54 protein-coding genes and 2 tRNA genes (1 of these 56 running past the window's edge) are annotated in these 55,970 nt (G+C 60.3%); 25 read left to right on the plus strand and 31 right to left on the minus strand.

What is annotated here, in order from left to right; genetic code table 11:
• Positions 1-165: 165 nt before the first annotated feature.
• The 7 genes from BEN47_RS03985 to BEN47_RS04015 form a co-directional block, all read right to left on the minus strand.
• Complete coding sequence (locus tag BEN47_RS03985; RefSeq protein WP_125921484.1) at positions 166-792, minus strand: hypothetical protein; 627 nt, start codon at positions 790-792, stop codon at positions 166-168.
• A gap of 463 nt (positions 793-1,255) precedes the next feature.
• Complete coding sequence (gene rny, locus BEN47_RS03990) at positions 1,256-2,872, minus strand: ribonuclease Y (protein ID WP_438830496.1); 1,617 nt, start codon at positions 2,870-2,872, stop codon at positions 1,256-1,258.
• Between the two features lie 203 nt (positions 2,873-3,075).
• On the minus strand, positions 3,076-3,369 hold the full coding sequence (locus BEN47_RS03995; RefSeq protein ID WP_035564663.1) for a cell division protein ZapA: 294 nt from the start codon (positions 3,367-3,369) through the stop codon (positions 3,076-3,078).
• A gap of 38 nt (positions 3,370-3,407) precedes the next feature.
• Positions 3,408-3,704 (minus strand): hypothetical protein, encoded by a 297-nt coding sequence (locus BEN47_RS04000; protein WP_070725362.1) that lies wholly within the window; start codon positions 3,702-3,704, stop codon positions 3,408-3,410.
• Positions 3,705-3,970: 266 nt separating this feature from the next.
• Positions 3,971-6,985 carry a M16 family metallopeptidase gene (locus tag BEN47_RS04005; protein WP_070725365.1) on the minus strand — a complete coding sequence of 1,005 codons (3,015 nt, stop codon included), beginning with the start codon at positions 6,983-6,985 and terminating at the stop codon, positions 3,971-3,973.
• 375 nt (positions 6,986-7,360) lie between these two features.
• The gene (gene pheT, locus BEN47_RS04010) at positions 7,361-9,796 is read right to left on the minus strand and encodes a phenylalanine--tRNA ligase subunit beta (RefSeq protein ID WP_070725366.1); all 2,436 of its coding nucleotides are present in this window, start codon (positions 9,794-9,796) and stop codon (positions 7,361-7,363) included.
• A 204-nt stretch (positions 9,797-10,000) separates the two neighbouring features.
• Positions 10,001-10,612, minus strand: a complete 612-nt coding sequence (locus BEN47_RS04015) for a DUF1684 domain-containing protein (RefSeq protein ID WP_094123001.1) — start codon at positions 10,610-10,612, stop codon at positions 10,001-10,003.
• Positions 10,613-10,707: 95 nt separating this feature from the next.
• Between BEN47_RS04015 and BEN47_RS04020 the strand changes: the two genes are divergently transcribed.
• The gene (locus tag BEN47_RS04020; protein WP_125921485.1) at positions 10,708-13,170 is read left to right on the plus strand and encodes a M1 family aminopeptidase; all 2,463 of its coding nucleotides are present in this window, start codon (positions 10,708-10,710) and stop codon (positions 13,168-13,170) included.
• 20 nt (positions 13,171-13,190) lie between these two features.
• On the opposite strand, the gene BEN47_RS04025 is transcribed toward BEN47_RS04020, so the two are convergent.
• Both BEN47_RS04025 and radC read right to left on the minus strand, forming a co-directional pair.
• Positions 13,191-15,371, minus strand: coding sequence for a TonB-dependent receptor (locus BEN47_RS04025; RefSeq protein WP_070725370.1), 2,181 nt, complete (start codon positions 15,369-15,371; stop codon positions 13,191-13,193).
• A gap of 177 nt (positions 15,372-15,548) precedes the next feature.
• Positions 15,549-16,307, minus strand: a complete 759-nt coding sequence (gene radC, locus BEN47_RS04030; RefSeq protein WP_083322095.1) for a RadC family protein — start codon at positions 16,305-16,307, stop codon at positions 15,549-15,551.
• A gap of 127 nt (positions 16,308-16,434) precedes the next feature.
• Here radC and BEN47_RS04035 point away from each other — a divergent pair, with 127 nt between their 5' ends.
• The 4 genes from BEN47_RS04035 (at position 16,435) to BEN47_RS04050 (ending at position 19,702) form a co-directional block, all read left to right on the plus strand.
• Positions 16,435-17,673 (plus strand): metallophosphoesterase, encoded by a 1,239-nt coding sequence (locus BEN47_RS04035; RefSeq protein ID WP_070725373.1) that lies wholly within the window; start codon positions 16,435-16,437, stop codon positions 17,671-17,673.
• A gap of 105 nt (positions 17,674-17,778) precedes the next feature.
• Positions 17,779-18,405 carry a hypothetical protein gene (locus tag BEN47_RS04040; protein ID WP_070725375.1) on the plus strand — a complete coding sequence of 209 codons (627 nt, stop codon included), beginning with the start codon at positions 17,779-17,781 and terminating at the stop codon, positions 18,403-18,405.
• A gap of 157 nt (positions 18,406-18,562) precedes the next feature.
• Positions 18,563-19,216 (plus strand): carboxypeptidase-like regulatory domain-containing protein, encoded by a 654-nt coding sequence (locus tag BEN47_RS04045; RefSeq protein WP_158010837.1) that lies wholly within the window; start codon positions 18,563-18,565, stop codon positions 19,214-19,216.
• A gap of 120 nt (positions 19,217-19,336) precedes the next feature.
• A complete protein-coding gene (locus tag BEN47_RS04050) occupies positions 19,337-19,702 on the plus strand; it encodes an apurinic/apyrimidinic endonuclease family protein (protein WP_070725379.1) in 366 nt (121 codons plus the stop codon).
• A 363-nt stretch (positions 19,703-20,065) separates the two neighbouring features.
• Here BEN47_RS04050 and glmS read toward each other — a convergent pair whose 3' ends face one another.
• From glmS to BEN47_RS04065, 3 genes are all read right to left on the minus strand, one after another.
• A complete protein-coding gene (gene glmS, locus BEN47_RS04055) occupies positions 20,066-21,901 on the minus strand; it encodes a glutamine--fructose-6-phosphate transaminase (isomerizing) (protein ID WP_070725381.1) in 1,836 nt (611 codons plus the stop codon).
• Between the two features lie 76 nt (positions 21,902-21,977).
• Complete coding sequence (locus BEN47_RS04060) at positions 21,978-23,498, minus strand: DUF4270 family protein (protein ID WP_070725383.1); 1,521 nt, start codon at positions 23,496-23,498, stop codon at positions 21,978-21,980.
• Positions 23,482-24,294, minus strand: coding sequence for a glycogen/starch synthase (locus BEN47_RS04065; protein ID WP_070725385.1), 813 nt, complete (start codon positions 24,292-24,294; stop codon positions 23,482-23,484). Before BEN47_RS04065 ends, BEN47_RS04060 begins: the two co-directional genes overlap by 17 nt.
• A gap of 118 nt (positions 24,295-24,412) precedes the next feature.
• On the opposite strand from BEN47_RS04065, the gene panC reads away from it, so the two are divergent.
• The 7 genes from panC (at position 24,413) to BEN47_RS04100 (ending at position 29,744) form a co-directional block, all read left to right on the plus strand.
• Positions 24,413-25,261 (plus strand): pantoate--beta-alanine ligase, encoded by an 849-nt coding sequence (panC, locus tag BEN47_RS04070; RefSeq protein WP_070725387.1) that lies wholly within the window; start codon positions 24,413-24,415, stop codon positions 25,259-25,261.
• A 62-nt stretch (positions 25,262-25,323) separates the two neighbouring features.
• Positions 25,324-26,358, plus strand: a complete 1,035-nt coding sequence (locus BEN47_RS04075) for a lysylphosphatidylglycerol synthase transmembrane domain-containing protein (protein ID WP_083322096.1) — start codon at positions 25,324-25,326, stop codon at positions 26,356-26,358.
• 11 nt (positions 26,359-26,369) lie between these two features.
• Positions 26,370-26,846 carry a D-glycero-beta-D-manno-heptose 1-phosphate adenylyltransferase gene (gene rfaE2 / locus BEN47_RS04080; protein ID WP_070725388.1) on the plus strand — a complete coding sequence of 159 codons (477 nt, stop codon included), beginning with the start codon at positions 26,370-26,372 and terminating at the stop codon, positions 26,844-26,846.
• A gap of 122 nt (positions 26,847-26,968) precedes the next feature.
• Positions 26,969-27,643: a zinc metallopeptidase gene (locus BEN47_RS04085; RefSeq protein WP_070725391.1), complete on the plus strand. Its 675-nt coding sequence runs from the start codon at positions 26,969-26,971 to the stop codon at positions 27,641-27,643.
• A gap of 192 nt (positions 27,644-27,835) precedes the next feature.
• A complete protein-coding gene (locus tag BEN47_RS04090; RefSeq protein ID WP_083322097.1) occupies positions 27,836-28,456 on the plus strand; it encodes a response regulator transcription factor in 621 nt (206 codons plus the stop codon).
• A gap of 96 nt (positions 28,457-28,552) precedes the next feature.
• Positions 28,553-28,915 carry a hypothetical protein gene (locus BEN47_RS04095; protein ID WP_070725395.1) on the plus strand — a complete coding sequence of 121 codons (363 nt, stop codon included), beginning with the start codon at positions 28,553-28,555 and terminating at the stop codon, positions 28,913-28,915.
• 79 nt (positions 28,916-28,994) lie between these two features.
• Positions 28,995-29,744 (plus strand): hypothetical protein, encoded by a 750-nt coding sequence (locus tag BEN47_RS04100; protein WP_125921488.1) that lies wholly within the window; start codon positions 28,995-28,997, stop codon positions 29,742-29,744.
• A 159-nt stretch (positions 29,745-29,903) separates the two neighbouring features.
• Here BEN47_RS04100 and ettA read toward each other — a convergent pair whose 3' ends face one another.
• On the minus strand, positions 29,904-31,568 hold the full coding sequence (ettA, locus tag BEN47_RS04105) for an energy-dependent translational throttle protein EttA (RefSeq protein WP_070725399.1): 1,665 nt from the start codon (positions 31,566-31,568) through the stop codon (positions 29,904-29,906).
• Positions 31,569-31,902: 334 nt separating this feature from the next.
• Between ettA and BEN47_RS04110 the strand changes: the two genes are divergently transcribed.
• From BEN47_RS04110 to BEN47_RS04120, 3 genes are all read left to right on the plus strand, one after another.
• Positions 31,903-33,219: a DUF349 domain-containing protein gene (locus BEN47_RS04110; protein ID WP_070725401.1), complete on the plus strand. Its 1,317-nt coding sequence runs from the start codon at positions 31,903-31,905 to the stop codon at positions 33,217-33,219.
• 101 nt (positions 33,220-33,320) lie between these two features.
• Positions 33,321-33,542 (plus strand): DUF2795 domain-containing protein, encoded by a 222-nt coding sequence (locus BEN47_RS04115; protein ID WP_035561220.1) that lies wholly within the window; start codon positions 33,321-33,323, stop codon positions 33,540-33,542.
• 92 nt (positions 33,543-33,634) lie between these two features.
• Positions 33,635-34,348, plus strand: a complete 714-nt coding sequence (locus BEN47_RS04120; RefSeq protein WP_070725403.1) for an ABC transporter ATP-binding protein — start codon at positions 33,635-33,637, stop codon at positions 34,346-34,348.
• A gap of 4 nt (positions 34,349-34,352) precedes the next feature.
• Here the strand turns inward: BEN47_RS04120 and BEN47_RS04125 are convergent, their stop codons facing one another.
• From BEN47_RS04125 to BEN47_RS04135, 3 genes are all read right to left on the minus strand, one after another.
• On the minus strand, positions 34,353-35,546 hold the full coding sequence (locus tag BEN47_RS04125) for an FAD-dependent oxidoreductase (protein ID WP_083322099.1): 1,194 nt from the start codon (positions 35,544-35,546) through the stop codon (positions 34,353-34,355).
• 154 nt (positions 35,547-35,700) lie between these two features.
• Positions 35,701-36,414 (minus strand): LOG family protein, encoded by a 714-nt coding sequence (locus tag BEN47_RS04130; protein WP_239691496.1) that lies wholly within the window; start codon positions 36,412-36,414, stop codon positions 35,701-35,703.
• A gap of 366 nt (positions 36,415-36,780) precedes the next feature.
• On the minus strand, positions 36,781-38,010 hold the full coding sequence (locus BEN47_RS04135) for a Glu/Leu/Phe/Val dehydrogenase dimerization domain-containing protein (RefSeq protein WP_070725407.1): 1,230 nt from the start codon (positions 38,008-38,010) through the stop codon (positions 36,781-36,783).
• Between the two features lie 283 nt (positions 38,011-38,293).
• Between BEN47_RS04135 and BEN47_RS04140 the strand changes: the two genes are divergently transcribed.
• The gene (locus BEN47_RS04140; protein ID WP_070725409.1) at positions 38,294-38,614 is read left to right on the plus strand and encodes an ArsR/SmtB family transcription factor; all 321 of its coding nucleotides are present in this window, start codon (positions 38,294-38,296) and stop codon (positions 38,612-38,614) included.
• 73 nt (positions 38,615-38,687) lie between these two features.
• On the opposite strand, the gene coaE is transcribed toward BEN47_RS04140, so the two are convergent.
• From coaE to BEN47_RS04180, 8 genes are all read right to left on the minus strand, one after another.
• Entirely contained in the window at positions 38,688-39,293 is a 606-nt protein-coding gene (gene coaE / locus BEN47_RS04145) for a dephospho-CoA kinase (protein WP_070725410.1), read from the minus strand.
• Between the two features lie 8 nt (positions 39,294-39,301).
• On the minus strand, positions 39,302-40,036 hold the full coding sequence (locus BEN47_RS04150) for a YbbR-like domain-containing protein (RefSeq protein WP_125921489.1): 735 nt from the start codon (positions 40,034-40,036) through the stop codon (positions 39,302-39,304).
• A 3-nt stretch (positions 40,037-40,039) separates the two neighbouring features.
• Positions 40,040-40,369, minus strand: a complete 330-nt coding sequence (yajC, locus tag BEN47_RS04155; RefSeq protein ID WP_070725415.1) for a preprotein translocase subunit YajC — start codon at positions 40,367-40,369, stop codon at positions 40,040-40,042.
• A 23-nt stretch (positions 40,370-40,392) separates the two neighbouring features.
• Positions 40,393-40,914 (minus strand): DUF1573 domain-containing protein, encoded by a 522-nt coding sequence (locus BEN47_RS04160; RefSeq protein ID WP_070725417.1) that lies wholly within the window; start codon positions 40,912-40,914, stop codon positions 40,393-40,395.
• A gap of 142 nt (positions 40,915-41,056) precedes the next feature.
• Positions 41,057-42,055, minus strand: coding sequence for an isocitrate/isopropylmalate dehydrogenase family protein (locus BEN47_RS04165; RefSeq protein ID WP_070725483.1), 999 nt, complete (start codon positions 42,053-42,055; stop codon positions 41,057-41,059).
• Positions 42,056-42,173: 118 nt separating this feature from the next.
• Complete coding sequence (locus BEN47_RS04170) at positions 42,174-42,485, minus strand: YtxH domain-containing protein (protein ID WP_070725419.1); 312 nt, start codon at positions 42,483-42,485, stop codon at positions 42,174-42,176.
• Between the two features lie 173 nt (positions 42,486-42,658).
• A complete protein-coding gene (gene nusB / locus BEN47_RS04175) occupies positions 42,659-43,855 on the minus strand; it encodes a transcription antitermination factor NusB (RefSeq protein ID WP_070725421.1) in 1,197 nt (398 codons plus the stop codon).
• A 150-nt stretch (positions 43,856-44,005) separates the two neighbouring features.
• On the minus strand, positions 44,006-45,097 hold the full coding sequence (locus tag BEN47_RS04180; protein WP_070725423.1) for a Glu/Leu/Phe/Val dehydrogenase dimerization domain-containing protein: 1,092 nt from the start codon (positions 45,095-45,097) through the stop codon (positions 44,006-44,008).
• 148 nt (positions 45,098-45,245) lie between these two features.
• Between BEN47_RS04180 and BEN47_RS04185 the strand changes: the two genes are divergently transcribed.
• On the plus strand, positions 45,246-47,030 hold the full coding sequence (locus BEN47_RS04185; RefSeq protein ID WP_070725486.1) for an ABC transporter ATP-binding protein: 1,785 nt from the start codon (positions 45,246-45,248) through the stop codon (positions 47,028-47,030).
• 77 nt (positions 47,031-47,107) lie between these two features.
• On the plus strand, positions 47,108-47,500 hold the full coding sequence (locus BEN47_RS04190) for a VOC family protein (protein WP_070725425.1): 393 nt from the start codon (positions 47,108-47,110) through the stop codon (positions 47,498-47,500).
• A 160-nt stretch (positions 47,501-47,660) separates the two neighbouring features.
• Here BEN47_RS04190 and BEN47_RS20785 read toward each other — a convergent pair whose 3' ends face one another.
• Positions 47,661-48,152 (minus strand): T9SS type A sorting domain-containing protein, encoded by a 492-nt coding sequence (locus BEN47_RS20785; protein ID WP_158010839.1) that lies wholly within the window; start codon positions 48,150-48,152, stop codon positions 47,661-47,663.
• 197 nt (positions 48,153-48,349) lie between these two features.
• Here BEN47_RS20785 and BEN47_RS04200 point away from each other — a divergent pair.
• Positions 48,350-48,423: transfer RNA gene (locus tag BEN47_RS04200), tRNA-Pro, on the plus strand.
• 108 nt (positions 48,424-48,531) lie between these two features.
• A tRNA-Pro gene (locus BEN47_RS04205) sits at positions 48,532-48,605 on the plus strand.
• Positions 48,606-48,883: 278 nt separating this feature from the next.
• Here the strand turns inward: BEN47_RS04205 and BEN47_RS04210 are convergent.
• Positions 48,884-49,402: a GyrI-like domain-containing protein gene (locus tag BEN47_RS04210; RefSeq protein WP_125921491.1), complete on the minus strand. Its 519-nt coding sequence runs from the start codon at positions 49,400-49,402 to the stop codon at positions 48,884-48,886.
• Between the two features lie 87 nt (positions 49,403-49,489).
• Here BEN47_RS04210 and BEN47_RS04215 point away from each other — a divergent pair, with 87 nt between their 5' ends.
• On the plus strand, positions 49,490-50,197 hold the full coding sequence (locus tag BEN47_RS04215; RefSeq protein ID WP_070725431.1) for a hypothetical protein: 708 nt from the start codon (positions 49,490-49,492) through the stop codon (positions 50,195-50,197).
• Here BEN47_RS04215 and BEN47_RS04220 read toward each other — a convergent pair.
• From BEN47_RS04220 to BEN47_RS04240, 5 genes are all read right to left on the minus strand, one after another.
• On the minus strand, positions 50,189-52,003 hold the full coding sequence (locus BEN47_RS04220; protein WP_070725433.1) for an ABC transporter ATP-binding protein: 1,815 nt from the start codon (positions 52,001-52,003) through the stop codon (positions 50,189-50,191). The two genes, BEN47_RS04215 and BEN47_RS04220, sit on opposite strands and share 9 nt — an antisense overlap.
• 152 nt (positions 52,004-52,155) lie before the next feature.
• Complete coding sequence (locus BEN47_RS04225; RefSeq protein ID WP_125921492.1) at positions 52,156-52,836, minus strand: hypothetical protein; 681 nt, start codon at positions 52,834-52,836, stop codon at positions 52,156-52,158.
• A complete protein-coding gene (locus BEN47_RS04230; protein ID WP_070725437.1) occupies positions 52,779-53,006 on the minus strand; it encodes a hypothetical protein in 228 nt (75 codons plus the stop codon). The genes BEN47_RS04225 and BEN47_RS04230 overlap by 58 nt, the downstream gene beginning before the upstream one ends.
• A gap of 22 nt (positions 53,007-53,028) precedes the next feature.
• Positions 53,029-53,490, minus strand: coding sequence for a DM13 domain-containing protein (locus BEN47_RS04235; protein ID WP_070725439.1), 462 nt, complete (start codon positions 53,488-53,490; stop codon positions 53,029-53,031).
• A gap of 75 nt (positions 53,491-53,565) precedes the next feature.
• Positions 53,566-54,363 (minus strand): DUF1223 domain-containing protein, encoded by a 798-nt coding sequence (locus BEN47_RS04240; protein WP_083322101.1) that lies wholly within the window; start codon positions 54,361-54,363, stop codon positions 53,566-53,568.
• A 263-nt stretch (positions 54,364-54,626) separates the two neighbouring features.
• Here BEN47_RS04240 and BEN47_RS04245 point away from each other — a divergent pair, with 263 nt between their 5' ends.
• The 4 genes from BEN47_RS04245 to BEN47_RS04255 all read left to right on the plus strand — a co-directional run.
• The gene (locus tag BEN47_RS04245) at positions 54,627-55,268 is read left to right on the plus strand and encodes a sigma-70 family RNA polymerase sigma factor (protein WP_070725488.1); all 642 of its coding nucleotides are present in this window, start codon (positions 54,627-54,629) and stop codon (positions 55,266-55,268) included.
• Complete coding sequence (locus BEN47_RS04250; RefSeq protein WP_070725443.1) at positions 55,265-55,549, plus strand: zf-HC2 domain-containing protein; 285 nt, start codon at positions 55,265-55,267, stop codon at positions 55,547-55,549. The genes BEN47_RS04245 and BEN47_RS04250 overlap by 4 nt, the downstream gene beginning before the upstream one ends.
• A 134-nt stretch (positions 55,550-55,683) precedes the next feature.
• On the plus strand, positions 55,684-55,812 hold the full coding sequence (locus tag BEN47_RS22415) for a hypothetical protein (protein ID WP_262490375.1): 129 nt from the start codon (positions 55,684-55,686) through the stop codon (positions 55,810-55,812).
• A 21-nt stretch (positions 55,813-55,833) separates the two neighbouring features.
• Positions 55,834-55,970, plus strand: partial view of a DUF5700 domain-containing putative Zn-dependent protease gene (locus tag BEN47_RS04255; RefSeq protein ID WP_070725445.1) — the 5' end (the start) only. Its footprint extends 790 nt past the window's final position; 137 of the gene's 927 nt are visible here — the first part of the coding sequence; its start codon is at positions 55,834-55,836; its stop codon lies off the right edge, out of view.

Below are 55,970 nucleotides of genomic sequence, written 5' to 3' on the forward strand. Positions count from 1 at the left end.
GAAAATCCTGCTCCTTTAGCAAATCCTTGCCCATGCATAACGCCCGCATTAAAATTGTCATTGACAATTACAATCTCACCTTAAATTAGACCACCGCCACCTGCTTAGCCTAGGCAACGGCGCGTGCTACCTGAATTAGGGTGATTGTGTAGGTTGACCAACCGTTCACTTCGCCGCCGTTGATGATTTAGTGGTTGACACACCCGGAGCAAAAACGAGGCTCAGCCCCACCCGTAGCGGCGCCAAGCTAAAAGTGCTTTCGTTGGTCACCTCCTGCAAAGCAAAGTCGTAGCTGCCAGTGGCCTGACAACTGAAACGAGGTCCGAATTGCCGCTTTACGACCACCGAGTTTTGCAGGTAGTATTGGCTGGGCAGGGGCTGGGTAACGCCATTCAGCTTCAGGCTAGTGAAGCGAACCTGATTTACACGCAGGCCGGCACCCCACTCCAGTTGGGGGAGGCGGGCAGGGGGCCACCAAGCTGTTGCTTGCACGAAGCGGGTGTCGTAATAGCCCAGGAGTTCGGGAATTGGCGCGCGCCTGCCAGAGCCAGTATTGCCGCCGGTGTAGCCCACCGCGCCGGGGTAAAAGAAGTCAGGAGACCCGAAGCGACCATAACGGTAGCCGCGGCCCCGGCCCGCGCCGGCCGCTACGCTCAACCAAGTTTGGCCCAGGGTGATGTAGCCCCCCACGCCCAATTCGTACTGCCGGCTGCGGGCGTAGCTGTTGCTGCTGCCGCGCTTCGCGTTGTACACATTCAGCCCGCCACTGCCAAAAACCAGAACATGGGCCACCGGCGACACTATGACCGACCCCTGCGCCCCATAAGGTATTTGCCAGTTTCCCGTTGCTGCCACATCACCCTTCTTACGTACCGCTGGGAGCGTCGTAAGTAACGGTTGGTACAGCGTGCAGCTATTCGCTCCCGAAAGCAACGCCGCTAAACCACAGCTACGGAAAATACTGGGTAATGCAGAACGCATGTTGCTGACAGAAGTGAGGAGGTGCGAAGAGTGGCCAACTGTGCGGGCTGCTGTAAAGCTAAGTCGAATCAAGTACTGGAAGTAGCACTTTTTCTCAGGTTACGGGACTTTCTGTGGGCAATAAATTAATTGAAAAAGCGGCGTTATAAGTTGCAGGGAATTTTATTGACTGAATAAAAAGGATTTTTCAAAAACGCAAAGAAGCCCCCGCGACACTCGTTGCGGGGGCTTCTTTGGAAGCAAAAACTGCGCAAGCTAAAGCGTGCGGTACAACCTACTTGGCGTAAGCCACGGCACGCATTTCGCGGATTACGGTGATTTTAATCTGGCCGGGGTACTGCATTTCCTTCTCAATCTTCTGCGAGATTTCAAAGCTTAGCTCGGCGGCGCGCTCGTCGGTCACGTTCTCGGCGTCCACCATCACGCGCAGCTCGCGGCCGGCCTGAATGGCAAAGCACTGGTTCACGCCCTTGAAGCCGTTGGCGGTTTCTTCCAACTGCTTGAGGCGCTTGATGTAGCTCTCCATCATCTCGCGGCGGGCGCCGGGGCGCGAGCCCGAAATGGCGTCGCAGGCCTGCACCAGCGGCGAAATCATGGCCGTCATCTCAATCTCATCGTGGTGGGCCCCGATGGCGTTTACCACATCGGGGTGCTCTTTCCACTTCTTGGCCATCTCCATGCCCAGAATGGCGTGGGGCAGCTCGGGCTCCTCAGTGCTCACCTTGCCGATGTCGTGCAGCAGGCCGGCGCGCTTGGCTTTCTTCACGTCGAGGCCCATCTCAGCAGCCATGGTGGCGCAGAGGTTGGCTACTTCGCGGCTGTGCTGCAGCAGGTTCTGGCCGTAGGAGGAGCGGAAACGCATGCGGCCCACCATCTTAATCAGCTCGGGGTGCAAGCCGTGAATCCCGAGGTCGATGATGGTTTTCTCACCAATCTCCACAATTTCCTCCTCGATGTTCTTGCGGGTCTTAGCCACGATTTCCTCCACACGGGCCGGGTGAATCCGGCCGTCCTTCACCAGCAAGTGCAGCGAGAGACGCGCAATTTCGCGGCGCACCGGGTCGAAGCCCGAAATGATGATGGCCTCGGGCGTGTCGTCCACGATGATTTCCACGCCCGTCGCCGCTTCCAGCGCCCGGATGTTGCGGCCCTCGCGGCCGATGATTTTGCCTTTCACGTCGTCGCTTTCAATGTTGAAAATCGACACGCAGTTCTCGATGGCGTGCTCCGACGCGGTGCGCTGAATGGTTTCCAGCACAATTTTCTTGGCGTCTTTGGTGGCCGTGAGCTTGGCCTGGGCCACGGTGTCCTTCACGTAGGAGCTGGCCTGAATCTGGGCTTCGTTTTTCAACGATTCCACCAGCTGCTCGCGGGCTTCGGCGGCGGTCAAGTTGGCGATGGTTTCGAGCTGGCGCTGCACGGAATGCAACTGCTCGTCGGCGCTCTGCTGCTTTTCCTCCAGCTCGGCCAGGGCCGCTTCGTGGTCGAGGCGGCGCTTCTCGGCCTGGCTTTCCAGCTTGTCGCGCAGCTGCTGGGTGTCGGTCTGGTTTTTCTCGCGGGCTTTTTCCAGCTCCACTTCTTTGCGCTGCAATTGCTCTAGCTGGCGCTGGGTGGTTTCGGTAAGCAGCTTGATGCTTTGCTCCTGCTCCACCACGCCCTGGCGGCGCTCGGTCAGCTCCTGTTCCAGGGTTTGCTTGAGGCGGCGGCTTTCGGTGTCAAACTCGTTGCGCAGGTTCTTGAACTTGTTCTTGGATTGCTCCAGTCGCTCGTCGGCCTGCTTTATTTTCTCGTCGCGGAGGCGGTTGCCTTTCTCCTCGGCGTCGCGGAGGATTTGTTGGGCCTGGGCCGTGGCCTGGCCTTCGTGGTCCAGCCGGGCTTTGCCGGCCAGCATCCGGCCCACCACGATGCCCGCCACGAGGGCGGCCACGGCGGCCAGCAAGATATACATTATGGTTGGTGACATGTAATTATGGTTTTGGATGGGTAAAAAACCATAACTGGAGGGAACAGTTTTGCCCGGGCTACAGGCGGGAGCGGCCGATTGCCGCGCTCGCCCTGCCGGGCCAACGAGTGTGCGGTGCTGCGCGCGGGAACTTACCGCGTCAGCACCACGCCTGCCAGCAGCTCGTCGAAACGAGCCAGCCGCTCGGTCAGCGCCGCATCGGTGCCGTCCTTTTCCTTGCTCACTTTCAATTGGTCGGCCATGGTGGCCAGCGCAATCATGGCCAGGAGGTCCTGCTTGTCCTGTATGCCGTAGCCTTCTCTGAATTCGCGCAGCTTGTCGCCCAGCAGCCGCCCGGCCAGGCGCAGCCGTTCCTCGTCCTGCACGTCAACGCGCATGGGATAGTCCCGGTCAGCAATTCGAATTTTGATGGCTAGCTCGCTCATAAAGCGGGTGTTACGGCGGTGGGGTGAGGTTCAGTAGGTTAGTCTCTCAAATAGGCAAGACACTTGTCCAGTTCGCGGATATATTCGTTGAGGCGCAGTTTTAATTCGTTGGCGTGGGTGGGTTCCCCAGCTATGGTGTGTACAAGTTTAACAATATTTTCTTGGTTTTGGCGCTCCTTGAGTTGCTTGTCCCGCTCGCGCACGTCGGCCCGCAGCTGCTGCACGTTGGTGTTGGCATCGGCCAGCTCCTCACGCAATTGCTGATAGGCAGCCACTAAGGTGCTAATCTGCCGTTCCAGGCGGTCGAGTTGCGCAAGCTGTTGGGAAGAGGCCACGGGCAGGATAAATTTTTGTGTGAAGATAGAGCCAGTCTCCGAAAGCTACGCTTTACCCGGAACCGGCTTGCAACTTACTACTCAGGCAGCTTTGGAAAAGAAGGCAGGCCAGAAAGCCGAACCGTGCCCGCCGAAAAAAAGAACGTCCTGCCGAATCTGCCGTAGCCATTTACTGGGAAAGTAATGGAATACTCTCGCAGTAAAAATGCTTCGGCAAGCTCAGCAGGACGTTCCGCTACCGCTCAGACGGTGTCAAACCTGAAGGACTACGACTTCTCTTCCTTCTCCTTCTTGCCCTTTTTGGTTTTCACCTTGGTTTTATCCCCATCGTCGCCTTTGGTTTTAATTTTCTGGTCCTCCACTGGCATGGGGGCGGGGGCCGGCGCGGCCATGGCCACGGGCTTGCCGTCCATGTCCATCTGCACCACGGGGTAGCCCAGGGCCTGCAGCGAGGGCAGCTGCTTCTCGTCGCCCACCACCACGATGTACATTTTGTCGGCGGGCAGGTACTGCTTGGCAATGGCCTGCACGTCCTCCTTCTTCATGTTTTTCAGGATTTCGGTCTGCTCCTGCACGTAGGTGGGTTTCAGGTCATATTCTACCAGGCGAGCCAGGAAGCCGGCTTTCTGCTGGCCGGTCTCATATTTCAAAGCATCGCTCTGGCCAATGGACGACTGCACGAAAGCCAGCTCCTCATCCGAAATACCGGTCTGGTAATTCGTGATTTCACTCATGAATTCCTTCACCGAAGCGGCCGTGGCATCGGCGCGCACGCCGGCCTGGGCCGTGAACGGCCCCGCGTAGCGCGTGCCCGCGAAGCCCGAGCGGGCCCCGTAGGTATAGCCTTTGTTCTCGCGCAGGTTCAGGTTGATGCGCGAGTTGAAGGCGCCGCCCAGCAGGTAGTTGGCCAGGTAGGCTTTGTAGTACGGGCCGGTGGCGTCGTACTTCATGTCGGTGAGGTAGCCCACCCGGATTTCGGACTGCGCCGCAGCGGGCTTGTTCACGAAGTAGATGGTGGTTTTGTCGGGCTGCACGCCGGCCATGTCAGCCGGGATGGTCACGTCCTTCTTGGCCCAGTTTTTCAGGAAGCCCAGCTGGGGTGTCAGGGCTTTCTGGTCCACGTCGCCTACTGCCACCAGCGAGCTCACGTTGGGCGCGTAGTAGGTGTTGTAGAAGTTCTTCACGTCGTCGAGCGTGATGCTGCTCACCGAGGCGGTGGTGCCAGCCACGGCGGTGCCCGCGATGTTGTTCTGGCCGTACAACAGGCGGTTGTAGGTGAGGTCGGCCATCACGCCGGCCTGGTTGTTGAAGTTGGCAATCAGCTCCATCTGCTGCTTTTTCACGCGCTCAAAGTCGGCGGCATCAAAGCGGGGGTGAAGCAGGCGCTGGTCGAGCAGGGCCATGGTGGCGGGCAGGTTCTTGGTCAGGCTCTGCACGTACACGGTGGTTTCGTTGTCGCCGGCGTTCACCGATACCGACGAGCCCAGCTTGTCGAGGGCCGCTGAGAACTGCTCGCCGGTGTACTTCTCCGAACCTTCATTCAGCATGGAAGCCGTGAGCTGGGCAATGCCGGCTTTATCGGGCATGGCCTGCTCCAGGCGGTGGCCGCCGCGAATGGTCAGGCGCATGGTCACGGCCGGTACTTCCGTGTTCTTGGTGCCCACGATTTTCAGGCCGTTAGGCATGGTTTCCTGGTAGAGCACGGGCACTTTCACCACGGGGTTGGCCCCGAAGCCCGGCTGCTTGGTGCGGTCGAAGGTATCGGTGGCCTTCATGTACTTCAAGCCATTGTAGCCGTAGTCTGGCGCTTTGTAGCCCGACTGGTCCACGGTGTAGTTGTCGGGCTTGGCCGCGGCCACCCCGCCGGTTTTGGGCAATACGCTCAGAATGACGGCGTGCTTGCCTTTGATGTATTTGTCGTACACGCGCTGCACATCGGCCTTGTTGAGGGCCTTGAGCTGCTTGCTTTCGACGGTGATGTAGTTGGGGTTGTTGAAGAAGGTTTGGTTAGAAGCCAGCTGGCTCACCTTGCCCTGCACGCTGGCCAGGCCGTTGATGGTCTGGGCTTCGGTCTGGGCCCGGAATCGCTGCACGTCCTCATCGGTCACGCCGCGCTTCTCAAACTCCTGCATCGTGCTGCGGATGATGGCTTCGGTGCTTTCGAGCGAGTTGCCGGGCAGGGGCAGGGCAATGAAATCGAAGAAACCACCCAGCTCCGAGTTTTGCTGGTAGGCCTGCGACTGCACGGTTTTCTGGTTTTTCACCAGGTTTTTGTAGAGCAGCGAGGTTTTGCCGCCGCCCATGATGTCGGCCAGCGCGTCGAGGGGCAAGGCATCGGGGTGGCCGTTGGGCACGGTCGGAAACACCATTTGCAGCATCGGGAAACGGATGTTGTCGGTGTAGCTCACGTAGCGGTCGGCCGTCAGCACGGGGGCGGGCAGCTTCTGCACCGGCACCGAAGGCCCGCGCTTAATGGAGCCGAAATATTTCTCGGCCAGCTTCACCACCTCGGCCGTTTTCACGTCGCCGCCCACGGTCAGGGTGGCGTTGTTGGGGCCGTACCAGCGCAGAAAGAAGTTCTTCAGGTCCTCCACGTTCGACCGGTCCAGGTCTTCCAGGTAGCCGATGGTCAGCCAGGAGTAGGGGTGGCCGTAGGGGTAGAGCGTCTTGCTGATGTACTCGCTGGCTAAGCCGTAGGGGCGGTTGTCGTAGTTCTGGCCGCGCTCGTTCTTCACGGTGGAGCGCTGAATCTCGAACTTCTTCTGGCTCACGGCGTCCAGCAGGAAACCCATGCGGTCGGCCTCCAGCCACAGGCCGGTCTCGAGCTGGTTGCTGGGCAGCGTCTCGTAGTAGTTGGTACGGTCGGTGTTCGTCGAGCCGTTGAGGGTGCCGCCGGCGGCGGTCACCAGCTTGAAGTGCATCTGGTCGCCCACGTTGTCGGAGCCCTGGAACATCATGTGCTCAAAGAAGTGGGCAAAGCCCGACTTGCCAATCTGCTCGCGGGCCGAGCCCACGTGGTAAGTCACGTCCACGTGCACCAGCGGGTCGGAGTGGTCCTCACTCACGATGAGCGTCAGCCCGTTGGGCAGCACGTACTTCTCGTAAGGAATGACGAGCTGGCCGGGCTGCTTGGTCACTTTCTCAATCAGCTTCGTGCCGCTGGCCATGGTGACGGTTTTGGCAGACGACGCCTTGGCGCCCTTGGAGGCAGGCTTTTGCTGGGCAACGCCCACCGTGGTGACCAGGGCCAGGCCCAGCGTGGACAGGAAACGTAAATTCATTTGTGTGGAAAACAGAAGTTAAAAGGACAAAATGAAACGAGCACACCACAACGCAGTTGTAGCTGCCTGAAAGATAGGGTGCGGCCTTTGAAAAGGAGTAGAATATCGACCAGCAATGCAACTCCATCGAGCAGGACATAAAAAAGGAACGTCATGCTGGGCATGACGTTCCCTTAATTGTAGTAACTGCAGTTACGCCGTCGTTGGCTGGCGCGCGTCTGCGACGCGTTGCCGACTGGCTCCGAGCCTGCGGCTTGCCGATGAACGACGCACGTCAGGGCCGTAAAAACCGCCCGCCCGAGCCGCAGGCTCGAAAACAGTCGGCAACGCGTCTCAGACGCGCGCCAGCCTTGGAATGGCCCAGCGCCGGTTGAGCTATTTCCGAATCAGCGCGCCCGCCTGTTTCTCAAACTGCCCGATGAGGCGCTGCATTACCTGGTCGATGGCCTGCTCACTGAGCGTCTGGCTAAAGTCCTGCAGGGTGAAGCTCACCGAGTAGGACTTCTTGCCTGCGCCCAGGTTTTCGCCCGCATACACGTCGAACACGTTCACGCTTTGCAGCAGCTTCTTTTCGGTGCGCTGCGCAATCTGGCGGAGTTGGTCGAAGGTCACGCTGCTGTCCACTACCACGCTCAGGTCGCGCCGCACTTCCGGGAATTTCGGGAGCTCGCGGGCCGTCAGCGTGGGCTTGTACTTCTTGCTCAGGGCGTCCCAGTCCAGCTCGGCGTACCACACCGGCTGCGTCACGTCGAGGCGCTTGAGCACGGAAGCTGCCACGGCGCCGAACTGGGCCACGGGCTGGTTGTGCACCAGCAGCGCGAGGCCACCTGCCAGGTAAGCGTGCTGCACCGGATGCGAGGCCGCCCCGCCAAAGCCCAGGGCCGCCAGCACCTGCTGCACCGCCCCGGCCAAATCGTGGAAAGCAGCTTTCTCCGACTTCTGCTGCCAGGTTTCGCCAGCGGCATTGCCGGTCAGGTAAATAACCAGCTTGTTCTTCTCCTGGTATTTCCCGCCTTCGTTCTGCGCGTACGCTTTGCCGAATTCGTACAGCTTCAAGTCCCGCTGGCGACGGTTGAGGTTGTGCCGGATAATCTCCAGGCCCGAATGCAGTAGCGTGGGCCGCATGGCATTCAGCTCCACACTGTTGTAGTTCAGAATGCGCACCAGCGAATTGTCCGCTTCGCCTTCTTTATCGAAGTACTGCGAGTTGGTGAGCGAGTTGGTGAGGATTTCCGAAAAGCCCTGGCCGCTGAGCAGGGAGGCGATTTTTACGCGCGTCACCTCCGGGTCAGGATTCGGGAAACGGGCCAGGAACGAGGCCGAGTTGTTGGGCCGCAGCGCCACGTTGTTGTAGCCGTAAATCCGCAGGATTTCCTCAATAATGTCGGCTTCGCGGGTCACATCCACCTTGTGGGGCGGCACGGTCAGCGTCCAGGTATCCTGGTCGCCGGCATCGGGGTTTTCGTCGGTGATTTCAATTTCCAAGTCCGTCAGAATCTGGCGGATGCGTTCGGGCGCGATGTACTGGCCCACCAGCCGCTCCACGCGGGGCAGGCGCAGGCGCACGGTGGCCGGCAGCACGGGCGCGGGGTACTCGTCCACGATGGGCGCGGCCACGGTGGCGCCGGCTACTTCCTGCAGCAGCAACGCCGCCCGTTGCAGGGCCACCAGCACCATGTTCGGGTCGGTGCCGCGCTCGAAGCGGAACGAGGCGTCGGTTTTTAGCTGGTGCGTTTGGGAAGTGCGGCGCACTACGGATGGATTGAAGTATGCACTTTCTAAGAATACTCTAGTAGTCCCATCCTTCACTCCCGACATTTTGCCTCCAAAGACTCCTGCTAAAGCCATGGGATATCCATCTGCGTCAGCTATTATTAGGTCGTTGCTATTAGGGGTGCGTACGGCATCATCTAGGGTTTGAAACTGAAGGAATCCATCTCCGCGCTTCACCCGAATCCGACCACCGGTAATCTGCCCAGCGTCGAAGGCGTGCAGGGGCTGGCCCAGCTCGTGCAGCACGAAGTTGGTCACGTCCACCACGTTGTTGATAGGAGAGAGGCCGATGCTGCGCAGGCGGCGCTGCAGCCACTCCGGCGACGCGCCCACCTGCACGTTCTCCAGCAGCAGGCCGGCGTAGCGCGGGCAGGCTTCGGTGTCTTCGATGGTCACGCCGATGTTGGCAGCGGCCGAGGCTGGCGTTGCAAAGCCGCTCACGTCGGGTAGGTGGCAGGGCTGGCGCAGCAGGGCGCGCAGCTCGCGGGCCACGCCGTAGTGCGAAGCGGCATCGGCGCGGTTGGGCGTGAGGCCGATTTCGTACACCGTATCCGAGCCCAGGCCGAAGTAATCGGCGGCGGGCGTGCCGTTGGGCAGCTCGGTTTCCAGCACCATAATGCCGGCGTGCGACTGGCCCAGGCCAATTTCGTCCTCGGCGCAAATCATGCCCTCGGAGGCTGCCCCGCGGATTTTACTTTTCTTAATTTTGAACGGCTCGCCTTGGGCGGGGTAGAGCATGGCGCCTTCCAGGGCCACCACCACGCGCTGGCCGGCGGCCACGTTGGGAGCACCGCACACAATTTGCCTTGGCGTGCCGTCGCCCACGTCCACGGTGGTCAGGCTGAGCTTGTCGGCATCGGGGTGGGCCTCGCAGGTGAGCACGGTGCCCAGCACCACGCCGCGCAAGCCGCCGGGAATGCTTTCTAGCTCCTCCAGACTCTCCACTTCCAGGCCCGAGCCGGTGAGCAGGGCGCCGATTTCAGCAGCGGGTTTATCGGTCGGAATGAGGGTTTTAAGCCAGTCTAAGGAGATGCGCATTTTCAGTGAACAGTTAGCAGTGAGCAGTTATCAACTGCGTTGATAAGCAAGGCAAAGGTACGGCGGCCGGCAAGGCAGGTGAAAGGGAAACGTCCTCTGCGGGGGACCCCACCCCCGGCCCCTCCCCTCCGGGAGAGGGGAGCCTTTCGGCGCAAGAGTCGACTGGCACCCCTCTCCCGGAGGGGAGGGGCCGGGGGTGGGGTGCTACTCCCGATACGACTTTTCCCCGGCCGGAATGCCGATTTTGAGGCGGTTATCGGTGGGGGGGACGGGGCAGCTGTACTCGTTGTTGTAGGCGCAAAACGGGTTGTAGGCGGCGTTGAAATCCAGCTTTAGCTCGCCCACGTTGAGCTTGGGAATGGGCGCATCGAGGTAGCGCCCGCCGCCGTAGGTTTCGCGGCCGTTGGTGAGGTCAGTGAAGGGAATAAATAGCGTGGAATCGGTGCCGGTGGCTTTTAAATAAAGCGTTAATTGCTGCGCGGCTTTGTCGATGCTAAAATTGGCTTTTCCCCAATTTAAATATTTCTCCGTGCGGTTGTCGCTCATTTGCATGGTTACCGTGTCGGGCGTTTCGTTGCGCGCCACGGTGGCATTAATTACAAATTCCAACGAGGCCGGATAGTATTTCAAGCTGTCGAAACTGGCCTTTTCGGCGGTAACGAGGGGTGAGTTTTCGCCTTGGCGAAACGATTGATTTTTTGCTTTGCGGGCTTTATTTAATTGCGCGGCGTAGGTGCTGATGTCGAGTTTCGTGTCGTTCAGAGAATAGAAAATAATTCCTATTACGGCGATGGCAATTGCAATTTTTTTAATCATGCGGCTATACTTTTTGAAAAGGTAGGCAACCCCAGGCATACGGGGCGGCATCTTTGGCCTCGAATACCGCCACTGGTACTCGCTTGTTCTGCCTCATGCGCCAATTCCTGCTGCTGGTCCTGTGTTTGAGTATCCTCACGCCGGCCGTCGGCCAGCCGCTGCTGCCGGTGCCATTTCGGCCCGCCGCCCGCCAGGTCAACCTGCTGGTGCACACCCGGCTCGATGTGCGGTTTGACTACGCCAAGCGCTACTTGTATGGGCGCGAATGGGTGACCCTCAAGCCCCACGGCCAGCCCACCGACACGCTGCGCCTCGACGCCAAAGGCATGGACATAAAAGCCGTGGCGCTGATGCAGGGCAGCACCACCACGCCGCTGAAATACGACTACAATCAGCGCCAGCTGCTCATTCGGCTGGGCCGCGCGGTGCCGGCGGACGAGGCCTACACCGTGTATATCGAATACACGGCCAAGCCCGACGAGCTGGGCACCAAAGCCGGCGCGGCCATTCGCGGGGCCAAGGGGCTGTACTTCATCAACCCGGACAGCGCTATCAAGGGCAAGCCGGTGCAAATCTGGACGCAGGGCGAGCCCGATGCCAATTCGGTCTGGTTTCCCACCATCGACGAAACCAACCAAAAAACTACCCAGGAAATCAGCCTGACGGTGCCCAGCAAGTACGTCACGCTCAGCAATGGCCAGCTGGTAAGCCAAACGCCCGCCGGCCCCGGCGTGCGCACCGACACTTGGAAAATGGACCAGCCGCACGCGCCCTACCTGGTTATGATGGCCGTGGGCGACTTCCGCATTACCAAAGACATGTGGCGGGGCAAGGAAGTAAACTACTACCTGGAGCCGCAGTATGCGCCCCAGGCCCGGGCCATTTTCGGCAAGACGCCGCGCATGCTGGAGTTTTTCTCGCAGCGCCTCGGCGTTGATTTTCCCTGGAGCAAGTACAGCCAGGTAGTGTGCCGCGACTTTGTGGCCGGGGCCATGGAAAACACCACGGCTTCGCTCTTTGGCGAGCAGGCCCATGGCTCGGCCCGTGAGCTGCTGGATTGGCCGTACTCCTTGGTGGAGCGCGAAATTGCCCACGAACTGTTCCACCACTGGTTCGGCGACTACGTGACGGCCGAAAGCTGGGGCAACCTGACCATCAACGAGTCGTTTGCTAATTTCAGTGAAGTGCTGTGGGCCGAGCACGAGTACGGTCCTGATGCCGGCCAGCAGCAGGCCGACCTCAGCCTACGCACCTACTTCCGTAACCCTGCCAATTTCGGTAAGCCGCTGGTGCGCCCGCAGTACCGGGAAAAAGACGAGCTATTCGACGCCGTGACCTACCAGAAGGGCGGCAATATTCTGAACATGCTGCGGGCCTACGTGGGTGAGGACGTGTTTTTCCGGGGTCTGCAGCAGTTTCTGAAGCAAAATGCCTTCGGCACCGGCGAGCCCCACCAGCTGCGGCTGGCCCTGGAAGAAGCCTCGGGCCGGGACCTGAACTGGTTTTTCAATCAGTGGTACTACCGGGCGGGCCACCCCGTGGTCACCATTGCCTACCAGTGGGACGCTGCCCGCCAGCGCCAGGCCGTGGTAGTGCGCCAAACCCAGGCCGGCGCGCCCTACGTGCTACCGCTGGCCGTGGACGTGTACACCAACGGCCGCGCCCGGCGCTACGCCACCACCCTGCGCCACGCCGTGGACACGCTGTATTTCCCCGCCGCCACCAAGCCCGATTTGGTGAACGTGGACGCTGAAAAAGTGCTGGTGTGGCAGAAAGACGACCAAAAATCCCTGGCGGAGTTCGCCTACCAGTACCGCCACGCCCCAAGCTACCTCGACCGCCGCGAAGCCCTGCGCGCCGCCCAACTGCAACCCACCAACCCGGCGGCGCAGCGCCTGCTGCTGGCCGGCCTGGGCGATAAGTCGGCCGCGTTGCGCGAGATGGCCATTGAGCTGCTCGACCTCAAAGACGCTGCCCGGCGCAGGGCCGCGGCCCCGCTGCTGACGAAGCTGGCCGGCGCCGATGCCTCGGTGCAGGTGCAGGCCGCCGCCCTCAACGCCCTGAGCTCACTCAAGGACCAGCGCAACGCGCCGGTTTTCGGCAAGGCGCTGGCCAGTCAGTCGTATCGGGTGCAGGGGGCGGCGCTGGAAGGCTTAGCCGCGCTAAACCCCGCCCAGGCCCTGGCGCGCGCCACTGCTTTCGAGACCGATAACAAAGGCCCACTCACAGCGGCTCTGGTAAATGTGTACGGCCAGGCAGGCGGCCCGGCCCACTGGCCCCTGATGCTGGCCAAATACGACGCCGCCACCCCTCCCGGCCGGTTTGAGATGCTGCCCGGCCTCGCCGAAATACTCGGCCGCCTCGACGACCCAACGGCGCTGGAGCAGGGCATCACCCGCATCAGGGACCTGACGGTTGAATACATCAAGTTTGTTGATTCGGAACGGCTCATTGGCTTGCTGCGCCAGATTCAAACGCGCCAGGCTGTCGGGCCGAATGCTGGCGCCGTGGCGTGCATGGTAGACCGTGCCGTGGCCGAGATTCAGGCGGCTAAGTAAACGCCCGGTGGGTCCGGGCCTTACCGCTCGAACCGGACCGCCAGAAACAGGTTGCGGCCGGGCGCGCTAATGCCCGAGGCAAAAACGCGGTAGTTCCGGTCCAGCAGGTTCTCCAGGCCGGCTTGCAGGGCCCAGCGGGGCGTGAGCTGGTAGGCGGTGCGCAGGTTGAGGGTGTACCAGCGCAGGGCCCCTTCGGGCGTGGCCTGGGGCAGGTTGTCTTCACCCGAAGGGCTGTGGTCTTCCGGGCGCTTGCGTCCATTAAAGAGTACCGAGCCTTCAGCCGTGAGCTTCCGGTGCCGGTAGGTGAGGGCAGCGCGGCCAAACAGGGGCGGAATGTGGTCGAGGGGCACCTGGGCGGTCAGGTCGCGGCCCTGGGTGTAAGTAATGCTGCCGTCGAGGCGCAGGTGGACGGGCAGCACTACCTGCGTGCGCGCCGACAGGCCCATAATGCGCGCCCGGCCGGTGTTGACGGTGGCCACCGTGGCAAAGGTCTGGCCGTTGTAAACGGTGGTGCTGCGGCCGCCGGGCGTGGCGAAGGGGCGCACCACCAGGGCGTCGCGCAGGTTGGTCACGAAGCCCGTCACGGCTACCAGCAGCCGGTCCGGCACCGTTTCCGACAGCTCGGCTTCGTAGTTCACCACGCGTTCGGGCCGCACCCCGGCGTTGGGGATAATCAGGGTGCCGTTGAGCTGCTCGAAGGTTTTGTTCAGGTCGTCGACATTGGGGTTGCGAAAGCCGGTGGCCGCCATCGCGCTCAGCCGCAGGCCGGCCGGCAGCATGGCCACCAGGCCCAACGTACCATCCAGCGACGAGGAGCGCTGCCGGACGTCGGGGTACGCCGCGTTGAAAAATCGCGGGTCGAAGCGGGCATCCACGCGCACGTGGCTGTAGCGCAGGCCATCGGACAGAATGAGGCGGTCGGTGATTTCCCAGCGGTGGGAGGCGTACACCCCGGCCGTGCCGTAGGTGGCCCCGTTGGGGTAGCGGGTGGCAATGGGCGTAGCGGCGCCGGTGGCCACATTCAGGCCCCGGCCCACGCTCCGCACCGTGTTGTGCGTGAGCTCGGCGCCGTAGCGCAGCTCGTGCGGACCCACGGCCTTGAGCAAGTCCAGGTTGGTGCTCAGCACCCGCACGTTTTCGAGGTTTTCCTGCCGCACCTGCTTGCCAAAATCGCGCACCAGGCGGCTTTCTGCCACGGCTTGCACGGCGGGCGTGAGGCGCAGCTGGTCGTAGAGGCCCGTGGGGCGGGTGAGCTCCAGCTGGTAGCTGCCCAGAAAACGAGTCTGCGGGCCGTAGTTCCACTCCGCGTAGCGCAGGGCGCCGTTGCGGTAGGTCTGAAGTCGGTCGAAGCGCGGCACTTGGGAGGTGGTGGAATACTGCAGGTTGAGCAGGTGGCGCTGGCCGGGCCGGGGCTGAAACAGCACTTTCTGCACCGCATCGAGCTGGCGGTAGCCGGTGAATTTCAGGCGATTGGGCTCGCCGTTGTCCACCAGCACATCCTGGCCGTTTTGGCGGGCGGCGTATTGGCGCACTTGCCCAAAGCCGGGGTAGCCGGGCAGCCCGGTGGTGCCCTTGCGCAGGTCGTCGAAGTCGGTGCCCGTGAGGCTGGTGAAGGTGGCCCAGCGGCGCCAGCCCAGCGAAAAATCCGAGTGCGCGGTTTTCTCGCGGGCGGCGGTGGCGTAGCGCAGCAGGTTGCTGGTGCGCACCTCGAGGCCGGTGCTGTCGGCCAGGCGGGGGCTTTTGGTAAACAGGCTGACCACACCGCCCAGGGCATCCGACCCGTATAGCACGGACCCCGCCCCGTTAAGGATTTCGACCCGCTCCAGCGAGTTGGCGTCCACGCTGAGAATGTTCTGCAGGTGCCCGGCGCGGTAAATGGCGTTGTTGAGGCGCACCCCATCCACCACCAGCAACACCTTGTTGGCCTCAAAGCCGCGCAGAACCGGCGAGCCGCCCCCGAGCTGGGACTTCTGCACAAATACCCACCCGGTATGTTGCAGGGCATCGGCCATGGTGGCAGGGTTTTGCAGGCGGATGCTGCGGGCCGTGAGCACGTCAATCTGCTGCGGAATATCGGCCTTGCGCTCCAGCGCCCGATTGGCCGACACCACGACCTCGTCCAGCCCAAAAAACCGGCTCGAATCCTGCGGCTGCTCCTGGGCCCAGGCATCGCACCCAATCAACAGCACTATTAGCAGCAAAGAGTACCTCTTGCAATGGGGCATAGAAGGAATGGGATGCGCGTGCTTGCTGGTGCCAGAACTTGATTTAAGCAGGTAAAGCTATAAGTTGGGCGGTGTTATCGGCAGGAATCCAAGCAAAAGGGCCACGCTGGAACCACATGAACCGGAAGTCGCTGCTCGCTATCGGAAACTGTTCTACAGCATTCCCTCATCGGCAAAGCTATAGTAGCCTTGGTCGGAATAAATGAGGTGGTCCAATATCGGCAAGTCCAGGAAATTGCCAGCCTCTTTTAGCTTCTTGGTCAGTTGAATATCGGCGGCGCTGGGGTTGCGGTTGCCGCTGGGGTGGTTGTGCACCAGAATAATACTGCTGGCCAGCTGCTCCAAGGCCTCTTTGAATATCATTTTCGGGTCGGCCACAGTGCCGGCCACGCCGCCGCGGCTGATGGCCGTTTTGCGCATTACCACATTGGCCCGGTTGAGCAGGATGACCCAGAACTCCTCGTGGGGCAGGTCCATGAGGTGGGGTCGAATCAACTGGTAGATGTCGCGCGAGCAGGTGATGGTGGTGCGTGGGGCGGCGTCGGCCTCCTTGCGGCGGCGGCCCAGCTCCAGGGCGGCCACCACGCTGATGGCTTTGGCTTCGCCGATGCCGGGGTGGCGGCAGAGCTGCTTCACACTTTCGCGGGCCAATGCATTCAGGTCGTTATCCACCCCTTTCAGCATGAGCTTGGCCACGTCCACGGCGGTGAGCTTGGTGGTGCCGGAGCCCAGCAGGATGGCAATCAGTTCGGCATCGGAGAGGGCGGCGCGGCCTTTGGCCAGGAGCTTCTCGCGGGGCCGGTCTTCCTCGGCCCAGCTCTTGATGCCCAAGGCGCCGGGCGGCGCGTAGGGCGGGGACGGGGCGGCGGCCGGCAGAGCGGGGCGTTCGGTCAGGCTGTCAGGTGCTTCCATGCGGCACGGGGTTGGTAGAGGGGTGGAATATCAATTAAATGTAAAGCAAAAGCCCGGCGGGTGCGTTTAAACACCAAGCCGGCCGGGGCGTTATGCACTCGAGGCCGTGTCCGCTTTAAATCTGAATATGCGAAATCCGTTGGTTTTATGGTTCTTTCTGGCCGTCCTTGTGTTGGCCGAATGGTATGGGTATCAGGCCGCGCGCACCCTGGCGCAGCACCAGTCGCTGGCCGCGCGACGGGGCATTTCCATAGCGTACTGGGTGGTTTCATTGGGCGTGTGGGCGTTGGCATTCTGGGCCGGCACCACCCGCCAGATGGGCAATACCGTGCTCAAAAGCTACCTCATGAGCCTACCCCTGCTGCTGCTGGCCGGCAAGTTCATTATCCTGATTCCGCTGCTGCTGGAAGACGTGACGCGGCTGGTGCGCTGGGCCATGGGTGCGGCCACGCAGCCCGCGGGCCTTGCGGGCAACGCCATGCCGCGCAGCGAATTCCTGGCTAAGCTGGCGCTGGGCATCGGCGCTATTCCGTTTGTGGCGCTGCTCTGGGGCATGGTGCGTGGCGCCACCAACTACCAAGTGCGCCGCGTGACGCTGCGCTTCCCCAACCTGCCGCCCGCGTTCGACGGCTTCAAGGTGGTGCAGATTTCGGACCTGCATACCGGCAGCTTCAGCTCCACCGAGCCGCTGGAGCGGGCGGTAGCCCTTATCAATAAACAGGCGGCCGACCTCGTGCTCATGACCGGCGACCTGGTGAACAACCGTGCCACCGAGGTGGAGCCGCACATGCCGGCCCTGGCCGGGATTAAGTCGGAACTGCCCATTTTCTCCAGCCTCGGCAACCACGACTACGGCGACTACGTGCAGTGGGAAAGCCCAGCCGAGAAGCAGGCCAACCTGGAGCGCCTGATGCAGAACCACGCCAAAATGGGCTGGACGCTCATCAACGACACCAGCCACACCATCAGGCGGGGCGAAGACAAAATTGCGGTGCTGGGCGTGCAGAACTGGAGCAGCCACGCCAACTTCCCCAAGCACGGCAACCTGCCCCAGGCCCATGCCGCCAGCGGCGACGCGCCCTTCAAAATCCTGCTCTCGCACGACCCCTCGCACTGGGAGGCGCAGGTGCTGAACTACCCCGACATCGACCTGACGCTGAGCGGCCACACCCACGGCATGCAGTTCGGCGTCAACCTGTCGTTTTTGAAGTGGAGCCCCGTGCAGTACGTGTACAAGCAGTGGGCCGGCCTCTACGAGCAAGGCCGCCAAAAACTGTACGTAAACACCGGATTGGGCTATTTGGGCTACCCGGGCCGGGTGGGCTTTCTCCCCGAAATAACGGTGTTTGAGTTGCGGCGCGCGTAGCCAGGCCCGGGAATTATACCGTTGGAGTAACATCCGGCGCGGCCTCTCCGTAAAGCGCCCTCAACACACCAATCACTCCGGTTGTTTTCTCTAAATCCCCCATTCATGAAAAATTCCCTCTTGATTCTCGCGGGCGCTGCTGCCCTTTCGCTGGCCTCCTGCTCGCAGGAAAAGACCACCGACACCACTGTGGCTGCCGGCGAAGGCATGACCACCACCACCACGACTACCACCATGAGTCCGATGTCGGAGGCCGACATGGAGGCCCGCGCCCAGCGCATTGCCGACAAAATGGTGGCTGACATGAAAATCACGGACGAGGCGACCAAAACCAAAATCCGCACCGTGTACGTGAACCGCTACCGCCAGATGGGCGACATGCAAACCAAGTACGCCACCGACACCACCGGCATGGCCGGTGCCATGCGCGAGTCGATGGCTACCACCGACGCGGAGTTCAAAACCATCTTCGCCGACCCCACCCAGTACCGGGCCTACGAAACCGGCCGCACGAGTTACTACAACATGGCGGACGAAGACGCGGCCATGTCGTCGGGCAGCATGAATTCTTCATCCGATATGAATATGTCAGGTGAAGGTGGCAAAATGAAAGTGAAAGCCGACGGCGACATCAAAATCAAGGACGCCGAAGGTAACAAAACCAAGATGGACGGCGACGACGGCACCATCAAAATGAAGGACGAGAGCGGTAACAAAACCAAAATGCAATAGCGCGTTGGGCTTTTTTGCCTGGCACTTTGGGCCCGCACCTGCAACGGTGCGGGCTTTTTTTGTCTCCCTGCTGCACAACTTTGCAGGCAAATGATGTTTACGCGGTGTGATAAGAGTAGGTGGATTGGTTCAGATGGTGAGTGAGCCCGGCGCATGTATGCGGTTGCGGTGGCTGGTGGCCGGCCTGCTGTGGTGGCTGGGTGTGGTGCACCCGGCGCAGGCCCAGCAGCAGGTGCGCGTGAGCGGCACGGTGTCGGCGGCCGATACGCGCCTGCCGCTGCAGGGCGCTACAGTGGCCGTGCAGCGCAGCCGTACCGGCGTGGTAACCACCGTCACCGGCAGCTTTGCCGTAGCCGCGCTGCCCACCGACACGGTCCTGTTCCGGGCTTTGGGCTACAAATCGCAACGCTTCCCGCTGGGCGGCACGGGCCTCTCGCAACTCATTGTGCGCATCCGGCTGGTGCGCGACAGCGTGCGGCTGGATGAAGTGCAGGTAGTGAGTGACCGCGCCGACCGCGCCCTCATCAACCGCGCCCTACGCAACATGAAAAAACCGGCTCCGGCGGTGGTGAAAGGGCCTAAGCGCCCCCCCAAACCCAAGCCCCTGTTCGCCGTGGATTCGGCCGCGCCCAAAGCGCCGGTGCCCACCATCCAAAGCCCGGTGAGCCTGATTTATGACCAGTTTTCCCGCGAGGGCAAGCAGCGCCGCAAGATGGAGGAGATTGAAGCCGCCCAGCGAGCTGAAAAAGCCCGCAAGGCGAAGCTGCAGTACAACAAGGCATTCAAGGATAACCGCGGGTACGAGCCGTAGAACTTCAGCCCGGCCAACCTCACCCCCGCCTCTCTTTTGGAGAGGGGCCGGGGGTGAGGTTGGCCCAAAAGGAGTAGGGTAACGATAACTGCCATCCACCCTTTCCCGTAAGCCCAAGATATGAAAATTGGGTATCCCTGCGTGAACGAGGCCATGGATTGCAGCGCCGCCAACACCTTCCGGCTGGCTTCCTACTCGGAAGAGCGGCTGCTGGCGGCGGTATCGGCCAACTTGGTGTGCCTGCGCCGCATGCTGGAGTGGAACGTGGCCCAGGGCCTGCTCTTTTTTCGGATGGGCTCGGGCATTGTGCCCTTCGGCTCTCACGAAATCAACACTTTCCCCTGGCAAACGCACTTTGCGGCGCAGTTCCGGGAAATCGGGGACTACATCAAGGCCAACGACCTGCGGGTGAGCTTCCACCCCGACCAGTTTGTGGTGCTGAACTCGCCAGTCCCGACATTGTGCGGCGCAGTATCGAGGAGCTGATATACCAGGGCCTCGATGCTGGGCCCCCCCGTTTCCCAGCGCGTGAACCAGGCGTATACGGTCGACGACGCACGTCCAACACCTGCATCAGGGCCGAAACCGGGTGGCCGTCTGCGCTCAACAACAGGGCCTGGCAACGCGCCCGGAATTGGTGCTGGGGATGGTGGTGCCGACCCGCCTGCAAGGTGGCCCGTTCGTCTGAATCCAAGGTGACAAAGCGTTTACGCATTCCCAAATATAGGCCGTTTAATTCTGGCCAGTTACTTAACAGGAAAACGAGGCATCAGTCAGAATGGGAAGGCAAGCACAAAAAATCCGCTTGCGTGGGCAAGCGGATTTTTTTGAATTACAAAGCTATTGAGCCTACTCCACCGTCACCGACTTGGCCAGGTTGCGGGGTTGGTCTACATTACAGCCACGGAGCACCGCAATGTGGTAGGAGAGCAATTGCAATGGCACCACCGACACCAGCGGCATCAGTACTTCGCTGGTGTGAGGCACTTCAATTACAAATTCGGCCATGGCCGGGATGACGGTATCGCCCTCGCTCACCACGGCAATGATGCGGCCCTTACGCGCCTTCACTTCCTGAATATTGCTCACCACTTTCTCATACGAGCTGTCGCGCGTGGCAATTACCACCACGGGCATATTCTCGTCAATCAGGGCAATGGGGCCGTGCTTCATCTCCGCGGCGGGGTAGCCTTCGGCATGGATGTAGCTGATTTCCTTGAGCTTTAGGGCACCTTCCAACGCAACGGGGAAGTTGTAGCCGCGGCCCAGATACAGGAAGTTGGTGGCATCCTTGAAAATCTCGGCAATGGCTTGAATCTCCGTGTCAAGCTGCAGCGCCTTCTCCACTTTGGACGGAATGGTGTCCAGCTCCACCATCAGCTCCCGCAGCTTGGTGTCGGTGATGGTGCCGCGCTTCTGGCCCATAATCATGGCCAATAGCGTGAGCACCGTGACCTGGGCAGTGAACGCCTTGGTAGAGGCTACGCCAATTTCCGGCCCGGCGTGGGTGTAAGCGCCCGCATCGGTGGCGCGCGCAATGCTGCTGCCCACCACGTTGCATACTCCGAAAATGGTTGCGCCCTTGCTCTTGGCCAACTCAATGGCCGCCAGCGTATCGGCGGTTTCACCGCTTTGCGAGATGGCAATTACGATGTCGCGCTCCGTGATAACCGGGTTGCGGTAGCGGAATTCCGAAGCGTATTCAACCTCCACCGGAATGCGGGCCAGGTCCTCAATCAGGTATTCGGCCACCAGGCCAGCGTGCCACGACGTGCCGCAGGCCACGATGATGATGCGCTGAGCATTCACAAACTTTTGCTCGTACGCCCGAATGCCGCCCATGTTGAGGTGGCCTGCCTCCAACTCCAGGCGCCCGCGCATGGAATCGAGGATGGAACGGGGCTGCTCAAAAATCTCCTTCAGCATGAAGTGCTCGTAGCCGCCCTTCTCGATGCTCTCGAGCTCCATCTCCAGCTTCTGGATGTATGGGGTCTGGCTTACGTCCTCCTTGCTGCGAATCTCCAACTGTCCATTGCGAATAACTACAATTTCGTAGTCGTTCACGTACACAACTTCGTTGGTGTACTCAATGATGGGGGTAGCGTCCGAAGCAATAAAGAATTCGCCCTCACCAATGCCGATTACCATCGGCGAGCCTTTGCGGGCCGCGATAAGCTGGTCAGGCGCATCCTTGCTGAGCACCACAATGGCGTACGCGCCCACTACTTCGTGCAGGGCCAGGCGCACGGCCTCTTCCAGAGAACAGGCATTCTGCTTTTGGATTTCCTCAATCAGGTTCACGAAAACTTCCGTGTCCGTATCGGAATGGAACGTGTGGCCCTGCTGCTGCAAGTGCGTCTTTAGCGCCGCGTAGTTCTCAATAATACCATTGTGAATAATGGCAATCCGCTGAGAAGTAGAGTAGTGGGGGTGAGCATTCTCGTCATTAGGCTCGCCGTGGGTAGCCCATCGGGTATGGCCCATGCCCACATTGGCGTGCGTGTTCTTGTCCGCGATATAAGCTTCCAGCTCGCTGACCTTGCCTTTCTTTTTGAAGACATTAAGGTCGCCGTTGAGTAAGGCTACGCCCGCAGAATCGTAACCGCGGTATTCAAGCCGACGCAGGCCTTTGAGGATAATAGGGCAGGCCTCACGATGGCCCAGATAAGCAACAATGCCGCACATGGCAGAAGGGTTAATTGATAAATAAAATTGAAAAGCGAAAGCCCACTAGCGGCACATTTGCCAGCCTTGCCAAGCGCTAGCGCTTGGTGTAGTACACGCGCAGGCTGACATTGCCAGCATCGATTACGGCTCGATTCAGCGACAACGTAAGGGCCGAATTAATGTTCGGCACCAGCACAAGTGCCGCCGGATTTCCATCCAGCTTGTTGGCGATATAGGCTTGCAGGTAACTGGTGATGAGCAGGTTGTAGTAGGACTGGGCCGCGCTGGAATTCACCAGCGTGCCCACAGATGGAGCTTCAGTAGCTAACTGGTTTGCCCCATCGGCCTGCACCACGCGGTCAGTGGGAATGAAATTGATGGTGCGCTGCAGCGGTCGGTTGTTGGCATCCACTTCGAGGGCGTAAATGGCCGTGGGGTTTGTCAGCAGCGCGTTGCTGAAGGGCTTAACTGGTACCCGCAGCTCCGCCCGGTTGATGATGATGCCGGGCGTGGCCAGCAGCCTGTCCAGGCTTTTGAACGTTACGCGCGTGCCCAGTCCAACGCCATCCTGCAGGTAGCTCGTGCCACTCAAAGCCCCGGAATTGCCGGATACGGCCTGCGTTACATCGGCCAACGCGCTGAGCGGGGTGCCGCTCAAGTCGCTGATTATTTGCGTATAGTAACGCGGGTCGCTGGCCGGGGCACTGGTTGGCGCGCCGTTTAGGCCGCTGTACACCGGACCAAAAAATACGGAGAACGAGCGCCATTTCCGGCGCACCGTGGAGGGTGGCGTCGGAATAGCGGCATCGTGGAAGAATAAGGCGAGGCGGTGGTTATACGCCCGGCCAAAGCTCACGACGCCACTTGAATAGCCTGCACTCGGCGTGATGGCCAGGCCTTTCAGCAGACCATCAAGCTGGGCCTGCGTGAAGGTGGTGCCCCGCAGCGCCGGAAAAAAAGTAGTGCTGAAGAACGACGACGCCACGGCTGGTGCCGGCGCAAACGGCGCGGCGACGGCCGCAGTACGCTGCAATACCAAGCGGACCGTCTGGTCCGGAACAGTGGTGGTGGTGGCCGGCGTGGTTCCGGTAGCCGGCGTGGTCACTTGCACGGTGCGGTTGAGGCGGCTGATGATGTTTTGGCCCAGCGCCGGGCTCACCGTGGGGGTACTCGAACCGCTGTTGTAGGACTGCCGCTCGTCAAGGGGGGCCTGCAGGTTGAAAACGTCGAACTGTGCCGGCGTGGTCAAACTGCCGTCCACCTTGTCGAACCCCATCACCAAGACCACCGAGTCCAACACGGGCGTCGTCAGTTTCGACGGCAGCGAGTCTTTGGAACTGATGGTGATGGTGTTGAGGTAAGCCCGCGCTTCGGTTGTGCCGGCAATATTGTCGCTCAGTCGGCCCACCAGGAACTGAATGGCTTTGAGGGTTTGCACCGGCGCGATGCGCACGGTGGCCACGTCGAGCAACGGGTTTTTGTATTCGATATACTCGGTACTGGTGGATGCCGTGTCGGGCAGGTCCACATTCAGGTCGGTGCCTTTGTCGCAGCCGGCCAGAGCCAGCGCCGTAAGAGCTACCAGGGGAGCATAGCGGCTAGTTAGCCAATTCATTGTAGAGCGCTAAGTAAGAAGAGTGCAGGTTTTCGTCGGTGGCTACCTGGCTGAGCCGGTTGTGGAGGGCATATTCGGTGAACATGCCGTTCATGTTGTCGCTGAAGTCCTCGTCGGACCGGACCACGGTGTCTGCATATTCCATGCCCATCTTGATGAAGCCGCTGAAGTCCGCCGTTTTCAGCGAGGCCAGCATGGCGTCGTCGATGTCCAGCATCTTGGCTTTCTCGAGGATGTTGCCCTCAAATTTGTCGAAGAATTCGTTGTTGTAAATCGAGAACACCGACTTCGCGTCCTTAAACACCGGGTCTTTTTTGTAGGTCGTCTTCAGATACAGTGGAATCAGGCCCGTCATCCAGTCGCTACAATGCACGATGTTGGGAGACCAGCCGAGTTTTTTCACCGTCTCAAGCACACCTTTGCAGAAAAAGATGGCACGCTCGTCGTTATCGGCGTAGAACTTGTCGTTTTTGTCAACCAGGGCCGACTTCCGGTGGAAATAATCTTCGTTATCGATAAAATAAACCTGCAGCTTGGCCGTGGGAATGGAAGCAACCTTGATAACCAAGGGCTTCTCGTCGTCGCCCACTGCAATATTGATACCCGAGAGGCGCACTACTTCGTGCAGCCGGTTCTTGCGCTCGTTGATAATGCCGAAACGTGGCACGAAAATGCGAATTTCGCAGCCCATTTCCTGCATGCTGGCGGGCAACCGACGCAGCATTTCAGCCACTTTCGTGGTCTGCAGAAACGGGTCAATTTCGGTGGCCGCGTAAAGGATTCGTAGCTTCGACATAAGGGATTATTGAAGAGAATGGGACAAGCCCATGCTATGGGTGCACAAAATTAAACAATTTTGAGCGGAAAATCAATAAAACCTACTTTGGAGGCCAGTCCAACAGCCTTCCTCTTCTATGCAGATACTAACTACCGCCGCCGGGTTGCAAGCCTACACCGAGCAGGCCCGCCAAGCGGGCAAACGCGTGGGCCTGGTGCCCACCATGGGCGCGTTGCACGACGGCCACCTGCAACTGGTGCAAGCTGCCCGCACTGATTGTGACGAGGTGATAGTCAGTATCTTTGTCAACCCAACGCAATTCAACAACGCCGAAGACTTCCGGCTGTACCCGCGGGTGCCGGAGGCTGATGCGGTGCTCCTGGAGCCGGTGGGCTGCACCGCGCTTTTTGTGCCGTCGGTGCCCGAGGTGTATCCGCAGCCCGCAGTGCTGCGGTTCGATTTTGGGCCTTTGGAGCAGGTGATGGAGGGCGCGCACCGGCCCGGCCACTTCAACGGCGTGGCCACGGTGGTGAGCAAGCTCTTTCATTTGGCGCGCCCGCACCGGGCCTATTTCGGGCAGAAAGACTGGCAGCAGGTGACGGTGATTCGCCAGCTGGTGGCCGACTTGTCGTTTGACCTGGAAATTGTGACGTGTCCCACCATCCGGGAGCCTGACGGGTTGGCCATGTCCTCGCGCAACCGCCGGCTCGAGCCCGTGGCCCGCGCCGCCGCGCCGCTGTTGCACCAAGTGCTGCAAGCTGCCGCCGCCGAGGTCCGCCAGGGCGTCTCGCCCAGTGAGGTGATGGCCACCGCTGAAGCGGCCTTGCGCCGCGAGCCGCTCATCACGCCCGAGTATTTCGAGATAGCCGATGCGCAAACCTTGCAGCCGCTGGTGGACTACGCCGCGGGCCGGGACGTGGTGCTGTGCATAGCCGCTCACTTGGGCGGCGTCCGGCTGATTGATAACCTCGTGATAGCGGGCTAGGCGGTACCGGCGGCGCTTTACCTTTGCGGGCTCTTTTGAACAAACAGGATTACGCTACCTAGTTGAAACAGCTTCTCACCATTTTAAAATACGCGCTGTTGCTGGCCCTCTCGGGGGTACTGATGTGGTATGCCGTGCGCGGACAGGACCTGTCGCGAATCGGTCATTATATTGTGACGGCTAATTACTTCTGGCTGGGAATCACCATGGTGCTTTCGGTACTGGGCTACTTTAGCCGGGCCTACCGCTGGCAAATGCAGCTCACAGCCTCGCGGCACAAGGTTCCTTACTGGAATGTGTACCACGCCATGATGGTGGGCTACCTGGCCAATATTGTGCTGCCGCGCATGGGCGAAGTCATTCGCTGCTCGGTGCTGCGGCGCACGAGCGGCGTGCCGGTAGAAGTGTCGTTGGGCACGGTGATAACCGAGCGGGTGATTGACGTGCTGGTGTTGCTGTTGCTGTTGGGGAGTGTTATGCTGTTGGAGTTCAATAAATTCTGGGCCTTCCTGCAAAGCCTGTTTGCCGATAAATACGATTCCCTGGCAGCCAATCGCACGACACTGCTTGCCTTGGCGGGCATTGCCGTGCTGTTGCTTGTCGTATTTGGATATCTGTTGTTTCGCAATCTGGAAAAGCTGCGGCAATACACGCTATTTACCAAAGTAGTGGGCTTCGTGAAAGGACTGTTGGCGGGCGTATTCAGCGTGCGCAAGCTGGAGAACAAGGGCCTGTTTTTGTTGCACACCGCCTTCACCTGGTTGGTGTATTACCTGATGGACTACCTGACGTTCAGGTGCTTTCCCGAAACGTATGGCCTTGACGCCAAAGCTGGCCTGGCGGTGCTCACGTTTGGAGCTTTTGGCATGGCGGCACCGGTGCAGGGTGGCATTGGTGTGTTCCACGTGATGGTACAAAGCACCTTGCTGGTGTATGGAATCAGCAAGGAAGCGGGCATTGCCTATGCGCTGGTAGTACACGGGGCGCAGACAATACTGGTCGTCTTCATGGGAGGCATTAGCTTCATTGCCAGTGCCATCAAATCAGGCAAAATGGCCAAGTCGCTGGCGTCAGTACCAGCTGTTTCCCTTCCTTAGAGCTTCTCCCGATGTGGACAAAAGATAAAATCAGAACCCGGGAGCAACTGCCTGCCACGCTGGCCGAATGGCGGGCACAGGGCCGCAAAGTGGTATTCACCAACGGCTGCTTTGACCTGTTGCACCTCGGCCACGTCGATTATCTGGAGCAGGCCCGGCACCTGGGCGATGCCTTGGTGGTGGGCCTCAATACCGATGCGTCGGTAGGCGCCCTTAAGCCCGGCCGGCCCATTCAGGACGAAGACGCCCGGGCCCGTATCCTGGCCTCGCTGGCTTTTGTAGATGCCGTGGTGCTGTTTGGCGAGCCTACGCCGCTGGCCCTTATTGAACTCGTACAGCCCGATGTGCTGGTGAAAGGCGACGACTACGCCATCGACGGAATTGTGGGGCATGAATTGGTGTTGAGCAGGGGTGGACAAGTGCTGACGGTGCCCCTGGTGCCGGGCTACAGTACTTCCCGCATTATTGCGCGTATACTGGACGTATAGCACTGTACGGCATGTTTTTTGCGTATCGTAAATGCACTAGTTTTAATTAATCAAGATGTAGAAGCTTTCGCTGGTCACCCGCGTAGTAGTACCATTCTCTTTCGTTCTAATACCTCATTGCCATGTACATCATTCTCATTCTGCTCATGCTGGTTAGCTTCGCCATTCAGTGGCGGCTGCGCAGCAAGTTCAAGCAGTACTCGCAGGAAGGCCTCAAAGCCAACCTAACCGGGGCGCAGGTGGCCGAGCTCATGCTCGCCGACCACGGCATCACCGATGTGCGCATCATCAGCACCGAAGGCCGCCTGACCGACCACTACAATCCCACCGACAAAACCGTGAACCTGAGCGAGGGCGTGTACGCCGAGCGCAGCGCCGCCGCCGCTGCCATCGCAGCCCACGAGTGCGGGCACGCCGTGCAGCACGCCACGGCCTATTCCATGCTGCAGTTTCGTTCGGCTATGGTGCCGGCCCTTAGTGCCGTCTCCAGATACATGCCGTGGATTTTGCTGGCGGGCGTATTTATGATTAACCGCAGCATGATTCCGCTGGGCGTGGGCATCGTGCTGTTTTCGCTTACTACCATCTTCTCTTTCGTGACGTTGCCCGTGGAGTTTGATGCCTCGCGCCGGGCCCTGGCCTGGATGGATACGCGTGGTGTGGTAACCACCCAGGAGCACGCCATGGCCAAAGACGCTCTGTGGTGGGCCGCCATGACCTACGTGGTGGCGGCCATTAGCTCGCTGGCCACGCTGCTCTACTACGTGATGATTTTCATGGGCGGTAGTCGCCGCTAGCCAAGGCGCACTCTCATAGTGAAGCCGTCATCCTGCCTGCAGGATGACGGCTTTTTCGTTTCGGCACTTTGTTGGCATTTTTAATATATAATTTATTTAATATAAATTGCCCTTCTTATCAACATCTGTTTCTGATGGCTGCTTGCTTCCCATAATAGCCTAATATTCAACCATCTTTATCTGATTTCACTCATGGCAACGTCTGCCCCGACAGTCCTGGTGGCGGCCGCGCCCACGCTGCATCGCGAGGGTTTGGTGGCCTTGCTCCATGAGCAGTGGCCCCACCTGCAGCTCGTCCTCACCGCCGACGCCACCCAGGTACCCCACCTGGTGTGCCGCCAACCGTACCGTCTGCTCATTGTGGATGTCCTGCTGCCGGGCCTGTGCCCCACATCCCTGCTGACGCAACTGCACCAGGTCCGCCCTACCCAGCGGGTGGCGCTCCTCACCGGGCCGGGGCCGGCTGCCCCCGCAGGCCCTTTGCCCTGGCCTAATACCCGGCTGCTGGTGTCTCGGCAGGCACCTTCCGGGGCGTTGGTGGCGGCCCTGGCGCCGTGGCTGCAGGAATTTGGGGCCCCGGCGGCGGCCCTTGTCTGGCACGGTGCCGGCGGGCGGGCCGGTGTCTTCAGCCCCCGCGAACTGCAGGTGCTGAGCTTGGTGGTAGCCGACCATTGCAACGATGAAATTGCGGATAAGCTGTGCCTGAGCGTGCGCACGGTGGAAAGCCACCGGCGGATGCTATTGCAGAAATCGGGCACGCGTACGCTGGTGGGGCTGGCGGTGCGGGCCGTGCGCGAGGGCTGGGTGGCGTGAACGTATCAGTGCTAGCACTGATGTGGAAGGTGCTGGGAGTGCCGTGCTTTAGCGTCAAGTCAGTGCCGGGATTTGGCAGTGCCAGCCTTATTGCTCATGGAAGAACAATCTGCTTACCGCTCCGCCTCCGCGTCTGACGGTCGAACGCTATATGCGCTTATCATCGGCATCATCGGATTGCTCATCCCGGCCGTACTGATTGGCTTTTTGGCGCATTACAATGCCAGGAATACCGGGCACCCCGCCGTTTTGTGGCGGGCTTCTGAAATAACCGCCGTAGCGGGACTATTCACCAGCATTGTGGGTACGCTCGTGGGCGCGTTTTTGGGGGTGCAGGTAGGCGCCGCGGGCAAGGACTTTGTCGAGAAAACTGCCAGTCAGGCAATCCAAAATGCGGAAGAATTGAAGCGTGAAGTGCAGAAGCTGAGAGAAGAATTAGCATCCAACAAGCCCTCGTAACCACTGACGCAGTTGGTGGTCCGTACGGCCGCCGCAGGGTATTTCAATCCTCTGGTTTTCACTATTACGCCCCTCCAGTATGACACGGTTTCTACTCTTGATGCTCGTGCTGGCTAAGGGCATGGCGGTGCATGGCCAAGGCAATGTGAAGGAAATAACGCCCGCAAAACTGCAGCAGATGCGAAGTGCAGCGGCTGGTAGCGGCGCAGATTCCCAAGTGGTCAATTTGGTGAACAAAGGTGTTGATTTTGGCGTCAGTCTGGGCTTCAATCGGGTTTTCGAGCGCATCTACGACGTTCACGTTTCACCGCTCGACTACAAGCTGAAAGTAACCGATGCGCCTGCGAGCACCTTTCTGCTTTCGATGGGCCTATCGGTGCCGTTGACACGCATCAGAGAGAAGCCTGCCAAAAGCACTTCTGCCCACGTTCGCGGCCGCTATTACCGAAAGCTGACGGAAACCGGGGGGGCTACCAAAACAGTATACTACGTGCCCTACGGATGGAACCTGGTAGCCACGGTAAACCTGCTCACCTTCAACACGGCGGCTACGGGCTCGGTATTCAACAAGCGCATAGATGGCGGGTTGGGCCTCGGCTACCGCATAAACGACGAGCTGCAGTTGGCGGCTACTTTCGAGATGATATCCTACCGGCTGCCGCGTGACTTTTTGATTGACGAGTGCCGGGACAAGCAGGTTATCAGCGCCACGGGCACCCTCATCACCTCCATTTTGCCCGATAACAGCGACTATTATGCTGACCGCTACCTGCCTTCCGTTTCACTAAAGCTGTTTTACCTCCTTGCCTACAAACCGCTGAAGCAATAACGAGGCGGACCAATCCGGCCACACCCCAAACCAGCGGCTGATTGCCTGCGGCTGCGGAGTAGGAACGGCCCCGAAGAGACGTTCATACTCCGCTGCTGATGTGGCCAGTTGTCTCGTGATGAAGTGATTAGTAGGATGCTGTTGGCAGCGATAAGGCCATTATCCCAGCTTCTTGTACCGCACGCGCTTCGGCTCCACATCGCCCAGGCGCTTGCGCTTGGCTTCCTCGTAGTCCGTGAAGTTGCCCTCAAACCATACCACTTCCGAGTCGCCCTCAAAGGCCAGGATGTGCGTGGCCAGCCGGTCCAGGAACCACCGGTCGTGGCTGATGATGACGGCGCAGCCGGCAAAGTTCTCCAGCGCGTCTTCCAGCGCGCGAATGGCGTTTACGTCCAGGTCGTTGGTGGGCTCGTCGAGCAGCAATAAGTTTGCTCCCTGCTTGAGCGTCATGGCCAGGTGCACGCGGTTCTTCTCGCCGCCGGATAGCATGGCTACCTTCTTCTCCTGGTCGCCGCCGCCGAAATTGAACTTGCTCACGTAGGCGCGGGAGTTCACGGGGCGGCCGGCCAGCAGCATGGTTTCGGTGCCGCCCGTGATGGTGTCGAATACCGACTTGCTGCCGTCCAGCGTGTCGTGCTGCTGGTCGATGTAGGCGGTGAGCACCGTGGGGCCCACTTCAAACGTGCCCGCATCGGGCTTCATCTGGTCGGTTATCATGCGGAAAAGCGTGGTTTTGCCCGCGCCGTTCGGCCCGATGATGCCCACAATGCCGCCCTGGGGCAGCGAGAAGCTCAGGTTTTCAAACAGGAGCTTGTCGCCAAAGGCTTTGGTGAGGCCTGCGGCCTCAATCACCTGGGCGCCCAGGCGGGGGCCGTCCGGAATGAACAGCTCCAGCTTCTGTTCCTTGTCCTTGGCTTCCTCGCTGGCCAGCTTGTCGTAATTGCTCAGGCGGGCCTTGCCCTTGGCCTGGCGGGCTTTCGGCGACATGCGCACCCAGTCCAGCTCGCGCTGCAGGGTTTTCATGCGCTTGCTTTCGGTGTTCTCTTCCTGCGCCATGCGGGTGGTTTTCTGCTCCAGCCAGCTGCTGTAGTTGCCCTTCCACGGAATGCCCGAGCCGCGGTCCAGCTCCAGAATCCAGCCGGCCACGTTGTCCAGAAAGTACCGGTCGTGGGTCACGGCTATCACGGTGCCTTTGTATTGCTGCAGGTGCTGCTCCAGCCACAGCACGCTCTCGGCGTCGAGGTGGTTGGTGGGTTCGTCCAGCAGCAGCACGTCGGGCTCCTGCAGCAGCAGGCGGCACAGGGCCACGCGGCGCTTCTCGCCACCCGAGAGGTTGCCGATAATGGCTTCCTGCGCGGGCGTGCGCAGGGCGTCCATGGCGCGCTCCAGCTTCGAGTCCAGGTTCCAGGCATCGAGCTGGTCCAGCCGCTCCTGCACCTTGCCCTGGCGGTCGAGCAGCTTGTCAAAATCCGCGTCTTCGGCCCCGAAGGCCTCGTTGATTTCGTCGTATTCCTTCAGCAGGGCCACCGTTTCGGCCACGCCTTCTTCCACTACTTCGCGCACGGTTTTGGTGGGGTCGAGCTGGGGTTCCTGCTCCAGGTAGCCCACCGAGTAGCCCGGCGAGAACACCACTTCGCCCTGAAACTGCTTGTCGACGCCGGCAATGATTTTCAGCAAACTCGACTTGCCCGAGCCGTTGAGACCCAGCACGCCGATTTTGGCGCCGTAGAAAAAAGAAAGGTAAATGTTCTTGAGAACTTGCTTCTGGGGCGGGTAAATCTTACTCACGCCGGCCATGCTGAAAATGATGGTTTGGTCGCTCATGGGGCTTTCAGGGAATGAAGTAATGAATAGAAAGTCAGCGGCAGTGGCCTTGATACGCACAGCGCTGGTTCAACTCCGGCGCGGTCGCCAGCGGCTGCCGCGCCGGGAGTTGAGGGGCAAAGAACGGCAGGGCTGCACTGCTAAACCATACCTTGCCATTACTCGTCTTCAATTCATCAATCCCCACTTATCGTATTTCTCACCTGCTGCAGTTGTTCATTCGTCTAAGAATACACCAGTTCGTCATGTTTTTAGCGTAAACTTGTAACCCCTTCCCGTTCCACGTTTCAACTGCACCCGTATTCAACACAACTACCCACGAGCTCAATTTAGTATGGAACCAACCGACCCCTTGCTGGCCGAAGCCAAGCGCTACGGCTACGTGGAAGCCGACGGTGTGTGGCTGCGCCCCGTATTGGGCCAGCCAGCCCGCCAGATAGGCCTGGTCAAAGAATCGGACGATGCCGCGCTGCTTTATTTCGCGCACCGTTTTGACGCCCTGGACGCCAAAGTAGACGCTTTGCTCACCAAAATGGAAGCCAGCGACAACAAAGGCTCGTTTCTGATGAAGGCCCTGCACCTCAAAGAACAGCTGCTGACTTACGACGGCCTCGGCGACTTTGACCGGCTGCACCGCCACCTCACCGATGCGGAGGAATCCATTGCCGTGACCGTGGCCCACAACCGCGAGAAGAACCTGACCATCAAACTCGGCTTCATTCAGGAAGCCGAAGCCCTGCGCGACAGCGTGGAGTGGATATCGGCCAGCGAAAAAGTGAAGGACCTGCGCCAGGGCTGGCTCAAAACCGGCCCCGTGGACAAAGAAATGGCCGACAAGCTGGAGCACCGGTTCCAAACGGCCATTCAGGTGTTTTTCGACCGCCGCAAGGAGTTCCAGGCCGATAAGAAGGCCATGAGTTCGCGGGTGCAAAACCGCTACCACGAACTCATTCAGCAGGCCGAAAACCTGAAAGGCTCCGACCAGTTTGAGGCCACTTCCCGCCAGCTCAAGCAGCTGCAGCTGGCCTGGCGCGAGGTGAACGGCTCCCTACCCAAAAAGCAGGCCTCGGAGCTATGGACCCGCTTCCGGGCGGCCAATAACTTCTTTTTTGAGCGGCTAAAAGTGCACATTGCTTCCCAGCAGGTGGCCGGTACTCCCGGCGCGGCAGCCTCGCCCGAGGTGTTGCTCGAGCGCAAACGCGCCCTCGCCAGCCGCGCCGAGGACCTGATGAACATTCCGCCCCAGGAAGCCATTCACCAGGCCAAAGCCCTGCAGGCCGAATGGAAGCAGGTAGGCACCGTGCGCGGCGAAGAGTCGGACCGCATCTGGCAGCGCTTTATGGTGGCCTGCGACAAGATATTTGAGCTCAGCGCCCTGGAGTACCACCTGCGCAAGCGCGTGGGCGGCGAGCCCGCCGCAACCCCCGCCGAGCGGGCCCGGTTCCGGGCCTCGACACTGCGCGAGCTGCTGAAAGACGACCACCAGGAGCTGGAAGTGCTGCGCGACAACTTCGACAAGCTCAGCACCAGCACCGCCAATGACGCCTTCCGGCAGATGCTGCAAACCAAAATTCGGTCGTTTGAACGTAAAATTCGCACGAAAAACGACCTGATTGCTTTATTCAGCCAGCAGGCGCAAGCCGCGGGCTAAACCTTGGGCCAACTTTTGCGTTGTCGATTTCAGCGCATTTTCTGGCTTGTATTTTGACAGGAAACAACTACCTTCGCCAACCTTTTTTTATCCTCCTTACTATGTATTGGACACTCGAACTTGCTTCCTACCTGGAAGATGCTCCCTGGCCCGCCACCAAAGACGAACTGATTGACTTTTCTATCCGCTCGGGCGCGCCCATGGAAGTGGTTGAGAACCTGCAAGCCCTGGAAGACGACGGCCAGCCCTACGAAAACATCGAAGAAGTGTGGCCCGACTACCCCACCAAGGAGGACTTCATGTTCAACGAAGACGAATATTAATAGAGTTGAGAGTTATGAGTTACGAGTTAAATGGTGATATTCCCGACCAACTCATAACTCATAACTCTCAACTCACAACTCCCACGCTCTGCGTGGAAAATCTGGTTGCGGGCTACCCCGGAAGGGTGCTGGTCCGCAACCTTTTTTTGCGCCTGCCCAAACCCGCCTTCGTGGCCGTGGTGGGGCATAATGGCAGCGGTAAAACCACCCTGTTTCGAGTGCTCACGGGGCAGTTGCCCTACCAGGGCAGCGTGCAGCTGCTGGGGCAGGAAGTGCGCGGCCTGCGCCGCGCGGCGCAGGCGGGCCTGCTGGGCTACCTGCCGCAGCGGGGCAGCATTGGCTTTTCCATTTCGGTGCGGGAGCTGGTGGTTATGGGCCGCTACCGCCACCACGGCCTGCTCAGCGCCTACGCACCCGCCGACTACGCCCTGGCCGACGCCGCCCTCGACCGCGTGGGCATGGGGCACCTGGCCCGGCAGGATTTTACCCAGCTCTCCGGCGGCGAGCAGCAGCTGGTGTGGCTGGCCCAGCTCAGCTTGCAGGATGCTCAGCTCTACCTGCTCGACGAGCCCACCCAGCAGCTCGACGTGTACTACCGCCGCCAGGTGTTCGGCCTCATCTACGGCTGGGTGCAGGAGCAGGGCAAAACCGTGCTCTGCAGCACCCACGACCTTGACAACCTGCCCGGGCTGAGCGGTTACTTGCTCAACCTGTCCGAACCGCAACCGCAGCTTCGGCCGCTGTCGCCGCACGCGGTGCAGGCGGCCCGCGAGTGGCTGGAGCAGGCCCCGCGCCGCGCCACCTGAAGCCTTATCGCTGCCCGGGCTTACCGCGTAGCACCTGCCCGATGGAGCGCATGAACGGCCCCGGCGTCACCGAATTCATTACCCGCAGGTTGTCGGCCCAGGAAGTGGTTTCGTCCAGAAAGCGGAAGATGCGTGCCACCGGGTTGCGCTCAAACAGCTCGCGGAAAATGTCCCGCGTGGTTTCGCCGCGCCGTTTCATGATGTCAAGCAGCAGGGTATCAAACAAGTGGAACTGCCACCTGTCGCCGGTAGCATTGGCGGGCGGGTGGCCGGTGCGGGCCAGCGCCTCCACCAGCCGCGCCGAGTGCTGCTGAATGCGCTTGAATGCGTAGCCGGTGCTGGGCTTGGCCCGTCCGCCGCGCGTGCCCAGGTTGACGATGTGGGCCCCCGTGCGGGCAGGCAACGGATGGTCCGTCATCGGAATGGCTCCGATTTCCACGGCTGTAATGCGGTAGTCCTGGCCTGCTAAAGTAGTGGCCAGGTACTCGCGTATGGCGGCCTCGTATTCAGCTTTCGGCAGCGGCGTTTCTGAAAATAACGTGTATTCCACCAAAGCTTTACGGGCCGAAAAAGGAAGCACGTAAATAAACCGGGCCTCGTGGTGCTGCTCACCCCGGAAGTCCATGAATTCCACCACCTCCGGGTTGAAGGCATCGGCATCGGTTTCCACTTCCCATCCCACAAAATGCTGCAACAGGTAGCGGTGCCTCCGCGGCTGCCTGAGCTGCTGCAGATTGGGTGGGCGGCTGTCGAAGGCATAGCGCGCCGTGAAAGTGCCGGCGGTGCTACGGGCCCGCACGCCGGTGGCGGTGTTTTCCAGGCTTTCCACCGTACCGCGCACCTGGTCGAACTGAGAATTTCCCGCCAAAGCCTTGCGCACAAAATGGTAGTAGTCCAGCCCGCGAATCATGCGGTAGCGGTAGGCACCCAGGTCGATTACTTTCTCAAAGCCGGGGCTGCGGAAGGCAATCTGGCGCCATTCGTGGGCCGCGATGCCGTCAAAGGCCATCGGCGTATCCGACCAATAGGACCAGGTGCGGTCGTTCTGGTCCTTGGCGTCGGGCTCAATGAGCAGTACCTTTTTGCCGGCCAGGCGGGGTTCCTGCGCCAGGTGATACGCCAGACTCAGGCCCGCTGCGCCGCCACCCACTATGAGGTAGTCGTATTCTAACACAGGAGCAACGGTTGCTGGCGGCATAAACAAACAGAATAAAGCACGGCGGGCAAAGGCAAAACTACCCACAAAAAAAGCCGCTCCCGAAAGAAGCGGCTTTCCAATGCAATGGTTTCCAAACCAGAAAGCGTCGTCCACAAAATCCGTGAAATCCGCTAAAATCCGAAAAATCCGTGGTCTAGAAGTTTGGCGACAGCAAGTACTTGTGATAGAAATCGTCAATGATTTTCACCGCCTCGCTGGCGTCGTCCACAATCTGCACCAGGTTCAGGTCCTCGGCCGAAATGTTGTTCTCCTCCAGCAGCATCACGTCGTTTACCCACTTAAACAGGCCGTTCCAATACGCCGAACCCACCAGTACGATGGGGAAACGGCTGATTTTCTTGGTCTGAATCAGCGTCATGGCTTCAAACAGCTCGTCGAGGGTGCCGAAGCCGCCGGGCATGCCCACAAATGCCTGGGCGTACTTCACAAACATCACCTTCCGCACGAAGAAGTAATCGAAGTCGATGCACTTGTCCTGGTCGATGTAGATGTTGTGGGATTGCTCGAAGGGCAGCTCAATGTTGAGGCCCACCGACTTGCCGCCCTCGGAGCGGGCGCCCTTGTTGCCGGCTTCCATAATGCCGGGGCCGCCGCCCGTGATAACGCCGTAGCCGTGGCGCACCAGTTTGGCGGCAATTTCCTCGGCCATCTGGTAGTACGGATTGTCGGGCTTGGTGCGGGCCGAACCGAAGATGCTGACGCACGGGCCGATTTTGGACATCTTCTCGAAGCCCTCCACAAACTCGGCCATCACCTTGAAAATCTGCCAGCTGTCGGCGATTTTTATTTCGTTCCAGTCCTTGTCCACGAGGGCCTTGCGCAGGCGCTGCTCGTCTTCCACGGCCATGGCGACCCCACCGTCGGCGTGCCGCACTTCGGTGATGGAGGTGAGCTTGTCGTCGTTGACGTTGGGCTGCTTGATGGTTTTGCCGCTGCCGGCGTTCAGCAAGTCGTCGGAGACTTTGGTCTTGCTGGTTTTTGCTTTTTTAATATCAGACATAATTTCTGTGGGAATTCCTGCCAAAAACAAAATCGCCCCGGCAAAGGGGCGATTAAAAGTAGGGCGTCAAAGATATCAAATTGTAGCGACAATACCGCGCATTGTCGAGGCAAAGCAGTGCCTTGGCTGCAAGTGCAGCCAAGGCACTGCTTTGCCGGCCTGCCCATTGTCAAAATTGGCACATTAGCGCCTTTGAAATCAGCTGCTTACGGCTTATACCAATTGCCGAAGCGCCATCTCAAACGAGCGTTGGGCGATGCCCGTGCTCTGCTCATTTTCCTGGTGTGTGCGCTCCAGGGCCGCCCCAATGATGCGGGAAGTGTCCGCGAAAATGGCCTGGTCGGTGATTTCGGCACCCGTTTCCATGAGGTAGGCAAACACCCGGGCCATGCCGCAGTTGGCAATAAAGTCGGGGACGACGGCCGTGCGCTCGTCGGCAAACACGCCGGTGGGGCCGAAGAATATTTCGGGGTCGGCGAAGGGCACGTTGGCGCCGCAGCTTATCACCTTCAGGCCGCCGGCCAGCAACTGCTCCACCTGCTGGCGGGCCACGAGGCGCGAAGACGCGGCCGGGATAAAAATATCGGCACCCATAGACCACACCCGCTCGTTCACTTCCTCAAATGAAAGCAGATTGTCGGCCGTCAGGGTGTTGCCCTGGCGGGCTAGCAGCAGCGCCCGTATTTCCTCCAGGCCGAAGCCTTCGGCGTTCAGCAGCCCCCCGGCCCGGTCGATGATGCCCACAATGCGCACGCCCTGCCCAGCCAGGTAGTAGGCCGCCGCCGCGCCCACATTGCCCCAGCCCTGAACGATGGCGCGCTGCCCGCGCAGGTTGGTTTGGGGCCAGAGGCGGTAGTAGTGCCGCACGGCCTCGGCTACGCCGTAGCCGGTAATGAGGTCGGCCACGGTGTACTTGCGGGCCAGGTTGGGGGAAAAAGTAGCATCTTCCACCACCTTCACCACGCCTTGCCGGAGCTGGCCCAGTTTCTGAATTTTCTGGGGTTCAGTGGCGTGGTAGTGGCCCGTAACCACGCCTTCCTGCGGGTGCCACAGGCCGTATTCCTCCGTGATGGGGATAACCTCGTGTATCTCGTCTACGTTGAGGTCACCACCAGTGCCGTAGTAGTTTTTCAATAGGGGGAACACGGCGCGGTACCACCGCTCCAGTACCCCGCGCTTGCGCGGGTCCTGCGGGTCGAAGTTGATACCGGACTTTGCTCCCCCAATGGCCGGGCCCGATACCGTGAATTTGACCTCCATGGTTTTGGCCAGGCTCTCTACCTCGCGCTTGTCAAGTCCTTTGCGCATGCGGGTGCCGCCACCGGCCGCGCCGCCACGTAAGGAATTGATTACCACCCACCCTTCGGCTTCGGTTTCCGAGTCTTTCCACTCAAATACGATTTCGGGACGTTTGTTTTCAAACTTGGTAAGAAGGTCGAGCATCAGATAACACAGAGAAAAATGCCTACGAAATAAGGCAACCCAAAGGTAGCAAGTAACCCAACAGTAGGTGAACGCAGGAATTGAGTCCTAGTGATAAATAAGATGGATGTATATCTAGGTATTATGAAATAATTAGCTTGTTCTGCGTATTTTGCACCATGGTAAGGAACTACCTAAGCAGTAATGATGTATTGCGGTTATTATACACTTCTATTGTCTGCCTTCTTCTCTATTTTTTCTACCGCAAGTACAATTAATTTTTCTTCTTCTTTTTAATTATTTCATGAAACCATTGCATTCGCGTGTAGAAGCGCATCAGTTGGACCGTGCCGCGGCTATGCTCAAGGTTCTCTCCCACCCAAAGCGGTTGGCTATCGTTGATTTGCTAGGCAAAGCCAAAGGCAAAGACAGCCAAATGTCCGTTACAGATATCTACCAAGCCCTCGACCTGCCCCAGGCCATTGCCTCGCAGCACCTCATCACCCTCAAAGACCGGGGCGTGCTGAAATCCAGTAAGATTGGTACCAAGATTTACTACTCGCTGGCTGTGCCCCAGTTGCTCAAGGTAATTGATACCTTGGAGGAATATTCCGGCCGTTTGTAAGCTGCTAAAACGAGGGACGGCTCACAGAACCACTCCAACAAGAAAGGGCTCCTTCGAAAGAAGCAGCCCTTTTTTATGCCCCTGGTGCTGCGCTGAACAGCGCATGCAACGCCAGCACCTGCGGCAGCAGCGGTTGCACGTCGTCGTTGGTCAGCACGTGATTGGCGCGCTGCATCTTTTCATCTTCGCTGAGCTGCTTGCTCATAATGGCCTGAATACCAGCAATAGAGCGGTGGGGGTCGCGCCGAAGCACGCGGTCCTGGCGCACCGACAGCGGCGCAAACACGGTAATAATCTGGTCGAGCTGCTTGTAGGAGCCGGCTTCGAAAAGCAGGGCCGCCTCTTTGAGCACGTAAGCATGGCCGGCCTGCTGCTGGACCCCTGCCCAACGCTCAAAATCGGTGCCCACATGCGGGTGCACCAAGGCATTGAGCTGCGCCAGTAGAGGCGGGTTGTTGAAAACGGTGCCGGCCAGCAGCGGCCGGTTGAGGTGTCCCGTAGTGGTGTAAGTAGCTGGCCCGAAGGCAGCCGTGAGCTGCTGGCGCAGCGCTTCGTCGTTCTCCATCAGCCAGCGGGCGCGGGAGTCCGCGTCGTAGATGGGCACGCCCAAGGCCTGAAACAAACGGCTGGCAATGCTCTTGCCGGAGCCAATTCCGCCGGTGATGCCGATGCGTAGCATGGAATGAACTAACGAGTGTTAGAAGAAGCCCGGCGTTGGCCCGGCCTTAGGGCAGTAGCCCGCCGCTTCTGCGTCAGGCTCACCTTTTGTACCGACGCCCGCACCCGGGCCGGCAACTGCAGGGTCACGTCGGTCTCGTCGTCGGTGTCCGACGCGGGCATCTCCGAAGCCGGAATGGGATACGGGTCGGGCAGGTTATTGACCACGCTGGCGGGGCCCCGAAACGTGACGGAGCTCGGCGTGAAACGGGCCGTGTAGTACCGGGCCGAATCGGGCGGCAGGGCCAGGCTGAGGTGGCGCGTGGCGTAGCGGTCGAACGTGAGGCGCAGCGTATCGCCCGACCATTCACTCACCTGCACGCCCTCCATGGCGGTTTCGAGGCCGCGGCGCCAGGCTTCGGCGGGCAGGTAGCGGGTGCCGGGCAGGGGCACGGGCCGCAACACCGCGGGTGGCGTGCCCCAGCCCAGGTTGGCCCGCAGCAGCCGCCAGCCCTGGCCCGTAACGGTCACGGGCAAGGCTTCGGGCAGGGGGCGCAGCGGCAGGTAGCGCACCGAGTCGTACTGCCACGCAATGGGGTAATTCAGGCGGGTGGTATAAGTCTTGTTCAGGGCATTCATTTGCCAGAAAAGACAGGCCGCGAGCAGGCACGCCGTAACGGCCCGGTAGAAGCTGGGTTCCTGGCCCGCGAAGGGGCGCACAAACCAGCTCACCAACCGAGTAGCCCGATGCAGCGGCCCGTCCATGGCTTAGGTCGTGGCTACGGTGTCGGTGCCCGGTTCCTTCTTGGTGCCCACTTCGCGGGCAATGGCCGAGCGGTCGAAGCGCAGCTTGGTGCCACGGTCCACTTCCACCACTACGGTCTCATCGGTGAGGTCCACCACCAGGCCGTGCAGGCCGCCAATGGTGACGATGCGCGAGCCTTTGGCCAGCGACTGCCGGAAAGACTTGGCGTCCGACGCCCGCTTCTGTTGGGGCCGAATCATGAAAAAATACACCACTAGGCCAATGGCCACCGGAAAAAGGAGCTGGGTGTAGTCCATTCCGCCGGTAGCTTGCAGGAGTAAGGTCAAAAACATGGCGTTTGGGTTAGAAGCTGAGATTAAAGAGGATTGACTGCACCCTTGGCCGCATCCGTCAGGATGTTGCCCTTGATGAGAATGGTGGTGATGTTGGGCTGCGTGTTGGCCCGTACTGCCACCTGCTTGCTGACGATGCCCTGCTTGCCACGACTGTCGAATTGCACTTCCATGGTGCCCTGGGCACCGGGGGCCACGGGCTCCTTGGTCCAGCTGGGCGTGGTGCAGCCGCACGAAGAGGTAGCGTCCTCAATCAGCAGCGGCGACTTGCCGGTGTTGGTGAAGGTAAAGGTGTGCCGCACCGAACTGTTGGGCTTGATGTCGCCAAAGTCGAATTCAGACTCCGCGAATTTCATCACGGGAGCGTTCGGGTTGGGCGCTTCGTTTTCGCTCACCACGTTGGGGTTGTCAATGGTGGGGTTGGCCGTGGCGTCGGATGCTGCGTTGGCAGCCGCGTTCATGCCCTCGGCACCCACTTCAACGGTTTTGTCGTTGTTGCAAGCCGAAAGAAGGAGGGAAGCAGCCAGAAGAATTTGGTATTTCATACGAGTAAAAACGCGACCGGGCACGTCTTGGTGAAGGCACAAAAAGTGATGAGATATCTTCAGTAACAGTTGGTTGGGAAGGAGAGTGCCCGTGGCTCTGCCCAGACGAGGCAGCAACCACGGGCATTCCTGCAGCAAGCAACTACAGCTTGGCAATGATGTTTTGGGTAAACTGGCTGGTGTTGGCTTTGCCGCCCAGGTCGCCGGTGCACTCTTCCTGGAGCAGCAGGGTGGCTTCCAGCGCTTTCTCAATCTGGTCGGCCTTGGCGTGCTCGCCCAGGTAGTGCAGCATCATCAGGGCCGAGCGCAGCAGAGCAGTGGGGTTGGCTTTGCCCTGGCCGGCAATGTCGGGTGCCGAGCCGTGCACGGCTTCAAAAACGGCCATGTCGTCGCCGATGTTGGCACCGGCCACCACGCCCAGGCCGCCCACCAGGCCGGCGCAGAGGTCGGAGAGGATGTCGCCAAACAGGTTGGTCGTCACCACCACGTCGAACTGCTCGGGCTTGTTTACGAGCTGCATGCACATGTTGTCGATGATTTTGTCCTCGAACACAATCTGCGGAAACTCAGTCGCGGCTTCTTTGCAGGCGTTGAGCATCAGCGTGCCCGCCATTTTCAGGATGTTGGCTTTGTGCGCCAACGTCACCTTTTTGCGGCCGTGCTTGGCAGCATACGCGAAGGCGGCGCGGCAGATTTTACGCGAGCCCTCCACCGTGATGCGGTTGAAAGAGTCGGCAATGCCCAGCCGCTCGTCCCACACCTCCAGGCCCGAGTACAGGCCTTCGGTGTTCTCCCGAAACAGCACCAGGTCGATGCCTTCGTAGCGGGTTTTGATGCCGGCCGTGGTCTTGCTGGGGCGCACGTTCTGGTAGAGGTCGTACTTCTGGCGCAGCGTCACGTTGATGCTGCGGAAGCCTTTGCCCACCGGCGTGGTAATCGGGCCCTTCAGCGCTACCTTATTCTTTTCCAGGGATTTGAGCAGCGCATTGGGAATCAACTCGCCCGATTGGTCAAAGGTGGTTTGGCCGGCGTTCTGCTCTTCCCACTGAATGGGCACCTGCGCCGCCGTAAAAATATCGGTTACCGCCTTGGTGATTTCGGGACCTATGCCGTCGCCAGGAATAAGGGTTACTAAGTGCATCTTGTTGTTCAGTAGGTGAATGGGTGGCTGGGTGAATGCGTGACTGAGCAAAATGCCTGGAGCCACAACTGGCCCAAGCACTCACGCCTTCACGCCTTCACCCATCCGCCCATTGAAATTAAATCCCCTTGCGGGAATTGATTTGATTGATAAGCTGGTCAACGTCGCCCAGCAGCTGCTCGGCTTTGGACTTGGCGTCGGAAATCACGCGCTGGCCTTCGCTTTTGGCCGAAGACTGGCCGCTGGCTTCGCGGCTGGTCACCAGGCTGTCGGTGAGGTCGGCCAGTACGGAGCGGTACCTTTCCAGTTGGTAGCTGAGCCAGGAACGGGTTTCGGTGCCGGGTTCGGGGGCATAAAGCAAGCCAAGGGCTGCGCCGGTGAGGGCGCCGCCCGCGAAGCATAAGATGCCGGTGGTGGTTTTGCTGGCCATGGTCGTCGGGATGAGAAAGTGGGAATAAGGGTCGGAGGGTTCAACGGCGGGCAGGCCGGTGAAGTTATGTGTGGGGGTAAGCTTCAGCTGGCACCGCAGGGCCGTTCAGTAATCGATAAGTAGCCGGTTTGCTGAACGGCCCTGCGGTGCCAGCTGAAGCTTACCCCACAAACCTACTGGTTATCCAGCAAGCCGCGGCCCGATTTGCGAATGTCGCCACTGGCCGCCAAATCCGTGGCCAGCTTGTCCAGAATGCCGTTTACAAACTGCTTGCTCTTGGGCGTGCTGTACAGCTTGCTGATTTCAATGTATTCATTGATAGTGACTTTCACGGGAATGCCGCGGAAAAGCTGCATTTCGGTGAGGGCCATTTTCAGGATAATCTTGTCGAGCAGGGCCACGCGGTCCACGTCCCAGTTCTGCGCCGAGCTGGCGATGAGCTTCTCCATCTTGTCGTCCTCGATGAGCGTCTGCTTGTAGAGCGTTTCGGCAAATTCGCGGTCGTCGGCCCAGTTGGCCGAAAGGTTCATGAGCTCCTGCTTCTCGTCGGCGCCGAAGGGGAGCATTTTCAGCGTCTTCAGCACCAGGTTACGCACAATGGGCCGGTTTTCTTCCCAGTTCAGGTCGTCGGCTTCCAATTGGCGCGGCAGGGCCTCGCCTTTGAAAACGTAGTCCTTATAGAAGATGCGCAGGATTTCCAGGTCCGCGTCGTAGTCCATGGCGGCTTCGTCGGTGGGCTGGCCGCTCAGGTACTCGCGCAGCGGCCCATCGGCTTTCATTTCCTGCCAGGCCGCGCGCAACGCCTCCACTTCCTCCGCGCCTTCCCAGGCCAGCTTGCGCCGGATGGTCAGGGCCTGCAGCTGCTCGTTGGCCATGAGCTTGGCAATGGCCTTGCTCTGGTGCAGGCGGGTGGCGTCCAGGGCGTTCTCGCTGGGGCCCAGGCGGCGGCGCTCCTCGCGGCTCTGCTCTTCCTCAATCACGCCGAGCAGCGCGGCGGGCAGGTTGAGCAGGTGCAGGTACTGGTCGTGAATGCTTTCGGCGCCCACCAGCAGCTGGCCGCCGTAGAATTCGCCGTCCTTCTTCACTTGGTTTTGAAAAGAAGTGATGGCATCGGCTACGGCGCTGTCCACGGCTTTGTCGTCCGTTTTTTCGGGCTGCTCGCCGGTTTTGTACCACGCGCGCAGTTGGGCTTCGCCCATCTTGCGCTGGCCTTCCAGTTGGCGGCGGTCGGGCGCTTCCTTGGCCGTGAGGTCGGGCTCAAAAGCAGCCGCAATGCGGTCCTGTGCCAGCAGCAAATCGGCTCCCACCGCCTGGTGATAGGAGTAGAGCGACTGCATGACTTTGATACGGAGGAGGCGGCGGTTGAGCATATTTATCTGGTAATCAGTATTGGGTATTCAATAATCGGAAAAAGAACGTCATGCTGAGCTTGCCGAAGCATCTCTACCGCGCAAGTAATCAATTACTATCACAACGAAGCAGCAGAGATGCTTCGGCTGCGCTCAGCATGACGTTCTTTCTTAATACGTCGACTTCACTTTGCCCACGCTGGCGATGCGCTCCTTGGCCTGCTTGATGGCAGCGGCCTGGGGGTGCGAGCCTTCTTCTTCGGCTTTCGCCAGCACCTGGAGGGTGAAATCGTAGATTTTTTCGGTTTGGGTGAGGGCGCCTTGGCGGCTGGTGCCCACTACTTCGGAGTACACGTTGATGAGGCCGCCGGCGTTGATGAGGAAGTCGGGGGCGTACACAATGCCGCGGCGCACCAGCTCGGGGCCGTGCTGGTTTTCAACTTCGAGCTGGTTGTTGGCGCAGCCGGCCACTACCTGGCACTTCAGGCGCGAAATGGTGTCGTCGTTGAGGGTAGCGCCCAGCGCACAAGGCGAGTAAATGTCCATCTGCTGGTCATAAATCTCGTCGAGGCCCACGGCGGTGGCACCGAAGCGGGCCGCGGCTTCGTGGGCCCGGTCTTCGTAGTAATCGGTCACGATGAGCTTGGCGCCCTCTTTCTGCAGGTGCTCAAGCAGGTAGGTGCCCACGTGGCCCACGCCCTGCACGCCAATGGTCTTGCCGGTCAGGCTTTCGGAGCCGAACGCCTTTTTGGCGGCGGCCTTCATGCCCATGTAGGTGCCGTAGGCCGTCACCGGCGAGGGGTCGCCGCTGCCGCCCATGCTCTCGGGCAGGCCCGCTACGTGCTTGGTTTCCATGCGGATGTACTCCATGTCCTTGGTGGTCATGTTCACGTCTTCGGCCGTGATGTACTTGCCGTTCAGGTTCTTCACGAAGCGACCAAACTTGCGCAGCAACGCTTCGGTCTTCAGCGTTTTCGCGTCGCCGATGATGACGGCCTTGCCACCGCCCAGGTTCAGGCCCGAAATAGCGGCCTTGTAGGTCATGCCGCGCGAGAGGCGCAGCACGTCGTTTAGGGCTTCCATGTCGGAGGCGTAGTGCCACATGCGGGTGCCGCCCAGGGCCGGGCCCAGCACGGTGTTGTGGATGCCGATGATGGCCTTCAGGCCCGTCTCGTGGTCGTGGCAAAACACGACTTGTTCGTGCTGGTGCTCGGCAATCTGGCCGAAAATGGCCTCGGGAGCCATGAGTTGAGTTTCAATCATGTGGGAAGGATTGAGCGTGGTGGGAATTTAGGTTGGGAAGAGTGTGGCGTAACTTTGTTGAATGGTACCGGAAGCCAAAGCTGCCGGTACCATTCAGGCCGCAAAAGTACCCCATTTTTCCCAGACCGGCCCCTTTCCCACCCAGCCCGTGCGCGCTCTCAACGCCGTTAACCCGTTCATCTTCCGCTACAAATGGCATTTTCTGGCTGGCGTGCTCTTCGTGGCGCTCAGTACTTTGCTGGCCATTTTTCCGGCGCAGCTGGTGCGCTACGCCTTCGATTTGGTGAACGAGGGCCTCGACCTTTACAACCTGTATGAGGGCACGGAGTCGCAGAGCGAGGTGTACCAGCTGTTTGGGCGCAACGTGCTGTTCTACGGCGTACTTATCATCGTGCTGGCGTTGCTGCGAGGCATTTTTCTGTTCTTCATGCGCCAGACGCTTATTGTGATGTCGCGGCACATTGAGAACGACCAGAAAAACCAGATTTACCAGCACTACCAGTCGCTGCCGCTCAGCTTCTACCGCCGCAACAGCACCGGCGACCTGATGTCGCGCATTTCCGAAGACGTGAGCCGCGTGCGTATGTACCTCGGGCCGGCCATTATGTACTTCCTGCAGCTGGTGCTGCTGTTCCTGCTCATCGTGCCGCTCATGCTCATGGTGAATGTAAAGCTGACGCTCTACACGCTGCTGCCGCTGCCCATTCTGTCAGTCAGCATCTTCTATATCAATAACTTAATTGAACGGAAATCCGACGAAATTCAGAAGGCCCTGTCCGGCATGACCACCTTCGTGCAGGAGGCTTTTTCCGGTATTCGGGTACTGAAATCTTTTGTGCGCGAAGCCGACTCGCACGAGCAGTTTTCCCGGGCGAGCAACGATTACAAGGAGAAGTCGCTGAGCTTGAACTTCGTCAACTCACTGTTTTTTCCGCTGATTCTGTTCCTCGTTGGTCTGAGCACGCTCATCACGGTGTGGGTGGGCGGGCAGGAAGTTATCCGGGGCACCATCACCACGGGCACTATTGCGGAGTTCCTGATTTACGTGAACCTGCTCACCTGGCCCGTTACGGCCCTGGGCTGGACGTCGTCGCTGGTGCAGCGGGCCGAGGCGTCGCAAGTGCGCATCAACGAGTTTCTGGACCAGAAAACCGACATTGTTTCGCGGCAGAACGTGGAGCGGGAGCTGGTGGGTGACATCGTTTTCGAGCACGTGTCCTTCACTTATCCCGATACCGGCATTCAGGCCCTGCGCGACGTGAGCTTTCGGGTGCGGCCGGGCCAAACGCTGGCCGTTATCGGCAACACGGGTTCGGGCAAGAGCACCATTGCCGCCCTGCTCTGCCGGCTGTACGACGTGACGGCGGGTAGCATTAAAATAGACGACACCGACCTGCGCGACTACTCGCTGCGGGCCCTGCGTGGCCAGACTGGCTATGTGCCGCAGGACGTGTTCCTCTTCTCCGACTCCATTCGCAACAACATCAACTTCGGCCTCGACCAGCCCGACGAGGCCCGGATGCTGCAAGCTGCCAAAGACGCCGACGTGTACGAAAACATCCTAGCGTTTCCCGAAGGCTTCGACACCAAAGTGGGGGAGCGGGGCATCACGCTCTCGGGCGGGCAGAAGCAACGCGTGAGCATGGCCCGCGCCTTGGTCAAGGAGCCAAAAATCCTGATTCTGGACGATTCACTCTCCGCCGTGGACACCAAAACCGAGAACGCCATCCTGGGCAGCCTGCAGCGCATCATGGCCAAGCGCACCAGTCTCATCATCTCGCACCGGGTGAGTTCAGTGAAGCTGGCCGATGAAATCCTGGTGCTCGACGACGGCGTGATTGTGCAGCACGGCACCCACGAAGCCCTGATGGCCGACGCCACCGGCCTGTACCGGGCCCTCTACGAGCGGCAGTTGCAAACCGAGGAAGCGTAGCCGCGGTGAACCGGGGGGGCTGCTTGCCTAACCAGCCGCCCCACACCCGTTGAATCTCAAACTCACCATTACATAGAATGAGCCAACGGATTGCCCACGTTACCCTGCTCGTCCGGAACTACGACGAAGCCATTGCCTTCTATACCAACGTCCTGGGGTTTGCTCTCGCCGAGGACGTAGACTTGGGCGAGGGCAAGCGCTGGGTGGTGGTAGCGCCACCCGGCCCCAGCGGCTGCGGCCTGCTGCTGGCCGAAGCCACTACTGACGAGGAAAAGCGCGGCGTAGGCCAGCAGGGCGCCGGCCGCGTGTGGCTGTTCCTGCACACCGACGACTTCTGGCGCGACTACCCCGTGCTGCAGGCCCGCGGCCTGCGCTTCCCGGAAACGCCCCGTAGCGAAGTTTACGGCCACGTTGCGGTATTTGAGGACCTGTACGGCAACAAGTGGGACCTGCTGGAGCCGCTGGGCTAGTCGCTGGGAATTCGTTATCAGTTGCTTGTTGCTAGTTGTTGGAAAAAAACATTGATCAGCCTACTAATAGCTGACAACCAATAACTAGCAACTTTAAAAACCCAGAGGGGCCATTCTGCACAGCAGAATGGCCCCTCTGGGTTACTGGGCAAGCAAGGCGCTACTGCCCGATTCTAACCTGACGCATGCCGGTTTTTTCGTACGCCGTGCAGCGCACGATGTAGGAGCCGGGAGGCAGCTGGGAAACATTGAGTACGGTAGCTGCTTGGCCATTCATCATGGTGCGGGTGAGGACGGGGCGGCCGCTCCCATCGGTTACTTCAATGCGGGTAGGGCCCGGGTTATCGGTTTTCACGGTGAGGCGGCCGGCGGCGGCTTCAGCTTTCACCTTGATGGCGTTGGGGTTAGCCGCCGGTGTTTCGGGGGCGGGCGCAATGCGCGTGCTGGAGGCCAGGGCCGTGGTAGCGGCTGGCGCGGCAGCCGCTACCACGGGCGCATTCACTACTCCGGTAGGCAAAATGGCTTCCTGGCCCGATTCGGGAACTGCGGGTGCGGTGGCGGCCGGCGCGGGCGTGACCACGGGAGCAGCCTGGGCATGAGCGGCCACGGGTGCGAGTGCACAGGCCAGTATTAGTAGTAATAAATGCTTCATAATGGAGATACGAATTGATGAGGTTATAATTGCTAGCGTAAAGCTAATAAATTCTGCAGCTTGCCCGCCCCGGCGGCGGTGCAAGGTGCGTGCCAGACCGTAAAAACAGCGTCGTTGGGAAAATTTTATTTGGCGTTGGCTTGCACTCAGTTCAAAAAAGCGCTTACCTTTGTTGCACCAATACCAAAGATACCAAACGGGGTGTAGCGTAGCCTGGTATCGCGCCAGCATGGGGTGCTGGAGGTCGTAGGTTCGAATCCTGCCACTCCGACGGAAGAGCAACAGCTCTCAAAGCCTCCGAACTTCCGAGTTCGGAGGCTTTTTTTCGGCCGTAACTAATATTGGTAATCAGAAACGGGCTGCCCCATCGGCCTGCTTTCGGGGTGTAGCGCAGCCCGGTAGCGCGCGTCGTTCGGGACGACGAGGCCGTAGGTTCGAATCCTGCCACCCCGACATTCAGTTGATAACACAAAAGCCCGCTGAACGCATGTTCAGCGGGCTTTTGGTTTCATAGCTCAGAAAGTAGTAGCTGGTAGCGCAAGTAAAGTTACACCGGCGCTGCCAACAAGTCGTTGGTTGTCAGTTGTGATTATGCCGGCAGCCCCTTTTACCAACGACCCCCAAATGCCTTTGCCGGGGGCAGAACGTTGAATAACCGCTTCGACGAAAGCTCCTGTTTGAACCCGCCACCAGCTGGTTGCCATTTTTATCTTTTTCTTAAAAACGTTCGGCTATTTCACGCCTATCCACACCTCCGACGCGTCATCGGTACCGAAGCGTTCCAGGTAGAAGTCGCCACGCGAGCTGAGCTTGCGCTTTTCCAGGTACTCGAGCGCGGCGGGGTACAGCTTGTTGGGCGATAGCAAGTAGCTCACACCCGTGAGCCGGGCCGCCACCACGCGTTGGCCGGCCGGCACCACGCGGTAGCGAAAGCCGGCCGGCAACGCCTGACTGGTGTCGGGCAGAGCCAGACCGATGAAGGCGGTGACGGTGTCTTTGGCGGTTTCCGGGTCGTTGAGGTACAAATTGGCCAAGTCGCCGTGCAGGCTGGCCTGAGCATCTTTGGCCTGCCGGAATAGCTCGCCAAAGCCCGCGCCCGTGACGGCCCCCTGGAAAGGCTGCCCGGCCAGGTACACCGGCGCGGTAATGGTTTCGAGGGTAACGACAGGCTCGCGGTTGCCCCCCAGGTACACGTAGACGCCAGCGGCAGCCACTGTTAACAAAATGATAGCAAGAAAGAGGTAACGCATGGGTAATTGAGTAAATGGGTACATTGCAGCAAGCTTGCTGAGACTTCAGCAGGCTACTTTCCAAACCACAAATTTATCTGTCAGCTGATGAAGTGCTACCACATATTACTACCGCTGCTGGTGCTACTCAGCCACAGCGGGGTTGCCCAAACCGGGCCGGCGGCATCGGAGTGGGTGCCGCGCCGGTGGACGGTGGGCATCCAAGCGGCGTACTACCCCCGCATGGCAATGGTTGATGCGGCTGATGCGCCGAGTGGCTACAACTACGCGCGACCCTGGCCCGGGCTGCCTTCCGTGGCATACCAAACGCGGCGAGCGGGCGCGGTTGAAATCGGGCTGCTCCTGCGCACGATGCCCCAGCATACCACCGTCACCATTGACAGCGACGGCACTGCCGTTACCCAACGGCAGTCCTCCACGTGGGCCGTGCCAGTAGTATACCGCGGCCACCTAGATGAGAAACGCAGACGTTGGCGGACTGATTTAGTAGTTGGGTTTATGCCCGTGTCCAGCTATTACAAGGAAGAAATAACTCGAACCGATGTCGCCACCGGGAGAACATATTTATCTGGAAACCAGCAGAAAGAGTATCATGATTTCTTAATCTTAGGGGGCCTTGGGGGCGCTTATGCGCTCACCCCTCACGTTAGCCTCACGGCGGATGCCCGCCTGGCTTTTTCGGCGGCGGGCTACATTTCCGAACAGTTATTGCCGAATGGCCAAAACGGTATTTCGGCCCTGGCCCCCGCGCTGAGCGCGGGCCTGAGCTACCATTTTGGGCCAACCCTACGTTGAGGACGGCAATTCTTCATTCTTCATTCCTAATTCTTCATTAACAACGACGTACTGCATGCGGTAGAGCTGGGCGTAGTAGCCGCCCTCCAGGCGCAGCAGCTCCTCGTGGGTGCCGGTTTCTTTGATTTCGCCCTTGTCAAGGACGATGATTTTGTCGGCTTTCTGGATGGTGCTCAGGCGGTGGGCGATGACGAGCGAGGTGCGGCCCTGCATGAGTTTTTCGATGGCCACCTGAATAAGCTCCTCGGTTTCGGAATCGACGGAGGACGTGGCCTCGTCGAGCACGATGACGCGGGGCTGGTACACCATGGCGCGGACAAACGAGATGAGCTGGCGCTGGCCCACGGAAAGCGTGGCGCCGCGCTCCATTACGGGGTAGTGCAGGGCGCCGGGGAGGCGCTCGATAAAGCGGCGGGCGCCCACTAGGTCGGCGGCTTCCCAGATTTGGGCGTCGGTGATGGTTTTATTGCCCAGGGTGATGTTGTCGCGGATGCTGCCGGCGAAGAGAAACACGTCCTGCAGCACCACCCCGATTTGCCGGCGCAGCAGGCTGAGGTCGTACTCGCGCAGGTCGCGGCCGTCGACGCAGATGCTGCCCTCCTGGATGTCGTAGAAGCGGCTGAGCAGGTTGATAATGCTGGTTTTGCCCGCGCCCGTGGCCCCCACAAAGGCAATGGTTTGGCCCGTCTTCACGTGGAAGCTGATGTTCTTGAGCACCCAATCGGGCTCGTTGTAGGCAAACCGGACGTTTTTAAACTCCACATCGCCCTGGATATCAACCGGCGCGTAGGTGCCGGTGGTGGCCATCAGGTCCTTGTTGTCGAGGAGCTTGAGCAGGCGCTCAGTGCTCACCAGGCCCAGCTGCAGGGTGTTGAACCGGTCGGCAATCTGGCGGATGGGCCGGAAAAACAGAGCGTTGTACATGATAAACGCAATGAGCGCGCCCTTGGAAATGGTGCCCTCAATCTGGCCCTGGGCCGCGTACCACACCAGCAGGCCCACGCCCACGGCGCCCAGCACCTCGGCCACCGGAAAGTAGATGCTGTAGTAAAGCACCGAGCGAATGTGGGCATCGGTGTGCTCTTTGTTGATGGCTTCGAACTTGCGAAACTCCCGCTCTTCGTTATTAAAAATCTGCACCACGTTCATGCCCGTGAGGTGCTCCTGCACGAAGGAGTTGAGCTTGGCCACGGCGTTGCGCACGTCCTGAAACGAGCCTTTGATTTTCTCCTTGAACACGTAGGTAGAGAACAGCAGCGGCGGAATCACCGACAAGCTGATGAGCGTGAGGCGCCAATCGATGTAAAACATGAAGCCCATGATGAAGAGCAGCTGCAGAATGTCGCCGACCATGGCCGCGAGGCCTTCGCTGAATACATCGGACAGGGTCTCGACATCGGAAATGCTGCGCGTGGTGAGCACGCCAATGGGGGTGCGGTCGAAGAAACTGAGCTTGAGCTTGAGCAGGTGCTGGTAGAGGTCGGTGCGGATGTCGCGCACGATGTACTGGCCCAGCCAGCCGCCGTAATACGTCTGTAGGTAGCTCACGCCGGCGTGCCCCACCAGCAGCACCAGCAGCAGCAGAAACATGGTATTCAGCCCGGTCACGTCGCCCTGCTCGATGCTCACATCGACCATGCGCTGGATGAGAAACGGCCGCAGCGTGCCCAGCACGGCCGTGGCCACGGTCAGAAAAATGAGGCCGATGAACACGCGCCGGTACGGCCGCACGTAGGCCAGCAAGCGGCGCAGCACGGCCCAATCGAATACCTGCCCGGTTTTGGTGTCGGAAGTAGTGGAAGTCATAAGTCGGGCAAAGGTCGGGACTGTGGCGTTAGCGGGCTCCGTAAAGGCTGCGCGCTGCAGAGCCTTTGCCCTTGCCGGCGGAAGGCCCCTGACCGGTACCGCAACCCTGCCACGGAAGGAAGGTTATGCCGCCGGGCCCGGCCCGCCGCTCGCTACCATTCCCAGGCCAGCCCAAACGTGTACTGGCTGCCGGAGTACACGTTGCGCAAGGTGCCGAAGCCGACGGCCCAGTCGGCCGTGGCCGAAAGATTTTTGGTGACGGCGACGCTCGTGCCCAGTGCGGCCGTGGAATACGCCACGCCTTCGCCCAGGCCAATGGCCGCAAATTGGCCGGGGTCGGGAGCCCGCACGCTGGCCAAGGTGCGGACGGTAGCCGTCAGCCAGGCTTTCTGAAAGAACTGGTAGCCGGCCTGGGCCCCGTAACTGTATTGGTCGGTGAAGCCGCCCGTGCGCTTGTTGTAGCCGGCGCTCAGCGTGAAAAAGGCCGGCAGCTTGCCCAGCGTGTGCGAAAGCGCGGCGCGGGTCCACACGTTCCACTCGCCGTCGCCGGTAGGCAGGCGCAACACAATGCTGGGGTCGGTGCGGTCGCGGCCAAACACGTTGGGGTTGCCCAGCGGCGCTTCCACGGCCACGCCCACGGCCAGCGGCCACTTGCCGGTGAGCACGCCGTAGCGCAGCCCGATTTCGGGGTCGCCCACGCCCTGGCCGGGCGTGAGGGTGGGAAAGGACGCCCGCCGGAACACCGGGAAGTTGAGCGTGGCCTCCAGCCGGTCGCTCAGGCCGTACTCGCCGTACACGCTGTAGACCTGCTGCCGGAAGCGGGCCGTTTCCACGGTGCGCCGGCCAGCGGGTGGTAGCGGGTGGTGCTCACGGTGGTCAGGCCCACTTTCACGTAGCCTTTCTGGTAGTGCCGCGTCCAGCCGCCACCGGCCAGGGCCGGGGCCGGGGCCAGCAGCATCCCCAGCAGCGCGCCGGCCGTCCCAAGCGCTGCGCGGGAGCGCACGGATAAAGCAGGTATCATCTCCTTACTGTATCCGGGCCGCGCCAAAATTGTACATGGCCGGGTCGCAGTGAATGATAATGTGCGTGAACCCTGCTGCGCTGCCCACAATGGCCAGCGCCTGCGCCCCGTCCCTGGTGATGGTGCCTACGCGCACCACGTTGGTAGGGTCGGCGGCCCGTTGCACCCGCACCAGCCCGTCGGATTTAGCCAGGTACACGCCCAGCGAGCCGGTGTGGAAATCGGTGCGGAAATCGGCTTCAAAGCGCACGTATTCCACGTTGGCGGCGTCGCGTACCAGCGTCACGGTGCCGCTGCTGGGCACGCCGCCCTGGGACTGCATCGCGCCGCGGCGCAACTCCACGTCGGCCACCGGCTTGGCGGTCTCGGCCACCGGGGCTGGGTCGGTGGCTTGTTTGTTGCAGCCGCTGATGGCCAGCGAAAAAGCCAGCAGCGCCGAAGCGGATAAGGGATATGAGGTACGCATAGAACAAGCTGAAAAAGTGAAAAAATGAGATGTAACGCGCGCCGGCCCTGGTGGCTCGGCAACCGGGGCTGTGGTTTAATGAAGCGCAACGCCGCTGAGAGGCAGGCTGGCCGCGCCCACCACGTGGCGCGACGCCCGTTCCTGCACCAGCACCACGGCCCGCAGGTTTTCGGGTTTCCAGCCCGCACCCAGGACGAGCGGTACGGTGGCGGCAAAGGTGCCATCGGCCGCTACCGTACCCAGAGTGCGCAGGGAGCGCACCACGGCGCTGTGGCGCAACAAACGCCCCGAATTCTCGCCCGCGCCCACCTTGCTCGACAGGCCGGTTTCGGTGAGGGCCAGCTGCACGGTGCTGGCCGGGGTGCCAGTGGGCAGGCTGTGTACCTGCACGGTGAGCGCGCCATCGGTGGCGCGGGCTAGTGCAACGGCGGCGCGGGGCGCCAGGGCGGCCTTGGCCACAGCGGCGGCCAGGGCCGCGCGCTGGCTGCCCACCAGCTCGTAGCGGCCGTTTACTACTGCCTGGGGCGTGTAGCTGCCCGTGCCGAAGCCCTGGGCGTACCAGCGCTGGCGCTCAGTGAACTGGGCCGAGGAAAAGGCATCTTTCCAGCCCAGGCGGTTCCAGTAGTCTACGTGCTGGCCCAGGGCGATAATTTCCACGCCGGGCACCGACTGCTCCGTTCCCATCTCCCTCAGCGCCGCATCGGCGGCCGGGCACGAGGAGCATCCCTCGGAGGTGAACAGCTCCACCACCACGGGCACGGGCTGCGCGGCTGCGTGGGACCGCAACGGCTGTAGACCGGGGCGGGAACTCATCGCGAAGGTGGCGCCCGCAGCGGTCAAAAGCAGGAGCGGCGCCCAAGTAAACCGTTTCATGGGCAAGTGGGAAAGGGGGTGTCATAACGCAGCGGCAGCGGTGCCACTGGGGGATGGACGCGGCTCTGCGCCAGACCTTACACTCCGCCCCTGTTTTTTGGGGGCATCCGGGTGGCCCGGTGGCCCGTAGGTTGATGCGCCGGTGCGGTCTCGCGCCCAAGGGGTAACAACTACCGGCAGGAATGGGCGCATTCTTGGCGAAGCAAACAAGCTCCGCCGCCTGAAGTATTCCCCATTTTCGAACCTAACTTGCTGCCATGCTCATGGATGCTGCTGATACGGTCCTGCCCCCGACCCCCGCGCCCGAGCCGCGGCAGTGGGTGTACTGCTTCGGCGACGAGCTGTACCGCTTTGCCCTGAGCCGGGTGCCGAACGCCGGGACCGCCGAGGAGCTGGTGCAGGAAACCTTCGTAAGCGCCCTCGGGGCGCTCCACTCATTTCGGGGGCAGGCGTCGGAGCGCACGTGGCTGTTTACCATTCTCAAGCGCAAAATAATTGACCACTACCGCCGGCAAGCCCGCTCGCCGTTTGTATCCTTGGCGCCTATCGCCGACCAGGAGGTGCCGGAGGCCCGGTTTTTTCATGCTCACGACGGGCATTGGCGCGAAGAGCAGTACCCCACGGCCTGGGAAATGGGCGGCGACGAGGGCCGCGGCGATGTGCTGCTGGAGCAGCAGGAACTGCACGCCATCCTGCGCAGCTGCCAGCAACGCCTGCCGCCCCAGCAGCTGGCCGTGTTCGTGCTGCGCTTTGTAGAGGAGCTGCCGGCCGAAGACATCTGTCAGGAATTGCGCATCACCGCGTCCAACTATTGGGTCATCGTGCACCGGGCCAAGCTGCAGCTACGCCGCTGCCTCGAAAAAAACTGGTTTCAGGACCCCGCCGCCGCCAAATTAACCAAATGAGCACTTCCGTCTTACCCCTTAACTGCCAGCAGGCTACCCTGCTCCTTGAGCGCCGCGCCGACGAGCCGCTGCCCGCCTCCACCCGCGCCCGGCTGCGCACCCATTTGGAGCTGTGCCCGCTCTGCCAGCGCTACGAGGTGCAGAGCCGCCTGCTGGCACAGCAGGCGCGGCCTGCCGCTGAGGGCCAGGTGCCGGCCGCTGCGCAACTGCCGGCCGCTGCCCGCCGCCGCTTGCAGCGGTTGGTTGAGGCCCACGACGCTGGCTCCGGCCGCCAGCCATAAGGCCAGTCCACAGCTCGGATGCGGTTGTCTGCTTGCAGCCAGCGGGCTGGCTTAGCAGCTGCTGAGTGCTCCGGCAAGCCTGTTGAGCAGCGCGGTACATCTTTAAGGCCGCGTATTTTCACTGCCCTACTCGTATGTCTAGTTTTTTCTGGCGCTCCTTGGTTGTATTTATCCTGCTGCTGGCCACCAGCTCTGCTCAGGCCCAAACCATCAACGTGGACGCCGCGACGCGCTACTGGGAAATAACCGACGGGCTCCGGTAAAACCGGCCTCTTACCGACCAGATGTGGCAGGAGTTTCTGGAAATTCCCGGCAACAAAATATACGTCCGGGGCATCTATTCGGCGGCTGATTTGGTGCGCTACCGCAAAGCCATCGAAGTGGTGTACATGCCGCGCCACGACTCGCTGCTACAAGCCAA

The organism is Hymenobacter lapidarius, from assembly GCF_001816145.1.
GTDB classification, from domain to species: Bacteria; Bacteroidota; Bacteroidia; order Cytophagales; family Hymenobacteraceae; genus Hymenobacter; species Hymenobacter lapidarius.

Coding starts and splice junctions, on each gene's coding strand:
- rny (WP_438830496.1), bottom strand. CDS start 2,872: ATGCTGGCCGGCAAAGCCCGGCTGGACCACGAAGGCCAGGCCACGGCC.
- BEN47_RS03995 (WP_035564663.1), bottom strand. CDS start 3,369: ATGAGCGAGCTAGCCATCAAAATTCGAATTGCTGACCGGGACTATCCC.
- BEN47_RS04005 (WP_070725365.1), bottom strand. CDS start 6,985: ATGAATTTACGTTTCCTGTCCACGCTGGGCCTGGCCCTGGTCACCACG.
- pheT (WP_070725366.1), bottom strand. CDS start 9,796: ATGCGCATCTCCTTAGACTGGCTTAAAACCCTCATTCCGACCGATAAA.
- BEN47_RS04015 (WP_094123001.1), bottom strand. CDS start 10,612: ATGATTAAAAAAATTGCAATTGCCATCGCCGTAATAGGAATTATTTTC.
- BEN47_RS04020 (WP_125921485.1), top strand. CDS start 10,708: ATGCGCCAATTCCTGCTGCTGGTCCTGTGTTTGAGTATCCTCACGCCG.
- radC (WP_083322095.1), bottom strand. CDS start 16,307: ATGGAAGCACCTGACAGCCTGACCGAACGCCCCGCTCTGCCGGCCGCC.
- BEN47_RS04035 (WP_070725373.1), top strand. CDS start 16,435: ATGCGAAATCCGTTGGTTTTATGGTTCTTTCTGGCCGTCCTTGTGTTG.
- BEN47_RS04040 (WP_070725375.1), top strand. CDS start 17,779: ATGAAAAATTCCCTCTTGATTCTCGCGGGCGCTGCTGCCCTTTCGCTG.
- BEN47_RS04045 (WP_158010837.1), top strand. CDS start 18,563: ATGCGGTTGCGGTGGCTGGTGGCCGGCCTGCTGTGGTGGCTGGGTGTG.
- BEN47_RS04050 (WP_070725379.1), top strand. CDS start 19,337: ATGAAAATTGGGTATCCCTGCGTGAACGAGGCCATGGATTGCAGCGCC.
- glmS (WP_070725381.1), bottom strand. CDS start 21,901: ATGTGCGGCATTGTTGCTTATCTGGGCCATCGTGAGGCCTGCCCTATT.
- BEN47_RS04060 (WP_070725383.1), bottom strand. CDS start 23,498: ATGAATTGGCTAACTAGCCGCTATGCTCCCCTGGTAGCTCTTACGGCG.
- BEN47_RS04065 (WP_070725385.1), bottom strand. CDS start 24,294: ATGTCGAAGCTACGAATCCTTTACGCGGCCACCGAAATTGACCCGTTT.
- panC (WP_070725387.1), top strand. CDS start 24,413: ATGCAGATACTAACTACCGCCGCCGGGTTGCAAGCCTACACCGAGCAG.
- rfaE2 (WP_070725388.1), top strand. CDS start 26,370: ATGTGGACAAAAGATAAAATCAGAACCCGGGAGCAACTGCCTGCCACG.
- BEN47_RS04085 (WP_070725391.1), top strand. CDS start 26,969: ATGTACATCATTCTCATTCTGCTCATGCTGGTTAGCTTCGCCATTCAG.
- BEN47_RS04090 (WP_083322097.1), top strand. CDS start 27,836: ATGGCAACGTCTGCCCCGACAGTCCTGGTGGCGGCCGCGCCCACGCTG.
- BEN47_RS04095 (WP_070725395.1), top strand. CDS start 28,553: ATGGAAGAACAATCTGCTTACCGCTCCGCCTCCGCGTCTGACGGTCGA.
- BEN47_RS04100 (WP_125921488.1), top strand. CDS start 28,995: ATGACACGGTTTCTACTCTTGATGCTCGTGCTGGCTAAGGGCATGGCG.
- ettA (WP_070725399.1), bottom strand. CDS start 31,568: ATGAGCGACCAAACCATCATTTTCAGCATGGCCGGCGTGAGTAAGATT.
- BEN47_RS04110 (WP_070725401.1), top strand. CDS start 31,903: ATGGAACCAACCGACCCCTTGCTGGCCGAAGCCAAGCGCTACGGCTAC.
- BEN47_RS04115 (WP_035561220.1), top strand. CDS start 33,321: ATGTATTGGACACTCGAACTTGCTTCCTACCTGGAAGATGCTCCCTGG.
- BEN47_RS04125 (WP_083322099.1), bottom strand. CDS start 35,546: ATGCCGCCAGCAACCGTTGCTCCTGTGTTAGAATACGACTACCTCATA.
- BEN47_RS04130 (WP_239691496.1), bottom strand. CDS start 36,414: ATGGCCGTGGAAGACGAGCAGCGCCTGCGCAAGGCCCTCGTGGACAAG.
- BEN47_RS04135 (WP_070725407.1), bottom strand. CDS start 38,010: ATGCTCGACCTTCTTACCAAGTTTGAAAACAAACGTCCCGAAATCGTA.
- BEN47_RS04140 (WP_070725409.1), top strand. CDS start 38,294: ATGAAACCATTGCATTCGCGTGTAGAAGCGCATCAGTTGGACCGTGCC.
- coaE (WP_070725410.1), bottom strand. CDS start 39,293: ATGCTACGCATCGGCATCACCGGCGGAATTGGCTCCGGCAAGAGCATT.
- BEN47_RS04150 (WP_125921489.1), bottom strand. CDS start 40,036: ATGGACGGGCCGCTGCATCGGGCTACTCGGTTGGTGAGCTGGTTTGTG.
- yajC (WP_070725415.1), bottom strand. CDS start 40,369: ATGTTTTTGACCTTACTCCTGCAAGCTACCGGCGGAATGGACTACACC.
- BEN47_RS04160 (WP_070725417.1), bottom strand. CDS start 40,914: ATGAAATACCAAATTCTTCTGGCTGCTTCCCTCCTTCTTTCGGCTTGC.
- BEN47_RS04165 (WP_070725483.1), bottom strand. CDS start 42,055: ATGCACTTAGTAACCCTTATTCCTGGCGACGGCATAGGTCCCGAAATC.
- BEN47_RS04170 (WP_070725419.1), bottom strand. CDS start 42,485: ATGGCCAGCAAAACCACCACCGGCATCTTATGCTTCGCGGGCGGCGCC.
- nusB (WP_070725421.1), bottom strand. CDS start 43,855: ATGCTCAACCGCCGCCTCCTCCGTATCAAAGTCATGCAGTCGCTCTAC.
- BEN47_RS04180 (WP_070725423.1), bottom strand. CDS start 45,097: ATGATTGAAACTCAACTCATGGCTCCCGAGGCCATTTTCGGCCAGATT.
- BEN47_RS04190 (WP_070725425.1), top strand. CDS start 47,108: ATGAGCCAACGGATTGCCCACGTTACCCTGCTCGTCCGGAACTACGAC.
- BEN47_RS20785 (WP_158010839.1), bottom strand. CDS start 48,152: ATGAAGCATTTATTACTACTAATACTGGCCTGTGCACTCGCACCCGTG.
- BEN47_RS04210 (WP_125921491.1), bottom strand. CDS start 49,402: ATGCGTTACCTCTTTCTTGCTATCATTTTGTTAACAGTGGCTGCCGCT.
- BEN47_RS04215 (WP_070725431.1), top strand. CDS start 49,490: ATGAAGTGCTACCACATATTACTACCGCTGCTGGTGCTACTCAGCCAC.
- BEN47_RS04220 (WP_070725433.1), bottom strand. CDS start 52,003: ATGACTTCCACTACTTCCGACACCAAAACCGGGCAGGTATTCGATTGG.
- BEN47_RS04235 (WP_070725439.1), bottom strand. CDS start 53,490: ATGCGTACCTCATATCCCTTATCCGCTTCGGCGCTGCTGGCTTTTTCG.
- BEN47_RS04240 (WP_083322101.1), bottom strand. CDS start 54,363: ATGAAACGGTTTACTTGGGCGCCGCTCCTGCTTTTGACCGCTGCGGGC.
- BEN47_RS04245 (WP_070725488.1), top strand. CDS start 54,627: ATGGATGCTGCTGATACGGTCCTGCCCCCGACCCCCGCGCCCGAGCCG.
- BEN47_RS04250 (WP_070725443.1), top strand. CDS start 55,265: ATGAGCACTTCCGTCTTACCCCTTAACTGCCAGCAGGCTACCCTGCTC.
- BEN47_RS22415 (WP_262490375.1), top strand. CDS start 55,684: ATGTCTAGTTTTTTCTGGCGCTCCTTGGTTGTATTTATCCTGCTGCTG.